The organism is Corynebacterium pilbarense (assembly GCF_026930265.1).
In the GTDB taxonomy this organism is placed as follows: domain Bacteria; phylum Actinomycetota; class Actinomycetes; order Mycobacteriales; family Mycobacteriaceae; genus Corynebacterium; species Corynebacterium pilbarense.
In genome coordinates this window covers 1-55,821 of sequence record NZ_JANRML010000009.1, presented here as the reverse complement: position 1 = coordinate 55,821, position 55,821 = coordinate 1, and the positions used below count along the sequence as shown (strand labels likewise).

54 protein-coding genes and 4 tRNA genes (1 of these 58 only partly in view) are annotated in these 55,821 nt (G+C 64.7%); 36 read left to right on the top strand and 22 right to left on the bottom strand.

All coding sequences use genetic code 11. The annotated features are described in order from the left end of the window. Both radA and NUW87_RS07930 read right to left on the bottom strand, forming a co-directional pair. Positions 1-1,256 carry the 5' portion of a DNA repair protein RadA gene (radA, locus tag NUW87_RS07935; RefSeq protein WP_239218002.1) on the bottom strand. Its footprint begins 97 nt before the window's first position, so only the first 1,256 of its 1,353 coding nucleotides appear in the window; the start codon lies at positions 1,254-1,256; the stop codon falls past the left edge of the window. 88 nt (positions 1,257-1,344) lie between these two features. After that, on the bottom strand, positions 1,345-1,875 hold the full coding sequence (locus NUW87_RS07930) for a hypothetical protein (RefSeq protein WP_269027962.1): 531 nt from the start codon (positions 1,873-1,875) through the stop codon (positions 1,345-1,347). Between the two features lie 181 nt (positions 1,876-2,056). On the opposite strand from NUW87_RS07930, the gene NUW87_RS07925 reads away from it, so the two are divergent. From NUW87_RS07925 to rlmB, 9 genes are all read left to right on the top strand, one after another. Then, positions 2,057-2,647 (top strand): CarD family transcriptional regulator, encoded by a 591-nt coding sequence (locus NUW87_RS07925; RefSeq protein ID WP_239218006.1) that lies wholly within the window; start codon positions 2,057-2,059, stop codon positions 2,645-2,647. After that, positions 2,625-3,326 (top strand): 2-C-methyl-D-erythritol 4-phosphate cytidylyltransferase, encoded by a 702-nt coding sequence (gene ispD, locus NUW87_RS07920; RefSeq protein ID WP_269027961.1) that lies wholly within the window; start codon positions 2,625-2,627, stop codon positions 3,324-3,326. The genes NUW87_RS07925 and ispD overlap by 23 nt, the downstream gene beginning before the upstream one ends. A gap of 152 nt (positions 3,327-3,478) precedes the next feature. Continuing rightward, complete coding sequence (locus tag NUW87_RS07915) at positions 3,479-4,951, top strand: HNH endonuclease signature motif containing protein (RefSeq protein WP_269027960.1); 1,473 nt, start codon at positions 3,479-3,481, stop codon at positions 4,949-4,951. Then, on the top strand, positions 4,948-5,433 hold the full coding sequence (gene ispF, locus NUW87_RS07910; protein WP_239218012.1) for a 2-C-methyl-D-erythritol 2,4-cyclodiphosphate synthase: 486 nt from the start codon (positions 4,948-4,950) through the stop codon (positions 5,431-5,433). The genes NUW87_RS07915 and ispF overlap by 4 nt, the downstream gene beginning before the upstream one ends. Before the next feature lie 62 nt (positions 5,434-5,495). Beyond that, positions 5,496-6,749, top strand: coding sequence for a hypothetical protein (locus NUW87_RS07905; RefSeq protein ID WP_269027959.1), 1,254 nt, complete (start codon positions 5,496-5,498; stop codon positions 6,747-6,749). A 9-nt stretch (positions 6,750-6,758) separates the two neighbouring features. Further along, complete coding sequence (locus tag NUW87_RS07900) at positions 6,759-7,319, top strand: hypothetical protein (RefSeq protein ID WP_269027958.1); 561 nt, start codon at positions 6,759-6,761, stop codon at positions 7,317-7,319. Further along, positions 7,320-7,877 carry a hypothetical protein gene (locus tag NUW87_RS07895; protein ID WP_269027957.1) on the top strand — a complete coding sequence of 186 codons (558 nt, stop codon included), beginning with the start codon at positions 7,320-7,322 and terminating at the stop codon, positions 7,875-7,877. Between the two features lie 11 nt (positions 7,878-7,888). Further along, on the top strand, positions 7,889-9,214 hold the full coding sequence (gene cysS / locus NUW87_RS07890; RefSeq protein WP_239218020.1) for a cysteine--tRNA ligase: 1,326 nt from the start codon (positions 7,889-7,891) through the stop codon (positions 9,212-9,214). A 3-nt stretch (positions 9,215-9,217) separates the two neighbouring features. Beyond that, positions 9,218-10,150 (top strand): 23S rRNA (guanosine(2251)-2'-O)-methyltransferase RlmB, encoded by a 933-nt coding sequence (gene rlmB, locus NUW87_RS07885; RefSeq protein ID WP_239218023.1) that lies wholly within the window; start codon positions 9,218-9,220, stop codon positions 10,148-10,150. Here rlmB and NUW87_RS07880 read toward each other — a convergent pair. From NUW87_RS07880 to thrE, 6 genes are read right to left on the bottom strand one after another with little or no spacing between them, the layout of a single operon-like run. Beyond that, positions 10,125-10,895 (bottom strand): CE1 family esterase, encoded by a 771-nt coding sequence (locus NUW87_RS07880; RefSeq protein WP_269027956.1) that lies wholly within the window; start codon positions 10,893-10,895, stop codon positions 10,125-10,127. The two genes, rlmB and NUW87_RS07880, sit on opposite strands and share 26 nt — an antisense overlap. After that, positions 10,877-11,572, bottom strand: a complete 696-nt coding sequence (locus NUW87_RS07875; RefSeq protein WP_239218027.1) for a trehalose-phosphatase — start codon at positions 11,570-11,572, stop codon at positions 10,877-10,879. Before NUW87_RS07875 ends, NUW87_RS07880 begins: the two co-directional genes overlap by 19 nt. After that, on the bottom strand, positions 11,569-11,952 hold the full coding sequence (locus NUW87_RS07870; protein WP_239218029.1) for an META domain-containing protein: 384 nt from the start codon (positions 11,950-11,952) through the stop codon (positions 11,569-11,571). The genes NUW87_RS07875 and NUW87_RS07870 overlap by 4 nt, the downstream gene beginning before the upstream one ends. Continuing rightward, on the bottom strand, positions 11,949-13,226 hold the full coding sequence (locus NUW87_RS07865; protein ID WP_239218031.1) for an alpha,alpha-trehalose-phosphate synthase (UDP-forming): 1,278 nt from the start codon (positions 13,224-13,226) through the stop codon (positions 11,949-11,951). The genes NUW87_RS07870 and NUW87_RS07865 overlap by 4 nt, the downstream gene beginning before the upstream one ends. Further along, the gene (locus tag NUW87_RS07860; RefSeq protein ID WP_239218033.1) at positions 13,227-13,589 is read right to left on the bottom strand and encodes a hypothetical protein; all 363 of its coding nucleotides are present in this window, start codon (positions 13,587-13,589) and stop codon (positions 13,227-13,229) included. A 53-nt stretch (positions 13,590-13,642) separates the two neighbouring features. After that, positions 13,643-15,097 carry a threonine/serine exporter ThrE gene (gene thrE / locus NUW87_RS07855; RefSeq protein ID WP_269027955.1) on the bottom strand — a complete coding sequence of 485 codons (1,455 nt, stop codon included), beginning with the start codon at positions 15,095-15,097 and terminating at the stop codon, positions 13,643-13,645. A 66-nt stretch (positions 15,098-15,163) separates the two neighbouring features. On the opposite strand from thrE, the gene NUW87_RS07850 reads away from it, so the two are divergent. The 3 genes from NUW87_RS07850 (at position 15,164) to NUW87_RS07840 (ending at position 17,497) form a co-directional block, all read left to right on the top strand. Beyond that, positions 15,164-15,239, top strand: a tRNA-Thr gene (locus NUW87_RS07850). Positions 15,240-15,408: 169 nt separating this feature from the next. Next, positions 15,409-16,116 (top strand): response regulator transcription factor, encoded by a 708-nt coding sequence (locus NUW87_RS07845; protein WP_035000297.1) that lies wholly within the window; start codon positions 15,409-15,411, stop codon positions 16,114-16,116. A gap of 4 nt (positions 16,117-16,120) precedes the next feature. After that, positions 16,121-17,497, top strand: a complete 1,377-nt coding sequence (locus NUW87_RS07840) for a sensor histidine kinase (protein WP_269027954.1) — start codon at positions 16,121-16,123, stop codon at positions 17,495-17,497. Here NUW87_RS07840 and NUW87_RS07835 read toward each other — a convergent pair. After that, positions 17,475-17,891: an HIT family protein gene (locus tag NUW87_RS07835; RefSeq protein WP_239218039.1), complete on the bottom strand. Its 417-nt coding sequence runs from the start codon at positions 17,889-17,891 to the stop codon at positions 17,475-17,477. The two genes, NUW87_RS07840 and NUW87_RS07835, sit on opposite strands and share 23 nt — an antisense overlap. A gap of 31 nt (positions 17,892-17,922) precedes the next feature. On the opposite strand from NUW87_RS07835, the gene purD reads away from it, so the two are divergent. Next, on the top strand, positions 17,923-19,170 hold the full coding sequence (purD, locus tag NUW87_RS07830) for a phosphoribosylamine--glycine ligase (protein WP_269027953.1): 1,248 nt from the start codon (positions 17,923-17,925) through the stop codon (positions 19,168-19,170). Further along, positions 19,170-20,603, top strand: a complete 1,434-nt coding sequence (gene purB, locus NUW87_RS07825; protein ID WP_239218099.1) for an adenylosuccinate lyase — start codon at positions 19,170-19,172, stop codon at positions 20,601-20,603. The genes purD and purB overlap by 1 nt, the downstream gene beginning before the upstream one ends. On the opposite strand, the gene NUW87_RS07820 is transcribed toward purB, so the two are convergent. Further along, positions 20,604-21,131, bottom strand: a complete 528-nt coding sequence (locus tag NUW87_RS07820; protein WP_269027952.1) for a hypothetical protein — start codon at positions 21,129-21,131, stop codon at positions 20,604-20,606. It lies immediately after the preceding gene. Positions 21,132-21,150: 19 nt separating this feature from the next. Here NUW87_RS07820 and NUW87_RS07815 point away from each other — a divergent pair, with 19 nt between their 5' ends. Together NUW87_RS07815 and NUW87_RS07810 are read left to right on the top strand one after the other, a co-directional pair. Next, positions 21,151-22,047 carry a phosphoribosylaminoimidazolesuccinocarboxamide synthase gene (locus NUW87_RS07815; RefSeq protein ID WP_239218045.1) on the top strand — a complete coding sequence of 299 codons (897 nt, stop codon included), beginning with the start codon at positions 21,151-21,153 and terminating at the stop codon, positions 22,045-22,047. Next, positions 22,044-24,125, top strand: coding sequence for a S9 family peptidase (locus NUW87_RS07810; RefSeq protein ID WP_269027951.1), 2,082 nt, complete (start codon positions 22,044-22,046; stop codon positions 24,123-24,125). The genes NUW87_RS07815 and NUW87_RS07810 overlap by 4 nt, the downstream gene beginning before the upstream one ends. Here the strand turns inward: NUW87_RS07810 and NUW87_RS07805 are convergent. Next, positions 24,122-25,597, bottom strand: coding sequence for an HNH endonuclease signature motif containing protein (locus NUW87_RS07805; protein WP_269027950.1), 1,476 nt, complete (start codon positions 25,595-25,597; stop codon positions 24,122-24,124). The two genes, NUW87_RS07810 and NUW87_RS07805, sit on opposite strands and share 4 nt — an antisense overlap. 142 nt (positions 25,598-25,739) lie before the next feature. Here NUW87_RS07805 and NUW87_RS07800 point away from each other — a divergent pair, with 142 nt between their 5' ends. Beyond that, positions 25,740-26,414: a DUF2334 domain-containing protein gene (locus NUW87_RS07800; protein ID WP_269027949.1), complete on the top strand. Its 675-nt coding sequence runs from the start codon at positions 25,740-25,742 to the stop codon at positions 26,412-26,414. On the opposite strand, the gene NUW87_RS07795 is transcribed toward NUW87_RS07800, so the two are convergent. From NUW87_RS07795 to NUW87_RS07780, 4 genes are all read right to left on the bottom strand, one after another. Next, complete coding sequence (locus NUW87_RS07795) at positions 26,411-27,229, bottom strand: metal ABC transporter permease (protein ID WP_269027948.1); 819 nt, start codon at positions 27,227-27,229, stop codon at positions 26,411-26,413. The two genes, NUW87_RS07800 and NUW87_RS07795, sit on opposite strands and share 4 nt — an antisense overlap. Next, positions 27,226-27,897 carry a metal ABC transporter ATP-binding protein gene (locus tag NUW87_RS07790; RefSeq protein WP_269027947.1) on the bottom strand — a complete coding sequence of 224 codons (672 nt, stop codon included), beginning with the start codon at positions 27,895-27,897 and terminating at the stop codon, positions 27,226-27,228. The genes NUW87_RS07795 and NUW87_RS07790 overlap by 4 nt, the downstream gene beginning before the upstream one ends. Before the next feature lie 11 nt (positions 27,898-27,908). Further along, on the bottom strand, positions 27,909-28,823 hold the full coding sequence (locus tag NUW87_RS07785) for a metal ABC transporter solute-binding protein, Zn/Mn family (protein WP_269027946.1): 915 nt from the start codon (positions 28,821-28,823) through the stop codon (positions 27,909-27,911). 99 nt (positions 28,824-28,922) lie between these two features. Continuing rightward, complete coding sequence (locus tag NUW87_RS07780; RefSeq protein WP_269027945.1) at positions 28,923-32,675, bottom strand: ExeM/NucH family extracellular endonuclease; 3,753 nt, start codon at positions 32,673-32,675, stop codon at positions 28,923-28,925. 218 nt (positions 32,676-32,893) lie between these two features. Between NUW87_RS07780 and purS the strand changes: the two genes are divergently transcribed. The 3 genes from purS to purL are packed head-to-tail and all read left to right on the top strand — an operon-like array spanning position 32,894 to position 36,079. After that, positions 32,894-33,124 carry a phosphoribosylformylglycinamidine synthase subunit PurS gene (gene purS / locus NUW87_RS07775; protein WP_074432067.1) on the top strand — a complete coding sequence of 77 codons (231 nt, stop codon included), beginning with the start codon at positions 32,894-32,896 and terminating at the stop codon, positions 33,122-33,124. Beyond that, a complete protein-coding gene (purQ, locus tag NUW87_RS07770) occupies positions 33,121-33,795 on the top strand; it encodes a phosphoribosylformylglycinamidine synthase subunit PurQ (RefSeq protein ID WP_063937249.1) in 675 nt (224 codons plus the stop codon). The genes purS and purQ overlap by 4 nt, the downstream gene beginning before the upstream one ends. A 7-nt stretch (positions 33,796-33,802) precedes the next feature. After that, a complete protein-coding gene (gene purL / locus NUW87_RS07765) occupies positions 33,803-36,079 on the top strand; it encodes a phosphoribosylformylglycinamidine synthase subunit PurL (RefSeq protein WP_269027944.1) in 2,277 nt (758 codons plus the stop codon). An 87-nt stretch (positions 36,080-36,166) separates the two neighbouring features. Here purL and NUW87_RS07760 read toward each other — a convergent pair whose 3' ends face one another. Further along, positions 36,167-37,174 (bottom strand): acyl-CoA thioesterase, encoded by a 1,008-nt coding sequence (locus NUW87_RS07760; protein ID WP_239218063.1) that lies wholly within the window; start codon positions 37,172-37,174, stop codon positions 36,167-36,169. Positions 37,175-37,198: 24 nt separating this feature from the next. Between NUW87_RS07760 and NUW87_RS07755 the strand changes: the two genes are divergently transcribed. From NUW87_RS07755 to purM, 3 genes are read left to right on the top strand one after another with little or no spacing between them, the layout of a single operon-like run. After that, entirely contained in the window at positions 37,199-37,579 is a 381-nt protein-coding gene (locus tag NUW87_RS07755; protein WP_269027943.1) for a sterol carrier family protein, read from the top strand. Positions 37,580-37,603: 24 nt separating this feature from the next. Continuing rightward, entirely contained in the window at positions 37,604-39,112 is a 1,509-nt protein-coding gene (purF, locus tag NUW87_RS07750; protein WP_269027942.1) for an amidophosphoribosyltransferase, read from the top strand. Further along, complete coding sequence (purM, locus tag NUW87_RS07745) at positions 39,113-40,180, top strand: phosphoribosylformylglycinamidine cyclo-ligase (protein WP_269027941.1); 1,068 nt, start codon at positions 39,113-39,115, stop codon at positions 40,178-40,180. It abuts the gene before it with no gap. A gap of 51 nt (positions 40,181-40,231) precedes the next feature. Here the strand turns inward: purM and NUW87_RS07740 are convergent, their stop codons facing one another. After that, the gene (locus tag NUW87_RS07740; protein WP_181889030.1) at positions 40,232-40,432 is read right to left on the bottom strand and encodes a DUF3073 domain-containing protein; all 201 of its coding nucleotides are present in this window, start codon (positions 40,430-40,432) and stop codon (positions 40,232-40,234) included. 131 nt (positions 40,433-40,563) lie between these two features. After that, positions 40,564-41,616: a CAF17-like 4Fe-4S cluster assembly/insertion protein YgfZ gene (ygfZ, locus tag NUW87_RS07735; protein WP_269027940.1), complete on the bottom strand. Its 1,053-nt coding sequence runs from the start codon at positions 41,614-41,616 to the stop codon at positions 40,564-40,566. A 22-nt stretch (positions 41,617-41,638) separates the two neighbouring features. Here ygfZ and NUW87_RS07730 point away from each other — a divergent pair, with 22 nt between their 5' ends. Beyond that, the gene (locus tag NUW87_RS07730; protein ID WP_269027939.1) at positions 41,639-42,535 is read left to right on the top strand and encodes an aminodeoxychorismate lyase; all 897 of its coding nucleotides are present in this window, start codon (positions 41,639-41,641) and stop codon (positions 42,533-42,535) included. Here NUW87_RS07730 and NUW87_RS07725 read toward each other — a convergent pair. Then, positions 42,532-43,200 carry a heme-binding beta-barrel domain-containing protein gene (locus NUW87_RS07725; RefSeq protein WP_269027938.1) on the bottom strand — a complete coding sequence of 223 codons (669 nt, stop codon included), beginning with the start codon at positions 43,198-43,200 and terminating at the stop codon, positions 42,532-42,534. The genes NUW87_RS07730 and NUW87_RS07725 overlap by 4 nt on opposite strands. Continuing rightward, positions 43,193-43,918: an LmeA family phospholipid-binding protein gene (locus tag NUW87_RS07720; RefSeq protein ID WP_269027937.1), complete on the bottom strand. Its 726-nt coding sequence runs from the start codon at positions 43,916-43,918 to the stop codon at positions 43,193-43,195. Before NUW87_RS07720 ends, NUW87_RS07725 begins: the two co-directional genes overlap by 8 nt. 34 nt (positions 43,919-43,952) lie before the next feature. Here NUW87_RS07720 and mshD point away from each other — a divergent pair, with 34 nt between their 5' ends. The 5 genes from mshD to pstB all read left to right on the top strand — a co-directional run bounded on the left by mshD (position 43,953) and on the right by pstB (position 49,160). Further along, positions 43,953-44,825: a mycothiol synthase gene (gene mshD, locus NUW87_RS07715; protein ID WP_269027936.1), complete on the top strand. Its 873-nt coding sequence runs from the start codon at positions 43,953-43,955 to the stop codon at positions 44,823-44,825. Between the two features lie 164 nt (positions 44,826-44,989). Then, a complete protein-coding gene (gene pstS, locus NUW87_RS07710; protein ID WP_269027935.1) occupies positions 44,990-46,141 on the top strand; it encodes a phosphate ABC transporter substrate-binding protein PstS in 1,152 nt (383 codons plus the stop codon). Between the two features lie 154 nt (positions 46,142-46,295). Next, entirely contained in the window at positions 46,296-47,366 is a 1,071-nt protein-coding gene (gene pstC / locus NUW87_RS07705; RefSeq protein ID WP_269027934.1) for a phosphate ABC transporter permease subunit PstC, read from the top strand. Between the two features lie 151 nt (positions 47,367-47,517). Next, positions 47,518-48,345: a phosphate ABC transporter permease PstA gene (pstA, locus tag NUW87_RS07700; RefSeq protein WP_269027994.1), complete on the top strand. Its 828-nt coding sequence runs from the start codon at positions 47,518-47,520 to the stop codon at positions 48,343-48,345. 38 nt (positions 48,346-48,383) lie between these two features. After that, positions 48,384-49,160, top strand: coding sequence for a phosphate ABC transporter ATP-binding protein PstB (gene pstB, locus NUW87_RS07695; protein WP_269027933.1), 777 nt, complete (start codon positions 48,384-48,386; stop codon positions 49,158-49,160). A gap of 66 nt (positions 49,161-49,226) precedes the next feature. Here the strand turns inward: pstB and NUW87_RS07690 are convergent, their stop codons facing one another. Both NUW87_RS07690 and dusB read right to left on the bottom strand, forming a co-directional pair. Then, complete coding sequence (locus NUW87_RS07690; protein ID WP_239218084.1) at positions 49,227-49,958, bottom strand: phosphate signaling complex PhoU family protein; 732 nt, start codon at positions 49,956-49,958, stop codon at positions 49,227-49,229. 27 nt (positions 49,959-49,985) lie between these two features. Continuing rightward, complete coding sequence (gene dusB, locus NUW87_RS07685; protein WP_269027932.1) at positions 49,986-51,146, bottom strand: tRNA dihydrouridine synthase DusB; 1,161 nt, start codon at positions 51,144-51,146, stop codon at positions 49,986-49,988. A gap of 189 nt (positions 51,147-51,335) precedes the next feature. On the opposite strand from dusB, the gene scpC reads away from it, so the two are divergent. From scpC to NUW87_RS07650, 7 genes are all read left to right on the top strand, one after another. Continuing rightward, positions 51,336-52,844: a succinyl-CoA:acetate CoA-transferase ScpC gene (scpC, locus tag NUW87_RS07680; protein ID WP_269027931.1), complete on the top strand. Its 1,509-nt coding sequence runs from the start codon at positions 51,336-51,338 to the stop codon at positions 52,842-52,844. Between the two features lie 52 nt (positions 52,845-52,896). After that, a tRNA-Lys gene (locus NUW87_RS07675) sits at positions 52,897-52,969 on the top strand. An 82-nt stretch (positions 52,970-53,051) separates the two neighbouring features. After that, entirely contained in the window at positions 53,052-53,858 is an 807-nt protein-coding gene (gene zupT, locus NUW87_RS07670; RefSeq protein WP_269027930.1) for a zinc transporter ZupT, read from the top strand. An 87-nt stretch (positions 53,859-53,945) separates the two neighbouring features. Further along, positions 53,946-54,018 (top strand) — tRNA-Glu (locus NUW87_RS07665). A 1-nt stretch (position 54,019) separates the two neighbouring features. Then, positions 54,020-54,096, top strand: a tRNA-Asp gene (locus NUW87_RS07660). A gap of 257 nt (positions 54,097-54,353) precedes the next feature. After that, a complete protein-coding gene (locus NUW87_RS07655) occupies positions 54,354-55,628 on the top strand; it encodes a vWA domain-containing protein (RefSeq protein WP_269027929.1) in 1,275 nt (424 codons plus the stop codon). Positions 55,629-55,639: 11 nt separating this feature from the next. After that, on the top strand, positions 55,640-55,821 hold a 182-nt coding region (locus NUW87_RS07650; RefSeq protein WP_439099503.1), incomplete at its 3' end, for a hypothetical protein.

The window sequence follows — 55,821 nt, the reverse complement described above, 5'->3', positions numbered from 1 at the left end:
GTGTAACCCATGCGCGCCGCTTCTTGGAGGCGCCGGCCGAGGTTGGGCACGCGCCTGATCTCGCCCGCCAGCCCCACCTCGCCCACGACCACCGTTTTCGCAGGCAGTGGCTTTTCGTGCAGGCTCGACCACGTGGCCAGCGCGACGGCGAGGTCCGTGGCCGTCTCCGTGATCTTCACCCCGCCGACGGTGGCCACGTACGCGTCCTTGTCGTTCGTGCGTTCCCCGCAGCGCGCTTGCAGCACCGCCAGCACCATGGGCACCCGGTTGAAATCGAGGCCGGTGACCACGCGCCGCGGGCTCTTGTTCACCGGGTCCACGGTCAGCGCCTGCACCTCAGCGAGGATAGGGCGCACGCCGTCCATCGCCACCGTCACTGCGGATCCGTCCGGCGTTTTCCCGCGGTGCGACAGGAACAACCCCGACGGGTCCGGCACCTCCCGGATGCCGCTGGAGGTCTGCTCGAAGCAGCCGACCTCGTCCGTGGCGCCGAAGCGGTTCTTAATGCCGCGGAGCATTCTTAGCGACGACTGCCTGTCCCCCTCAAAGTTCAACACCACGTCCACCAGGTGTTCCAGCACGCGCGGGCCGGCGACGTTGCCGTCCTTGGTCACGTGCCCCACTAGCAGCACCGGGATGTTCGTGGTCTTGGCCAGCGTGGTCAGCGCCGCAGTGACCGCGCGGGACTGCGCCACGCCGCCGGCGACGCCCTCGACGCCGGCGGCGTGCATGGTCTGCACCGAATCCACAATCAGCAACGACGGCTTCAGCTGCTCCACGTGCCCAAACACCACGTCCAGGTTGGACTCGGCGGCCAGATACAGCGTGTCCACCAGCGCCTCCGTGCGCTCGGCGCGGGCCCGGACCTGGCCCGCAGACTCCTCCGCCGTGACGTAGAGCGCCTTGCGTCCCTGCTTTGCCCAGCGCGACGCCACCTCCAGCAACAGCGTGGACTTACCCACACCGGGCTCGCCCGCCATCAGCACCACGGAGCCGGGCACCACACCGGAGCCGAGCACGCGGTCCAGCTCCCGGATGCCGGACTTCACAGTCTTCGTCGCCGCAGCCTCGACCTTCGTGATCGGGCTCGCGGGAGCTGACGGTGTCAGCGAGGACGTCTTCACCGGGCCCGAAGCAGCCGGCGCCTCCTCTTGGAGCGTGCCCCAAGACCCGCACTCGGGGCAGCGGCCGAGCCACTTGGGGGAGGAGTAGCCGCACTCGGTGCAGGTGTGGATCACACGGGGTTTCTTTGCCATGCGCCACACCGTATAACACGGCCCCGACACGGTGTTCGAACATGAAAAAACCGCTGGTTAAACCAGCGGTTTCGCAAGAAGGGGGAGCTTAGACCTCGCGGTCCACCTGGCCGGAAGCCAGGGTCGGGGCGGACACGGTTGCCACGACATCCAGGGAGCCGGTGTCGAAGTTGAAGGTCACCGGCACGTTGCCGCCGTAGGCGAAGTCGTCGTTCGCCAGTGTGGTCGCGGTGTACTCGATGCAGTTGTCGTTTTTGTCCTGCGGCATGCGCTCCAGACCATCCTTGGAATCCGCAACCAGCGCGCAGTTGTAGGCGATGGAGGAGTTGCCGGAGATGGTCACGTTCTGGCCGTCCACGTCGACGGACTTCAGGATGTGGTCCTTCATAGCGGTGTCCTGGTTGGTGGCGGTGAACTTCAGGGCGGCCTGGCCGTCCTCAGCGAGCACCACGGTCACGTCCTGCACGGCGACGGAACCGTCCTCGGTGGAGGCGCTAGCGCCGTCAACGGCCGCAACCTGGTTCGAGGTTTGGGTGATCTGGCCAGCGGAGCAGCCAACGAGGGCCAGGGTGGCGCAGCCAGCGACGGCGGCGGCAGCGACGCGCTTCAGGGACTTCACGGGGTGTCCTCCATCATCAAACTCATTCGAGGGTTTCCTCCGCAATACTCTAGCGTCTGCACAGTAAGTTTTCCCACTTGCTCCCCCTATTGGGCGAGCCGACCTTTGGTCGTCGATAAGCGAAGTGCGGGGTGGTAGGGTGTTGGGGTCTGAACTTCGCCTAACGACGCAAGGAGCCGCAATGGAATTCAAGGTCGGAGAAGTGGTTGTGTACCCGCACCACGGAGCGGCCCGAATCGCCGATATCGAGCAGCGCGAGATGCGCGGAGAGACCCTCGATTACCTGGTGCTGCAGATTCTCCACTCGGACCTTGAAGTGCGCGTTCCGGTGAAGAACTCCGAGCTTGTCGGTGTGCGCGACGTGGTCAACGAGGAAGGCCTGCAGAAGGTGTTCTCCGTGCTGCGCGAGACCGACGTGGAGGAGGCGGGCAACTGGTCCCGCCGCTACAAGGCCAATCAGGAGCGGCTCGCGTCCGGCGACATCAACAAGGTCGCGGAGGTTGTCCGCGACCTCTGGCGCCGCGACCAGGGTAAGGGCCTTTCCGCAGGTGAAAAGCGCATGCTGGGTAAGGCGCGCCAAATCCTCGTCGGCGAGCTCGCGTTGGCGGAGCCGGTGGATGAGAAGAAGGTCGAGGAGATGGATAAGCAGATCCAGGCCATCATCGACGAGCAGGTCAAGGCCGGAATTTCCGTGGACCCGGGCCAGGTCGACGATGATGACGAGGTGGATCTGGACGACCTCTCCTTCGATGACGAGGACGACGGCAAGTAAATTGCGCCGCGAAACCGTGGCGGTTGTCGCCGCCGCCGGGCAGGGGACCCGCCTGGGCGCCGAAGTGCCCAAGGCATATGTGGCGCTTGGTGGCCGGACGCTGCTCGAGCGCTCCGTGGCGACGATGTCCGAGGTCGTCGACCACGTTGTCGTAGTGGTCAGCCCGTCGATGGAAACGCGCGCCCGCGAGCTCCTGGCCGGCTACGAGGTCCAGTTCGTGCATGGAGGTGCGGAGCGCGCGGACTCCATCTTCGCGGCACTCAAAGCGATTTCGCTTGACGACGCCTGCGTGGTCGTCCACGACGCCGCCCGCGCGTTAACCCCCGCGGCGATGGTTTCGCGCGTAGTTGACGCGGTGCTTAGCGGCGCCCCTGCCGTGGTGCCTGTGGTGCCGGTGGCGGACACTGTGAAGCGGGTTTCGGGGGAGATCGTCGAAGAGACCCTGGACCGTTCTGCGCTTCGCGCTGCCCAGACGCCGCAAGGGTTTGACCTGCGGATGCTGCGCGAGGCGAACGAAAAGTACCTCGCCGAGAAACCAGCGTTTGTCGCCACCGACGACGCCTCCCTTATGGAGTGGTTCGGTGTGCCGGTCGTGTCCGTGGAGGGGGATCCCATGGCGTTCAAAATCACCACCCCGCTGGATTTGCGGTTGGCGGAAAGCGTGGTCGGCGCGTTCTAAGGCCCGTGTCGGGGTCGTTTGCTATAGGTAGCGTGGGGAGATCTCGCCTTAACAGGGGTTCGAAAACATATCCGAAAAAGTTTTGAAAAACCCTTGACGTGGAAAATGTGTCGGCATTATGTTCGACGTTAGTTCCGGGAGGAAGGTGAGACATGAACGGAACTTTTGCAACGGAGAGAGAAGGCTGTCCGATCGCCGCAGCAGGCCAGGCGATGCGGGAGGCGGAGTTCCAGATCTTCCACCGCTACGCCAGGCCGTTGGTAGAAGTGGAGGACTTCGAACTAGAGGCCTATTCGATTGCGATGGCCGTAGGGGAGAGCCAGAGTTGGGCTGAAAGTGGGATTCTTGGGTATTCGGTGCTCGCTGATTTACCGAAGCTGCGGGCGCTGCAGGAAGAGACTCGCCGGTTGGACGTGAGACGCCTGTCGGCCATCGAGTCCACCTTGAACCGGCTCAACCACCTGGCCACGCCAGACATTCTCGCCGGCATGGACGAGTACCTGGTCAAGGTTTTCACGCCGCGACGGGTGGGGGCGGAGTTGCCGTCGCCAAGCTCGCTGCGTCGCCGCCTGCGCGAGCGGATCCAGCGCATCGATTCGGACCTGGCGCCGAACCAGAAGAAGATCAAGGACAGGAAGAAGGAGAAGGACCTGCCGCTTGGCACCTGCCGCAGCCACTTCTACGGCCAGGACGACGGCGATGCGGGGCTGAATGTGGAGGGCGACCCCGTCACGGTCAGCCTAATGGAGCGTTTCACCGAACAGGTGGCGCGCGAGCACAAGCTCTCGAGGGACGACGCGATCAAGGCCATCCTCACCGGCGATATTCGTGCGACGCCGAAGGTCGTGCTCTACATGTTCACGTCGAAGACACCGGGCAGCTCGTACTACATCCCGAATTTCGGTTGGACCGACGCGGACGGCACCGCCGCAGTGGAACAGATGCTGGAGGACAACCCGCCCCACGTCGTGGACCTGGACGAAGCGGAGTGCGCCGAAACTGAGGCGTACGTGCCTACCACCGCCATCCGTGCGTTGGTGCAGGCTTGCGACGGGGTGTGCCTCTGGCCCGGCTGCAACGTGAAGGCCGAAAACTGCCAGCTGGACCACCGCATCCCGTTCGACGAAGGCGGCAAGACCACCGCCTCAAACCTGTTCAGCCTCTGTGCGCACCACCACAACCTAAAGACCGATCGCCGCGTCTACTACGTGCCCGATCCGGTTACCGGCGAAATAGTGTGGCTGCACTCGGACGGCACCTTCCAAGTCTCGGCCCCGGAAGGGTTCATCACCGACTATCTGCAGCCGACGAACCCGAGGTGGAAGACAACGCTGGCGAAACGGCGACAGAAACGCAAGGACCGTGCCGAGTTTTACAACCGCTGCCACTCTGCGGTGGAGAAGTACGAAAACGACTTCGACTACGACGCATGCATGGCCACGATCCGCGCGATGGAGGACAGGTTTGGCATGACATTCGAGTATCCGCCGAAAAAGAAGCCGGAGTGCACCCCGGATATTCTCGCCGCGCTGGAAAATCAATGGAAGGAGATTGAGCTCGAGGAGATGCAGGAGTACTACTCCGTCCGCGACTTTAGCGACGCTGAAGTAGCGTCGTACTTATGACAAATCTTCGAGTAGGTACGGCGTTCGACGCCCACCAGATCCAACCCGGGAAGGAATGCTGGATCGCCGGCATTCTCCACGAAGACCAGGACGGCTGCGAGGGGCATTCGGACGGCGACGTGGTCAGCCACGTCATCGTCGACGCCGTATTGTCCGCCTCCGGCCTCGGCGACCTCGGCTCCTTCGTCGGCGTCGGCCGTCCGGAGTATGACGGGGTACGTGGCGTCCAACTACTGCAAGAGCTGAAAGAGCTTCTCGACGCCCACGGTCACACCGTCGTCAACGTCTCCGCCCAACTGATCGGCCAAACCCCGAAGATGTCGCCGGTGCGCGAGGAGGCGGAGCGGGTGCTCTCGGAGGCGCTCGGCGCCCCGGTGTCTGTGTCGGCGACGACCACGGACCACATGGGATTCACCGGCAGCGGCGAGGGCCGTGCGGCCATAGCGACGGCCTTGGTGGAACGAAAGTTCCCTAATTCGTAACTAAAGTTCCTCACCTGCGGTTTTAGCTTCCTTCCAGAGAAATCTGGGGTTACCGTAACCCCATGCGAAAATTACGTACAGCGCTTGCTGCGGTGCTTGGAACCATCGCGGTGGCCCACGCCCCCATCGCGGCGGCGGTCCCGGCGATGCCGCAGGGGTACCCCATCGAAAACCTGGACACGGAGTGCAGCGCCGGCGTCACGCCGGAGTGGCGCTACGGCGAGACCGCCCGCCGCTACCTGGCAGACGGCACCCTCCAGTTCACTAACCGCACCGACCAGACTGTGCCCTACACGGCCACGGTGGAGACGGGCACGAACCGCAAGATCGAGGCCAATTCGAAGGCGGCCCTGCCCAGCGGCTGGGATACCACCGCGAAAGCCGACATCGGCTTGAAGGAGTCCAACGGCTGGATCGAGGGCGAGACCTTCGGCCCGATCGAGCTCGGCCCGGGCGAGTCGTTCCGCGTGGATTACGGCGTGCTGGAGAAGGACTTCATCTCCATGTTTGTCACCTGCGACAACGGCGTGCTGCGCAACGCCCCGGGCGCGAACGTCATCCGCGGTACTGGACCGGCGGAACGCTACGCGTTCGCGTACATCATCAAGGCGGATGGCTCCGTGTCCAACCTGGCAATGGAGATTCCGGCCCGTGCTGAGGGGGCGAATTCGAAGCCTGCCGGCGACACATACACCGCCACCTCTGGGCCGAGCTTGGAAAAGGTGGCGGGGGAACGGGACGCCGTCGTCAAGCCTGATGCGAGCTTCCGCCGCGACGAAGAATGGCCGCAGCTGAATGAGCCCGCACGCGAGGGCGACAAATCCTGGTACCCGCACGACATCGAGGCGGTCGCTCCGACCTTCCGGAAGCCGGGATACTCCCAGGACTTCCTCAACTGGTCCAAGGGCGACTACACCTTCCGTCCAGTGACCGATCACGTCGTCGGCGCGGAGAACGACCAGTACCTCAACTGGATGGGCGAAAACGGCCGGCTGCCGGAAGGGTGGCTCACCTCCGTCGGTGCGGTCAAGCGCGCCTACATGCCGGTGAACACCCCGCTCAAGCCCATCGACCTGAAGCCGGGCGACCGCGTTCGCGTCGAGTACGGCACCACGATGACGCGCATCAACTACAGCGAAATCTCCGCCGGCCGCGACGGGAAATACTCCCGCGTGGTTACGCACCCGCAGTCGGCGGCGCCGTCCGGATTCTGGGCTGAGGCCACCGTGACCAGCAAGGACGGAACCGAGCAGGTCATCGACGTCACCCCAGACGAGTACCGCAACCTCCCCGTACCCACCCAAACCTACCTCTAAGGAACAACCATGAAACGCACCATCGCAATGCTCACCACCGCCGCCGTCGTCGCTCTCGCTCCGGCCGCCAACGCCCTGCCGCAGCGCACCTATGACGAGACGAACCCGACCACCATCGGAGATTCCTGCGCTGTCCCGGGTGACCGCGGCCAGACGGTGGAGATCGTCCGCAGCTACTTCGACGGCTCCGCCGGCACCTGGACCGTGGCGAACTACAACGATGAGCCGCTGCCGGTGACCCGCTCCATCACCGAGACCAAGACCAAGACCTGGAACGTCAGCGCGGGCCTGAGCTTCGACGTGGCCAAGCTGATTCAGTTCACCTTCTCCACCAGCTACACGGACGAGCAGTCCTACGAGGTCGGTGAGAAGGTCGGCCCGTACGACATTGCCCCGGGGAAGACCGCCGTGCTGCAGGCCGGCTGGATCGTCTCCGACTTCAAGGGCCAGGAGACCGTCTGCGGCGCAAACGGCACCTGGGAAGCGGCCGGCAACACCTTCACCGCGACGATGCCGAAGGAACGCCACGTCCGCGTGAGCACCCGCGACAACATCGACTGGGGTGCGTAAATGAAAAAGGCGATCCTCGCAGTGGCGGCGGCGCTTGCTCTGGCGCCTGCTGCCAATGCGGCACCCTACGACTTCGAGCTTCCGCAACGCTGGAACGAGGATCTCGCACCTGGGAGCCGGTGCGCCACCCCGGGCATGACCGACACCTACGTCGATGCGACCCGCCGCTGGTTCAAGCAGACCGACGCCGCGAGCGTGGGCAACGACACCGAAGGCCCGGTGCCGGTGGAACAGACCGTGAAGGAAAAGCGGGTTGAGACCCTCGAGGTATCCGGCACCTTCACCCCGAAGGGCGACCTGGTGAAAAACCTGTCTCGCTCGTACGGCTGGAACTACGTGCACCAGGTCAGCTGGTCGCTGAACCAGGTGGTCGGCCCGTACACCCTCGACGCGGGGAAGCAGGGCAGGCTCGTGTGGGGCTTCACCATGCTCGACGGCGACGCACAGGACGTGAAGTGCAGCGAGGACCAGGTTTGGGAGCCGCTCGGCGAGCAGTACGAGTTCAGCGTTCCTGAGGCTCGCTACTCGGAGCTCAAGGTGGACGAGTCGTCGCTGTAGACTGCGGTGTTGTGAAGCAACGCATTTTCGACACCAAAACCCGCACGCTGCGCGACTTCGAGCCGATCCGGCCCGGACATGTCTCGATTTACCTGTGCGGTGCCACCCCGCAGGCCAAGCCCCACATCGGGCACCTGCGCTCGGGTGTCGCGTTCGACATCGTCCGGCGCTGGTTTATGGCCAACGACTACGACGTCGCGTTCGCGCGCAACGTCACGGACATCGACGACAAGATCCTGACCAAGGCGCGCGAGCACAATCGTCCCTGGTGGGAGTGGGTCTCCACGTACGAGCGCGAGTTCACCCGCGCGTACGACACCCTCGGCGTGCTGCCGCCTTCCGTGGAGCCGCGCGCGACCGGGCATGTGACCCAGATGGTCGACTACATGCAGCGGCTTATCGACGCAGGCTTCGCCTACCCCCGCGATGGCTCCGTCTACTTCGACGTCAATGCCTGGGTTAAGGCCGGCGGGGATTACGGCTCGATCTCCGGCAACAAGCTGGAAGATATGACAGGCGACGACCCGGACTTCGCGCTGTGGAAGGCCGCTAAGCCCGGCGAGCCGAGCTGGCCCACCCCGTGGGGGCCGGGCCGCCCCGGCTGGCACCTCGAGTGCTCGGCAATGTCCACCTGGTACCTCGGCTCCGAGTTCGACATCCACGGCGGCGGGCTGGACCTGCAGTTCCCGCACCACGAGAACGAACAGGCCCAGTCGCACGCCGCCGGCGATGGATTTGCCCATTTCTGGATGCACAACCACTGGGTGACCATGGCGGGCGAGAAGATGTCGAAGTCGCTCGGCAACGTGCTGTCCATCGACGCGATGCTCGAGCAGGTTCGCCCCGTGGAACTGCGCTACTACCTCGGCTCCGCGCACTACCGCAGCGTCCTGGAGTACTCGCCCGAGGCCCTGCAGGAGGCGGCGGCCGGCTACCGGCGCATCGAGGAATTTGTGAAGCGCGCCGGCATGCCCGAGCCCACCACCTGGACCGACGGATTCGCTGAAGCACTCAACGACGACTTCTCCGTGCCCAAGGCGCTCGCCGAGATTCACAACCTCGTCCGCGAGGGCAACAAGGCGAAGGACCCCGCCCCTATCGCTGCGCAGGTTCGTGCGATGGCGGCCGTGTTGGGCGTGGATCCGGGGGCGTGGCCGTCGTCGACAAGCAATAGCAACGCGCTGGATGTGCTGGTGCGCGCGGAGCTGGAACGCAGGGCGACCGCCCGCGCGGAGAAGGACTGGGCGACTGCCGACGAGGTGCGCGACAGGCTGGCCGCGGCCGGCATCGAGGTGACCGACACGGCCGATGGGCCGCAGTGGCAGGTGAAGGAGTAGATCATGGCGAAACCGTACGAGCGGCCTGACAAGCAAAAGAAGAACAAGAAGGGCCCCACGAAGGGCTCCGGCGGGCAGCGCCGCCGCGGCCTGCGCGGCAAGGGCGCGACCCCGAAGGCGGAAGACCGCGTCTACCACGCAGCCCACAAGCGCAAGCTTGACCGGCAGCGCCGCGCACAGGGGCGCCACGACCGGGAGGTCGCCGACATGGTGGTCGGCCGCAACCCGGTTGTGGAATGTCTCAAGGCGAAGGTGCCGGCCGAAGCGCTGTACGTGGTCGCTGGTACCGGCCACGACCAGCGGCTGAGCGAGGCGGTCGGCATGGCCAACTCCAAGGGCATCCCGGTGCACGAGGTGCCGCGCCAACAGCTCGACGCGATGACCGGCAACGGCATGCACCAGGGCCTCGGCCTGAAGATCCAGCCGTACAAGTACGCGGACTTTGACGATTTGCTCGAGTCCGTGGACGGGCCCGGTATGTTCGTGGTGCTGGACAACATCACCGACCCGCGCAACCTCGGCGCGGTGATCCGTTCGACCGCGGCCTTCGGCGGCAACGGCGTGATCATCCCGGAGCGCCGCTCGGCGCAGGTCACCGGCGTGGCGTGGAGGACATCGGCCGGCACCGCGGCGCGGCTGCCTGTGGCGCGCGTGACCAACGTGACCCGTACCGTCAAGCAGTTCAAAGACAACGGCTACACCGTGGTCGGCCTCGATGCGGGCGGCGAGCACACCCTGGACACCTTCGACCAGGCCACCGACAACGTGGTCATCGTCGTCGGCTCCGAAGGCAAGGGCATCTCGCGCCTGGTGCGCGAAAACTGCGACGTCATCATGTCCGTGCCCATGGAGGACTGGGTGGAATCCCTCAACGCCTCCGTCGCGGCGGGCGTGGTGCTAAGCGAGTTTGCTAGGCAAAGAAGAACTCGCGGATAAGCTCCCCGCCGGTAGGGGACTTCGGGTTGTGGCCCAGCCGCGGGTCGAGGTCCTTGTCCACCGGCACCATGTGCCCGGCCCCCTCGAGGGAGACGAGGCGGACCGGGTGCTCGCCGGTCCAATCGTCGACGCGGAGCTTCTCGCTTGTCGACGTTACGTGGTCGGTGCAGCCGTTTAAGTTCGCAAAAAACTCGGCGGAGTTGAGGGCAGACCGGGTTTCTCCCCGGTTGTTGCCGCCGATGCCGGCCACGCCGCCTTTGTATGGCACGAGCTTGTCTTTTGTGCCCTGGACGGCCAGAAGCCTCGTCGGTTGGTAGTTGTCGGTGGTGGTCAGCGTGTTGTCGGCAGTTGGCATTGACGCGCCGAAGGTGGCGGCGCCGGTGAGCAGCCCTGGGGCGTCGAAAAGCAGGCGCATGACCATCTGCCCGCCGTTAGAAAAACCGCAGCCGATCACCGTGTCGGCGCTGTAGTGCTCGACGAGTTTCGTGAGGAAGCCGACGTCGTCGATGCGCATGCGGCGCGCATCCTCGTTGAAGCCCGCGCGCAGGTCGTTGAAGTGGTGCTTGATGCCGTCCGGGTAGACCACGGTGGGGCCGAGGCCCTCGAAGGTGCGGTCGGTGAAGTTGCGCAGCACGTTGCCGGACTGCAGCGAGCCGTGCAGGACCAGAAGGAGGGCGTTGGTCGTGCCTTCGATCTCGATCCAGCGGCGCTCGTGGCCCTGGTGGACTAGCGCGTGGCGCTCCATGCTTCCCTTTCGTCGGCGAGTTGGGTGAGCAATTGTGCCATGGCATCAACGTTGGGCACCCGGCGGGTGGCCCGCGACGGTTTTGTGCCGACTTTGATGCCGAGGTCGTTGTCATCGAGGACCGCCATGGCGTGCTCGTCGGTGTCGTCGTCGCCGGCGAAAATCGTTTGGTTAAACGCCTGCTTGTAATCGTGTAGCCAGGTGCCCTTGGTGATCGACACCGCAGAAAACTCCACCACGTTGTGGCCCTGAGTCTTCGGGCGGCCATGGGTGTCGATGGCGTCCGCGGCGGCGAGGATGGTTGCCGCGACGTCGCGGTCGTGGACTTGTGCCACGTGAAGGACGCGCTGGTACGGCTTGACCTCCACGTAGGCGCCGTCGGTGGCGAGGGTGTTGAGCTGGTTCTCGATGCTGTCCAGGTAGGCGCGGTCTTCTTCTGCAAGTTTTGGACCCGGCTCCGCGCCATGGGAGCCGATCAGGGTGACTGGGAGGTTTTGCGGGAGGACTTTCTTGATGCCCTCGACGTGGCGGCCGGTGAGGATGGCCACCTCGGTGTCGGGCAACGCAGCCAATCGACGGATGGCTGCTTCTGATTCTGGGTGAATGCGGACCGCGTACGGGTCCGGGTTGAGTTCCGCGAGCGTGCCGTCGAAATCCAGGCAAACGAGGAGCTTCATCGCATCAGCCTCAGGGTTTCGCCGCTGTCGGCCACGAGGATCATCTCAAAATCGGCGGGGTGGGACACCTGGAAGGTTCGGTTATCGGTGAGGAGATGTTCCAGTTGATCGTGGGTGTGGCGGGCCCAGCCGGAGCAATCGCCCGGGTCGCCGAGTTCGATGTTTTCCAGCGTGATGGTGTCTTCGCCCCCGAACGAGCCGGACACGTCGGCGCAGCCGGTGGTGCCGGAGAACCTTTGGTCGTCGATACGCACGCGCGCGATCGACGCCTCAGTGGCGGGCTGGTCCTCGCTGGTGCGCAGTGAGACAACCTGCCACGTGGGAGCGGGCGCGCAGGCGGCCAGGGCGAGCAACGGCGCGATAGCTACGGCGCGCTTCACAGCTCCTCCAAGAAAGATTTCGCCCACGCGGCCACATCGTGCTCCATCACCCAATCATGCATGTGGCGCATGCACGCAGGGTCCGGGTTGGTCGCCTCGAGGATCGCCTCCTTGACGGACTCCAGGTCAAATGGGTTGCACAGGTACGCCTGGTCGAGCTCCACGGCGGCACCCGCGAACTCGGAGAGCACCAGCGCGCCGTCCGCGTCCGGGTGGGCCGCCACATACTCCTTGGCCACCAGATTCATGCCGTCCTTGAACGGGGTGACCAGCATGATGTCCGCGGCGGCATAAAAGGTGCCCAGGTGCTCCTTCGGCACGCTGCGGTGAACGTAGTGGACGATAGGCCGGCCCACCTCGCCGAAGCGACCGTTGATGCGGCCGATGGCCTCCTCGACCTGCTTGCGGGTGGTGCGGTAATGCTCGATGCGCTCGCGCGACGGGGTGGCGATCTGGATAAAGGCGATGTCGGAGAGCTTGCCCTCCTCCAGCAGCGACTCGATGGCCAACAGGCGCTGCAGGATGCCCTTCGTGTAATCCAGACGATCCACGCCGAGAAGGAGGTGCTTCGGGCTGCCGACGGCGCTTCGCAGCGCCTCGACCTGCTCGTTTGTGGCGGCAGCGATCTCCCCCGAATCGATGGAAATGGGGAAAGTGCCGGTGCGGATCTCCTCCGTGAGCAGGCGGAAGTTGTCCTCGTCCGTGTGGCGCTGAAAGCCGATCAGATCGCAGCCTTTCAGCCCCTCGAGGATCTCGTCGCGCCACGGCAACTGCTGGAACAACGCCGGGGCGGGGAAGGGGATGTGCAGGAAAAAACCGATGGTCACGTCGGGGCGGAGTGCTTTGAGCATCCCCGGGACGAGCTGCAGCTGGTAGTCCTGCACCCACACGGTGGCGTCTTTCGCCGCGGCTTTCGCGGTCGCCTCCGCGAACTTGCGGTTGACTGCGACGTAGCGTTCCCACCAAGCCTGGTTGTACTCCGGCTGGACAATCAGATCGTGGTAAAGCGGCCACAGCGCGGAGTTGGAAAAGCCCTCGTAGAAGCCTTCAAAATCATCCTGGTCGAGCGTTACTGGCAACAGCGAGATGCCACCGAACTCGAACGGCTCAAGCGTTTCCCCGATGGTGCCGGGCCAACCCACCCAGCAGCCCTCCCGGGCACGCAAAACCGGGGCAAGAGCGGCGACGAGGCCGCCCGGGGAGACCTCGTAGTGGTCTCCCACCTTGTCCACCGGCAGGCGGTTCGCCACAACGACGAACTCGTTGTCCCCCATTTAGGCCTTCTTGGCAGTCTTCTTCGTCGACTTTTTGGTGGCCTTCTTGCTTGCCTTCTTCGTGGTCTTTTTCTTGGTGGCCTTCTTTTTCGAAGCCTTCTTCTTCGTGGCTTTCTTCTTCGTCGCCTTCTTCTTGGTGGCCTTCTTCGGGGCTTCCTCCTCGGCCTTCTGCTCCAGATCCTCCACGTAGCGCTTGTACACGAAGCCCTTCGGGGCAACCCCCAACATGGACATCAGGGTTACGCCGTCCAGGAAATCCTCGGCGTACGTTGCCACAATCCGACGGGCACCCGAAGCCGTCTGCTCCTCAACAGCGTGCATCGCCTCGGCGGTAGGGCGCGAATCGGTGATCTTAGGTGGCACTACGTTCTCCTTCTTCCATCAGGCGTCAAGGGCTTTCATCCTACGCGATGAACTTATCTGCGTCGCCGCACCCTGAGCAGCTGCTCGAACGTGAAGCGGCCGGCGCGCTTAAACGCTTGGTACGGCACATACAGTTGCGGCCGGCGGATGCGGCGCGCAACCCACTCGCCGAACACCACACCGGCGGCCAGGGCCATGCAGGTGCCAATGGCGGTGAACAAGTTCATCATGCCAAGCAGCATCTGCTCGTTCATCAACGCGTACATGCCACGGTAAATCCACGAGCCGGGCAAGAACGGGGTCACGCCCGCTACGGCCGTGATCACCGGGTTGATCAAAAACCGGCGGGAAATCAGGCCGCCGACGAGGCCCACCACAATGGCGCAGGCCGCGGTCGCCGACAGCCTGCCCAGGCCGAATGGCGCGAGGAGGATGTAGTAGCAGGCGGAGCCGAGCGCGGCGGTGACAAAAGACAGGATGATCGCGGCGCGCTCCGCGAAACAGCACACGGCAAAAGCTGCTGCAGCCATGCCGCCGCCGACCACGGTGAGCAGCGCGTTCGAATACGCTGCGCTGCCGGGGAGAAGCTCAATCGGCGGCAGGGGCATTCCCACCATCTCTGATACCGCCACGCCGCTGGCCACGCCGGCCACGATGCCGCCGGTGTTCAGCATGGCGGAGAAGAAGCGGGCGGAAGCGTTGAGGGGGGAGCCGGTCACGCCGTCGAGAAGTGATTGCACAAGCGTCAGACCTGCGAGAAGGACGATGATGCCCGTCGCGATTAGCTGGCTGGGCACGATGGTGCGGCCGATCGACGCGGAGAAGTCGTACGTGATTGCCGCGGGCACCGTGGCGAGGAAGCCGCCGATGACGTTGTGGAAAAACGCAGGCAGGCCGCCGCGGGAAAGCAGCTTGTTGAAGCCCATGATGAGGAACGCGGTCAAGCCGCCGACGGCCATCATTAGTAGGTCGCCGCCGAGCAGCATCGCCACGAAGAAACCCATCACCGTCCAGCCGGCGAGGTTGCGGGTGTTGCGGTGGGGGATTGGCGAGGTGTCGATGTCGTTGAGGATCCGCTCCGCCATTTCCGGCGGGGTCGCGCCGGAACGAATCGAACGGATTAGACGGTCAACTTCCTGCAGCTTGTGGTAGTTCTCGCTGATCATTGTGACTACCCGGAACACATTCACCGGGGTGCGCTGATCCACGCCGATGATCGTGTTAAGCGTGATCGTGTTCACGGTGATCGACACGTGCACGTAGTGCAGGCCGTACGAGGAACACACCGTATGGATCTGCTTCGCCGCATCCGCAGACGTCGTCGCGTTCGCAATGAGGATCTCCCCGATGCGTGCGGCGATGTTCATCACCGCCGCGACCTCGGCGGGATCCGCCAGGTTAATGGGCGCGAGGACGGACGGCGGCGGGGACGTGCGGGCCTCGTCAATCGTTGCCACACGCTGCCGCGAGCCGGAGATCCTCTCCCACAATGAGCTACCTTCTGCCACACGTTCACACTATCGGTTGGCCAGTTATGTCGCAGGTGCGGGGCGTGTGTAAGATCTTGCTGCACTGCTGGAGTGGCGCAATTGGTAGCGCAACGGTCTTGTAAACCGTAGGTTGCGAGTTCAAGTCTCGTCTCCAGCTCCAATTCTTTTGTGGGGCTTGTCGTGCGGGGAGACATTTCGGGGGAAGTCCGCTAGGGGCGTTCAGTGGACGTACAGGAAACGCGCAGACTTGTGCGGTTTAATCGCTCTATCTTGTTAGCAATACGGAATTTGCAACGCAGAATTTTGCAACGAAACGGAAAGTGATTGACATGGCAGAGAACTCGCAGAACCTGAAGGTGCTCGTCGTCGACGACGAGCCGAACATCGTGGAGCTATTAACTGTTTCCCTGAAGTTCCAAGGGTTCGAGGTCGAGACCGCAAACTCCGGTCCCGCAGCCATCGAGCTCGCCCATTCCTGGAAGCCGGACGCCTACATCCTCGACGTGATGATGCCGGAGATGGACGGCTTCGAGCTGCTAAGCAAGCTGCGTGCCGAAGGCCTGGACGCGCCGGTGCTCTTCCTCACCGCGAAGGACGCAGTGGAAGACCGCATCCACGGCCTCACCATCGGCGCGGACGACTACGTGACCAAGCCCTTTTCTCTTGAAGAGGTGATCACCCGCCTGCGCGTGATCCTGCGCCGCGGCAACGTCAGCGAAGATTCCAACGAAGACAGCACCCTGCGTTACGCGGACCTCACGCTCAACGACGACACCCACGAGGTGACCAAGGCCGGCGAGATCGTGGAACTGTCGCCCACCGAGTTCAACCTGCTGCGCTACCTCATGCTCAATGCCGAGGTTGTGGTGTCCAAGGCGAAGATCCTGGACAACGTGTGGCACTACGACTTCGGCGGCGACGGCAACGTAGTCGAGTCCTACATCTCGTATCTGCGCCGCAAGGTCGACACCGGCGACGTGCAGCTGATCCACACCGTCCGCGGTGTCGGCTACGTGCTGCGCACCCCGCGTCAGTAGTGCAATGCCGTATTCGGTGTTAACGGCGCCGTCGAAAAAGCCGCTCAAGCGGCAGCTTGTCGCGGTGGTGATGGCCGCATCGACGATCGGCATCGCGCTGAGCTCGGTGCTGATCTACTTTGTCATGCGCTACTTTTTGGTCGACCGCGCAGACGACCAACTGCGCGAAGGCATGGCAACGTGGGCGCAGCAAACACCCGCCTGGCAGTTCAACATCCTGAGCCTGCCCAGCGAGTTCAACCAGGCCACCCTGTACCCCGGCCACGACCAGCTGGTGCCGCGCAGGGGATCGGTGAACCCGCCGGACTACTCGAAGGTGAAGCGCCTCGACCACCCCACCACCATTCCCTCCGTCGACGAAAAAGTCCAAGGTGTGAAGTGGCGGGCGATGGCGCATCAGCAGTCCGACGGCACCGTGCAGTACGTGGCCAAGTCGCTGGAAACCGAGGCGAAGATGCTGCGTGCGCTCGCCTGGGTGGAAGCCGGGGTCGGTGTGCTGGCGCTGTTCGGCATCGGCGTGGCCGCGAACTACATGGTGGCCCGTGCGCTCGCGCCGCTAAAGATCGTGGAGAACACGGCGTTGGCGATTGCGAACGGCGAGACAGACAGCCGTGTGCCCGCCTGGCCGCGTGAGACTGAAGTGGGCAGTTTGTCCTTCGCCATGAACACCATGGTGTCGAAGTTGCAGGACTCCCTGGATAACGCCCGCACCCAAGAGGAACAAATGCGCCGCTTTGTCGGGGACGCCTCGCACGAGCTGCGCACACCTCTGACCAGCGTGCGAGGGTACACCGAGCTGTACCGGAAGGGGATGGCGAACGACCCGGACATGGTCCTGGGCAAAATCGACGAAGAGTCCGCCCGCATGCAACTGCTGGTGGAGGACCTGCTGGCGCTCACCCGCGCCGAGGGCGCGCGCCTAGAGAAGAAACCGATGGACGTGCTGGAGTGGGTGCTGTCCGCGAAGAGCACCGTCGACGCCGCGTTCCCGGACCGGACCGTGGAAGTCGTCACAGACACCCCAGATGTCCCCCAGGTCAACGGCGATCCCGACCGCCTGCACCAGGTGCTGGTGAACCTGATCACCAACGCCTACAAGCACGCGGGCCCGGACGCGGAAGTCACCGTGACTATCCGCAAGAACCTCGACCGCGTTGTCATCGACGTCGCCGATAACGGCCGCGGCATGGAGGCCAAGGACGCGGAGCACATCTTCGAGCGCTTCTACCGCGCCGACACCTCCCGCAACCGCGCCACCGGCGGTTCGGGGCTGGGCCTGGCCATCACCAAGTCCCTCATTGAGGCGCACCACGGCACCGTGAAAGTGACCACCGCGCCGGGGGAGGGCTCGACGTTTACTATTTCGCTTCCTGCGCTCTAAGAGCTTCTCGGATGGTGTCCGCGGCGGCGTCCATCTTCTCCGCGTCGGTCTCATCGTGGCGCATCGCGGTAGACAGCGTGTAGCCCGACATGTCGTTGGCGGGGAACACGTGGATGTGGGCGTGTGGCACCTCGAAGCCGGCGATGAGGTAGCCGGCGCGCTCTGCGTTGAACTTTTCCACGATGACGCGGCCGATGTTTTGGGCGACCTCGTTCATGTGCGACCACAGCTCTGCTGGGATGTCGGTCCACTTGTCGATCTCTTCCACCGGCACGACCAGCGTGTGGCCGTAGGCGACGGGTTCGATTGTGAGGAAGGCTGCGACGGTGTCGTCCTGGTACACGATGCGGCCCGGGATCTCGCCGGCGATGATCTTGCTGAATACGGTGCTCATGATTATCGACGCTACCGGTAAATTGGGGCGCATGCGCATCCTTGTCATCGGTTCGGGCGGCCGTGAACACGCCCTACTCAACGCAATGCAAGGCCACGAACTTACCGTCGCACCGGGTAACGCGGGCATGTCCCGCTTAGCGACGGTACGGTCCGTCGACGTCGCCTCCCCGGACGAGATTGTGGCGCTGGCCCGCGACATCGACGCGGAGCTTGTGGTGATCGGCCCGGAGGTGCCCCTGGTTGCGGGCGCAGCCGACGCGCTGATCGAAGCCGGCGTGCCGGTGTTCGGCCCGACGAAGGCCGCGGCGCAGCTCGAGGGGTCCAAGGCTTTTGCCAAGGACGTCATGGCCGCGGCGGGGGTGCTCACCGCGTCGGCGACCCGCGTCGAGAAGGCGTCGGACGTTGGGGCCGCGCTGGACGAGTACGGCCCGCGCTACGTGGTCAAGGACGACGGCCTGGCAGGCGGCAAGGGCGTGGTGGTCACCGAGGACCGCGCCGAGGCGAAAGCGCACGCGGAGGCGGTGATCGGGGCTGGCAACCCGGTGTTGTTCGAATCCTTCCTGGAAGGCCCCGAGGTCTCGCTATTCTGCCTGGTGGACGGCGAGACGGTGGTACCGCTGCTGCCCGCACAGGACCACAAGCGCGCCTACGACAATGACGAGGGCCCCAACACCGGTGGCATGGGTGCGTACGCGCCGCTGCCGTGGTTGCCAGCGGATGGCGTGCAGACAATCGTGGACACCATCGCGCGCCCGGTGGCGGAAGAAATGGTGCGCCGCGGGACCCCGTACCAGGGGCTTTTGTACATCGGCGCCGCTTGGGGGCCGCAGGGCCCGGCAGTGGTGGAGTTCAACGCCCGCTTCGGAGACCCAGAGACCCAGGCGGTGCTGTCGCTACTGGAATCCCCGCTGGCGGACGTGCTGCTCGCCGTCGCAGAAGGCCGCCTGGACGAGGTGGAGCCGCTGCAGTGGCGCGACGGCTTCGCCGCCATGGTGGTGCTCGCGGCCGAGGGCTACCCGCAGGCCGCCAAGACCGGCGGGGTGATCTCCGGCGAGGCGCTGGACGATCCCTCGCGGGTGCTGCACGCCGGCACCAAGGAAGAAAACGGTGAGTACGTCGCGGCAGGCGGCCGCGTGCTTGGCGTGGTAGGCCAAGGCGCGACGCTCGAGGACGCCGTTGCGCAGGCGTACCAGATCATCGAAGGTATCGAACTTCCCGGGGCGTTCTACCGCAAGGACATCGCCCGCCCCGCGATTGAGGGTGCCATCTCCCTATGATGAATGACGTGAAGCCGAATAACGCGAATGTTTTGAGTAACCGTTACGCCTCCCCGGAGATGGCCACCCTGTGGGCCCCCGAGCACAAGATCATCCTGGAGCGCCAGCTCTGGATCGCGGTGCTAAAAGCGCAGCAAGAGCTCGGTGTTTCAGTCGAGCCGGGCGCGATCGAAGACTACGAGAAAGTCATCGACCAGGTGGACCTGGACTCGATCGCGGAGCGTGAAAAAATTACCCGCCACGACGTGAAGGCGCGCATCGAGGAGTTCAACGCGCTGGCCGGCCACGAAGAAATCCACAAGGGCATGACCTCGCGCGACCTGACCGAAAACGTGGAGCAGCTGCAGGTGCGCCGCGCGCTCGAGCTCACCCGCGACAAGGCGATCGCGCTGCTCAAAGCCGTGGGCAACCGCGCCGGCGAGTACAAGTCCCTGGTCATGGCCGGCCGCTCCCACAATGTGGCGGCGCAGGCGACGACCCTGGGCAAGCGTTTCGCGTCGGCAGCCGATGAGATCCTGGTTGCGGTCGAGCGCATTGAGGAGCTGCTGGAGCGGTATCCGTTGCGCGGCATCAAGGGCCCGATGGGCACCGCGCAAGACATGCTGGACCTCATGGGCGGCGACGAAGAGAAGCTTTCCCAGCTCGAGCAGGGCATCGCGGAAGGGCTCGGCTTTGACCGCGTGTTTGATTCGGTGGGGCAGGTCTACCCGCGCTCCCTCGACTTCGACGTCGTGTCCTCGCTGGTGCAGCTGGGCGCGGGACCGTCCTCGTTGGCCACCACGATCCGCCTCATGGCGGGCAACGAAACCGTCACCGAAGGCTTCAAGGAAGGCCAGGTCGGTTCCTCCGCCATGCCGCACAAGATGAACGCGCGTTCCTGCGAGCGCGTCGGCGGCTTCCAGGTCATCCTCCGCGGCTACCTCACGATGGTGGCGGATTTGTCCGGCCAGCAGTGGAACGAGGGCGACGTGTTCTGCTCCGTGGTGCGCCGCGTCGCGCTGCCGGACGCGTTCTTCGCCATCGATGGCCAGCTGGAGACCATGCTCACCGTGCTCGACGAGTTCGGGGCATTCCCGGCCATGATCAACCGCGAACTGGACCGCTACCTGCCTTTCCTGGCCACCACCCGCATCCTCATGGCATCCGTGCGCGCTGGTGTGGGCCGCGAGACGGCGCACGAGGTGATCAAGGAAAACGCGGTCGCCATGGCGCTGGACATGCGCGAGCGCGGCGCGGAGCAGAACCTGGTGGAGCGCTTGGCCACCGACGAGCGCCTGCCGTTGGACCAGGCGCAGTTGGAGGAGGCGCTTTCGGATCGCCACGCCTTCATCGGCGCGGCCGAGTCCCAGGTGGACCGGGTGCTCGCGAGGGTGCAAAAGCTTGTTGACGCGCATCCGCAGGCCGCCGCCTACACCCCGGGCGACATTCTGTAGTTATTGCCAGGTCAGGGTGGCGTCGCGGGATTTGAGCTCGACGCCCCGGCCGATGATTCCTGGGTCGGCGCTGCCCTCCCAGGAGGCCACGAAGCCGGTGTAGGTTTCGTTGGCCTCGAGTTCGCCGGTGTAGCCGGTGATGTCCCAGTCGCCGCAGTAGTTGGGGTCGGCCACGTTGGCGGCGAGGTCGCCGTCGATAGGCAAAAGCTCCGGCAACGCAACCGTGACATCCATGGGAAACTCGCCGATGGCAACCGGCGTGAAGCTGACGGGGAAGCACACGATGGAGCGGGCGTGCTCGGCGCTGCGGGGCGCGCGGGTGGTGGTCGGCTCGTCCACCGTGACCTCCCACTGCACCGGCACGTGGTAACGCACGTCCTCGGTGAGGATTTTTGCGGTCTGGCCGAAACGGAATGTGGCGCCGTCGCGCGAAGGATAGAAATCCGGCATCTCTCCGCTGAACTCCGAAGGTGCGGTGCACGCTGCGAGGATGAGCGGGAGGAGGACAACGGTAGCGCGGTTTTTCACGGCGCATATACTAGCGCGCATGCGTCCAGAGCTTTCAGATTACTCACACATCTCCGGCGGCAAGGTTCGCGAGATCTACGAGGTGGATGAGCAGACCCTGCTCATGGTCGCGACAGACCGCATCTCCGCCTTCGACTTCTCCCTCGAACCGGCGATCCCGGACAAGGGGCGGATCCTCACCGCTACCTCCATGTTCTTCTTCGACCTGCTTTCCGACGTGCCGAACCACCTGGCCGGCCCGATCGACGACGAACGTATCCCCGAAGACGTCCTCGGCCGCGCCATGGTGGTGAAGAAGCTGGACATGGTGCCGTTCGAGTGCGTGGCCCGCGGCTACCTCACTGGCTCCGGCAAGAAGGAATACGACGCCACCGGCCGTGTTTGCGGCGTGAAGCTGCCCGAGGGGCTGACTGAGGCGTCGAAGCTGGACGAGCCGATTTTCACCCCCGCCACCAAGGCTGAGCAGGGCGACCACGACATCAACGTCACCTTCGAGCACATGGCAGGAAAACTCGGCGCGGACCTCGCGCAGCGCCTGCGGGACGCCACGCTCGAGGTGTACCGCCGCGCCGCCGACTACGCGGAGACCAAGGGCATCATCCTCGCCGACACCAAGCTCGAGTTCGGCCTGGACGAAAACGGCGAGCTCGTGCTCGCCGACGAAGTGCTCACGCCGGATTCTTCCCGCTACTGGCCCGCCGACGGCTACGAAGAAGGACGCAGCCAGCCCAGCTTTGACAAGCAATACGTGCGCAACTGGCTCACCGGCCCGAAGTCCGGCTGGGACCAGGAGGAAGGCACCACGCCGCCGGAGCTGCCCGGCTCCGTCGTGGAGGCAACCCGCGACCGCTACATCGAGGCGTACGAGCGCCTTTCTGGCCGCCGCTTCTCCGAATGGCCGGGGGAGCACGCATGATCCCACCCGTAGCTGAGAAACGCCCGATTGTCCGCAAGTTTCACGGCCGCGAGTTCGTGGACAACTACGAGTGGCTGCGCGACAAGGACAACCCCGAGGTCATCGCGCACCTCGAGGCCGAAAACGCCTATACGGAGGAGAAAACGTCCGCCTGGTCCGGGCTGGTGGACGACGTCTACGGCGAGATCAAATCCCGTATCAAAGAGACCGACATGTCCGTGCCGCAGCGCCAGGGCGACTGGTGGTACTACGGCCGCACCATCGAGGGCAAGGACTACGGCATCTCGTGCCGCGTTCCGACCGCCGATGACCCGTGGACCCCGCCTGAGGTCACCGAGGACATGCCGGGGGAGCAGGTGCTTCTCGACGTCAACGAGCTCGCCGCCGGGCACGAGTTCTTCGCGCTCGGGGCATCGTCCGTGTCCACCTCGGGCCGCCTGCTCGCGTACTCCTTCGACACCGAGGGCGACGAGCGCTTCACCATGCGGTTCAAGAATTTGGAGACCGGTGAACTGCTCGACGACGAACTTGAGGGCCTCTTCTACGGAGCGACCTGGGCGGGCGAGGACTACCTGTTCTACGTCCGCTGCGACGACGCCTGGCGTCCCCACCAGATCTGGCGCCACAAGCTGGGCACACCCGCTTCCGAAGACGTGCTGGTGTACGAGGAAACGGACGAGAAGTTCGGTGTCGGCGTGGGCGCGGACCGCGCGGAACGCTTCCTCATGATCATCGCGTCGTCGTCGTTGACCTCCGAATACCGCGTGCTCGACTTGGCTGACCCCACCGGCGAGTTTGAGGTGCTGTGGGAGCGCGAAGCGGGCATCGAGTACCACCCGGACTTCTGCGTCGTTGACGGCGAAGAGCACTGGGTAGTCACCCACAACGCGCACGGGGCGAACTTCTGCGTTGCGACGACCCCGGTCGGTGCTGTGGCGCCCCTGCGGGAGCTGCCCGTGCTGGTGGAGCACTCCGAGACCGTGCGCATCGAAGCGATCGACACTTACCGCGACTTTTTGTTGATGGCCTACAGGAGCGGCGGGATCCCGCGGCTGGCCGTGGCAACGCTCGACGGTGGCTTCGGCGAGTTTATGGAGTTGGAGTTCTCCGAGGAACTCTACACCGTGGGTCTCGGCGGCAACCCGGAGTGGGACGCCCCGGTGGTGCGCATTGGCTACTCCTCGTACACCCAGCCCTCGCAGGTGTTGGACTACACGGTTGCGACCGGAGAGCTGACCCTGTTGAAGGAAAAAGAGGTCGAGGGCGGCTACAACCCGGACGAGTACGAGGCTTTCCGCGAGTGGGCAACCGCTCCGGACGGCGAGCAGGTGCCGATTTCGGTGGTGCGCCGCAAGGGTGTCGAAGGCCCAGCGCCTGCCCTGCTGTATGGCTACGGCTCCTACGAAGCGTCCACGGATCCGGGGTTCTCCGTGGCACGGCTGAGTCTGCTCGACCGCGGCATGGTGTGGGTGTGCGCCCACGTTCGAGGCGGCGGTGAGATGGGCCGCGCATGGTACGACAACGGCAAGATGCTGCACAAGGCAAACACGTTCACCGACTTCATCGCGTGCGCGGACCGCGTCGTGGAGCTGGGGTTGACCACCCACGAGCAGCTGGTCGCAGAGGGCGGCTCCGCCGGCGGCCTGCTCATGGGCGCGGTGGCGAACATGGCGCCGGAGAAGTTCGCCGGCGTTCTCGCGATCGTGCCGTTCGTGGATCCGCTGACCTCCATTCTGAAGCCGGAGTTGCCGCTGACGGTGGGCGAGTGGGAGGAGTGGGGCGACCCGTACCACGACCCCGAGGTGTACGACTACATGGCGAAGTACGCCCCGTACGAGAACATCACCGCGCAGGACTACCCGGATATTCTCGCGGTGACGAGCTTGAACGACACCCGCGTGCTCTACGTCGAGCCCGCGAAGTGGGTGGCCAAGCTGCGCGAGGTGGGCACCGCAGGCGAGATCCTGCTGAAGACGGAGATGTCCGCAGGGCACGGCGGCGTGTCCGGGCGCTACGCCAAGTGGAAGCAGACCGCGTTCGAGTACGCGTGGGCGCTGGTGAAGGCAGGGGCGGTTTAACCGTCCGGTTCGAATAGGGCCGGGTCCGGCGGGCGTTTTTGGTTGCCGCCGTGCCGTGACCTCGCCTTTTTGGCAAGCCTCTGACCAGGCGAATTGCGGTACTGGTAGGTGGTCGTGTGCCTGGGTGGGGCTCCGTTGGCGGGGTGGTAGTGCACGTCGCCGGTGTCGGGGTCGCGGCCGAAGTGGCCCTTGTTGCCGGCACCGTCTTTGTTGTCGTTGTTGCACATGTGGTGCTCGCGGCACAGTAGGACCAGGTTGTCGATGCTCGTCAGCCCGCCGCTGAGGTAGGAGTCCAGGTGGTGGGCCTCGAGTTCGACGCCCGGCTTGGTGCAGCCGTTCCAGGCGCACACACCCTGCATGGCCAGCAGCACGAGTTTCTGCTCCACGGAGGCTAGGCGGGTGCGGCCGAGGGATAGCGGAACGCCGGTGGCCGAGTCGAGTTGAAGGATGAAGCTGTCCCCGGCAAGCCCCAAACGCACGATGTCGAGCGGGGTGAGCGACACCGAGGTGTTGGTGGCGAACTCGGTGAAGGCATCCGCCTCCAGCAGGTCGTCGAGCGTCAGCGAGATCACCACCGTGCCCACCCCGCCGCGGGACTTCGTGGCGGCATCGCCGTAGCGGTCCAGCACGTTCATGAGTTGGTCGAGGCGGCGCTGGTGTTTGCGCCGGCTGTCCCGCTTCGCGGCGTCCACGCCCTCCATGTTGGAACCCATGTGGTCGCCGGCGGCGAGGCAGGACTCCAGCTTCGCCCGTGACGCGGCGTCGAGGTAGCCACTGAAGTGCGAGCCGCCGTCCGCGTCCGGTTCCCCGAGCCAGATGCCCCGCTTCTTCCAGGCCGCGAGGGGGTCTTTCTCGCCGTCGTAGTTGCGTCCGCGCTTGTTGGCGCGCTTGACCTGGTCGCGGACGAACTTCCGGAGCTCCTCGGCGGTGAGGGACTCGGCGGCCGCCAACGCCTCGGCGAGGATCTCCTGGTAGCCGGGGTTGGCGTGCTCGTTGAGGTCCTTCAGCGCGTCGGTGATGATTCGCTTCTTCTCCGCGTTGGCCTTCTCAGCAGCTCGTCGCGCCCGCTCCTGTGCCTCGCGCGCCTTCTTGCGTCGCGCTTGTGCCTCCTGCTCTTTGCGCTCGCGGTCCGTTTCGTCGTCGCTCGGCTCCGGCTCAGGCACCTCGGGTTCGCCGTAGAGCTTCCTGCCCTGCTCCAGGAGCGCAAACGCTTCTCGACGAGACAAGCCCAAGCTCCGTGTCAGATACTCCACGGCGTGGTTCGCGCCGACAAGAGCGCCCGCGCCGTCCCGGTCGCAGAGGAACGCGAACGCCGCGTCCGCGTTGGACAGCAACGGTAGGCAGGCGTGGAGGCGCTCCATGGCCACGTGGGTGGAGGCGAGGTGGAGAGTGTCGGGGTCGCGCATTACGTCGGCAAGCGAACGCAGCCCGGCGACGATTTGGTTGACCGCTTGGTCGAGCACTGCGCTCATCTTGAGCACCTCCTTTCATTCCACTTGACTACGCATCGTAGGACCCCCTCCGACACGACCCTACCGAGATAGAACAGCCGTTCGAATGGTGTCGAAAATCTTCACCCGGCGCAGAGTGTTTTCGTGTGCGATAATCTCCCCTATGCCTGGGCGCGTGCTTGTCTCCATTTCCTCCATCTTCGACGCGACGTTGGAGGACGTCACCAGCATGGTGCGCGACCTGGACCGCGAGGGGATGCCCGTTTCACTGCTGGTTGCGCCCCACATTGACAAAAAGTGGCACCTTGCCAAGGACGGTGGCACCCGCGCCTGGCTCGCCGAGCAGCTCGGCAACCGCGCGCTCATGCTCAACGGCTTCGACCAGCCGGTGCAGGGAAGGCGCAGCGAGTTTGCCAGTTTGGGCGAGCACGAGGCGAGGCTTCGTCTCAAAGGCGCCACGCGTCAGATGTCGGCGCTCGGTTTCGACTTGGATATGTTCGCGCCGCCGCGCTGGCGCATGTCGGACGGCACGTTGAAGGTGCTCGACGAGTTCGGTTTTACCGTCGCTGCCTCCACGAAGGGCATCTACCGCATCAAGCGGGGCAAATTCGCACAGGCGCGAAACTTGTCGGTGGGTGAGGGCTACGGTGCGGCGAAGTGGTGGCGCCGCAACGTGATCAAGGCCGCCGAGCGAGGCGCGGAGAAAGGCAACACGATCCGTTTGTCGGTGTCCGGTCGCGAGCTGGGGCAGAAGAAGGTGCGCCGCGACTTCCTTGCCGCAGCCGCCGCCGCGGTGGAAAAGGGCGCTACGCCTGCGGACTACAGGGAGTACCGCTAGCCGCGTACCCGGCCGATCACTCGGCACACCAGGTAGATCCCGAACGAGATAAAGGCCACGAACACACTCACCGGCATACCTGGGGCGAGCGAAAGCACCATCCCGCCTATGGCCGCGACTTCCGCGAACACGATGGACAGCACCACCGCAAGCTTCGGGTTTGCCGTCACCTGAGCGGCGGACGCCCCCGGGGTGATCAGCAGCGACATCACCAGCAACGCGCCGACGATCTGCACTGACTGGGCCGACGCGATGCCCACGAGTACCGCGAACACCAGCGCCATCGTGCGCACGGGAACGCCGCACGCGGCGGCCATCACGGGGTCCGCGGAGGAGAACAGTAGCGGCCGCCACAGAACCAGCACGGCGCCTGCAACCAGCACCGTTGTGCCTGCCAGCAGCATCACGTTCTGCGCCGACACGCCAACAATCTGGCCGGTCAGCAGCGCCAGCGCCCGGTTCGAGTTTCCTGGATACAGGTGGATGAACAGCACGGACAGGGCCATGCCGAAGCTCATGGCCACACCCACCGCGGAATCCTGCTGGCCCTTCAGCCCCAGCGCCGCCAGCACCAGGGCAGCGACCACCGCGCCCGCCACGGCGCCGAAACCGACGTTCAGCCCGAACAGCAGCGCCGCGGAGGCACCCATGAGCGCGAGCTCCGAGGTCGCGTGCACCGAAAACGACATCTGGCGCAGCACGATCAGCGGCGCCATCACCCCGGACAACAATCCCAGAAGCGCGCACGCCGCAAGCGTTGTCTGCACGAAGTCTTGGCTGAGCAGGTACGAAGTGTCTGCTAAAAACGCACTCACAGGACCACCATCCGTCCGTCAACCTCCACTACGTCCACGCGGGTGCCGTAGAGCTCGCTGAGCACCTCGGAGCGCATGACTTCTGCAACGCTGCCTACCACGTGGCCTTCCGGGCCGAGGTAGAGCACCCGGTCCACAACGCCCATCACCGGGTTGATCGAGTGCGTCACGCACACCACGGCCGCGGGGTGCTCGGCGAGGCGCTGCACGGTGTCGCGTGCGCGGGCGGGGTCGAGGGAGAGCAGGGGCTCGTCGCAAAGCAAAAGCTCTGGGGTCTGCGAGAATGCCTGCGCCTGGCGGATGAGCTGTTGCTGGCCGCCGGAGAGTACCCCCACGCGCCGCTCGGAAAAGGATTGCGCCCCCACAGAAGCCAATTGCTTATCGACGTCCTCCGGTCTCGCCCGCTTTCCCATCGCCAACGCAACAAGGTCGCGCCCGCGCACCGGCAAGTCCTTTGGGAACATGTGCTGCTGTGGGATGAAGCCGATCTGGCCGTGGACGTTCGCAGCTCCGGAACTGAGCTTGCGCGTGCCCATCAGCGTGCCCAGCAGGGTGGATTTGCCTACGCCGTTTGGGCCGAGCACCGCGATGAATTCCCCGGGCTCGACGGTGAGGGTGAGGTCGCGCCAGAGTGGTTCGACGGCGGCGCTGCGAAGCTCAGCGATCAAATTGGCAATTCCTAGTGGTGGTGGCCGGTCGGCTCGGCGTGGGCTGCGATGTCGGTGATCTGACTCACGATCTCCTCGAAGTAGTCCAGGAAGTTCTGGCCGGCCGGGGGCGTCTCCCGAATTTCAACAACGGGAACATTATGCGCCTTCGCCGCATCCGCCAACCGCTGGGTGGCGCTGTTGGTGCTCTGCGGGTTCACAAACAGCATGTCCAGCTCGCCGCGCTCGATCTGCTCCAGGAAGGCTGCCACCGCAGATGCGGACGGCTCCTGGTGGTTCAGGCTGGCCTTGACATACTCCTCGGGCGTGATGTCGTGCAGCTCCGTGCCCCACACCAGGCCGGCCGCGATCGTCTCAGTCATGCCGATGTGCACGTGCGGCACCGCGTTGAGCTTGGATTGGATGTCGCCGATGCGCTGCTTGACGTCTGACGCGTCCCCGCCGGTGCGATCCGCAATGTCCTCTGCGACCTGCAGCACCTTCTCCGGCGCGAACCAGGCGTGCTCGAGCTCGTCCAGGGAGTTGGGCATGTGCGCGTGGTCGTGAGCATGTTCGTGGTCGTGCTCGTGGGCCTCGTGCTCGTCGAGAAGCGGGATCGCGTAGATGATGCGGTCCTGCTCAGCGGCGGTGTAGAGCGCGGCGTCGTACGCGCCGCCGTTGGCTACGACGGTGTCCGCTCCCTTGATGCGCGAGAGGTCCTTCGCAGACGGCTCGTAGTGGTGCGGATCCACCGCATCACCGGTGATGATCGCGTCCACGTCCTCGCCCGTGACCGCGGAGGCCACGTCCGCCCAGACGTTGGTGGTGGCGATCATGTCGCTGCCGTTTGCATCATTGCTTTCCGACGAGCATCCGGCCAGCGCCGCACCAGCAAGAGCAGTTGCCGCAATCGCGGCCAGGGGAGAGGGGTGAAAACGATTTCGCATAGAGGATATCCAACCATTATTGGAAACTGTTTTCAATGCGGGAAGCCCCGATGCGGGAGATTCCCGGGTCGGGGCTGACGCGTGGTGTGAGTAGTGGTCCTACTTAGAGGAGCCACCCTCTGTGCTGCACACCGTTGCCAGCGTGGCGATCGCCGCGATTGCCACGGCGGCGCCAGCGATACCGGCGGCGGTCTCCACCGGAACCGGCAACTGCTCGCCGACTTTTTCGACCTGCTCCTTCACCGGAGTCAGCGCCGGAATGTCCATGGTGGCTGCCAGGCCGAGCGGGATCAGCGCCAGCAGCGGCAGGGCAGTGATGCCCACCGCGGGCAGGCAGCGGTCGCTCGCGCTGGAGCCCTCGCCGGCCGGGGCGTTGGTGCCATTGGCGCCATCCTGGCCGTCCTTGCCATCGCGGCCATCTGTGCCCTTCTCGCCGTCCTGGCCTGGCTTACCGTCCTGGCCGTCCTTGCCGTCGGTGCCGGTCACACGGCCCAGGTTCTGGGTCGTGCCGTCGGTGAAGGTGAGTACGAGCTCGCCGTCTTCGTTAACGACAGCCTCGGCGATGCCACGACCGTCGGTGCCGTTGGCGCCGTCCTTGCCTGCGGCGCCGGTGTCACCCTTGTCGCCCTTCGAGCCCTGCTCACCGTCCTTGCCGTCCTGGCCTGCAACGCCGGTCTCGCCCTTGTCGCCCTTGTCACCCTTCGGGCCCTGCTCACCGTCGACGCCGTCTTTACCATCAGTGCCGTCCTTGCCTGGCTCGCCGTCAGCGCCCTTGTCGCCGGTGACCTTGCCCAGGTCTACGGTTTCGTTATCCGAGTAGGTAACGATCAAATGGCCTTCATCGTTGATCTCGAAGGACTTCACACCGCGGCCGTCCTTGCCCGGCTCGCCCTGCTTGCCCGGCTCGCCTTGCTTGCCCGGCTCGCCTTGCTTGCCCGGCTCGCCTGGCTTACCGTCAGCGCCCTTGACGTTCCCGAGGTTCTCGGTATCACCGTCGTCGTAGGTGACAACGAGCTCACCAGAGTCGTTGACTTCTGCCTTGACGATGTAGCGCGGCTTGTCCTCAGGCTGCGGTTCTTCCTCTTCAGCCTTTGGCTTCACGTTCACGACGACCTTCACCGTGTCGACGGTCTCGTCCGGGTACGTGACGGTGATCTCGCCTTCTTGGCCATCGCCGACAGTGTCGGTGTTTGCAGGCTTGGTCCACTCGAATTTGGTGTCCGCCGGCAGCTGGTCTGCGTCCTCCACTGTGCTCTTCGCATCGGGCAGCTCATCGCCCTGAGTGACGGTGATGGCCTCGCTTGCTTCTGGGGCGAACTTGTCGGCATCTTTTTCGTCGAGCTTGGTGCCGAAGCCAACCTTGATCGGGTCATGGTCGGAGGAACGGAACGGGTTGCCGTAGCCGTAAATCGGGTTATCGCCGTCGCCGAAGAAGTCTTGGGAGTTGTAATTGCGGCGCGAGTACTCGAACGCAACCGACTCGTCGCCGTTGATGTTCCAGACAGAGGAATCCTTTACAAGCTCCATGGCCGCATCGTTCGCAAGAATGTGATCAAGAGAACCGAGCTGGCCGTCAAACTGGTAGGAAGCCTGGTCGTAGTCCTTGTCGGAGTGGACGATGCTGAAACCAGCGTCCTTAAACGCGGTGATTGCATCTTCCATTGTGTATGCGTTGAAGTCCCCGACGAGGAAGGTCGGAAGGGTGGCCCAGTTCTTCTGTTCGCCAAGGTGCTTCAGCAGTGCTTCAGCCTGCTCCTCTCGAACCTGGGCGTTGTTGCCCTGTCCATCTCCCTGGTCGTCATCGCCATTTACAACAGAGCCCTTCGACTTGAAGTGGTTCGCTACAGCAACAAAATTCTTGTCCTTTTCGTTGCCGACAGTGTCGAACTCTTGGGCCAGCGGTTGACGCGCAGTGCCTGTGAAAGCATCGTCATCGAAGATGATGGATTCTCCGACCGGCTTCACCTTTGCCGGCTGGTAGATGAACGCAACGCGGATGACATCCTCGTCAGTGCCCAGCTTCTGGGGAGACTTCACTAGGTCCCACTTGTTTTCCTTCGCAGCTTCGTTGAGAGCGTCAACAAGGTTCTGTAGGGCTTCATCGCGCCTGGACTCATCGCCGGTCAGTCCGTACGTGTTCTCGATTTCGGACAGACCGAGGACGTCGGTGTCCAGTTTGTTGATGGCCGTGACGATCTTTGCCTGCTGGTTCTGGAAGGCTTTGTGCGAGTAGGCGCCGCGAACTTTGCACCTGTTTGTGGCAACGGGTTCACCGTAAATGTCTTTGTACGGCTTGCAATTCTGTTCGTCGACACCAAGGCTGCTGAAGTAGTTCAGCACGTTGAAGAAGCCGATGGAGTAGTCGCCAGCGACGTTGTCGATGTCATCGTAAGCGTCTTTGCGGGAGTCTTCCCAAGTGATCGGTAGTTCTTCTGCCGCGCTCTTGCCGGTGATCGGCTGCAGCGGCTGGAAGCGCCACTGCTCGAAGGAGTAATCCACTACCACGTCGTTTTGGAACTCCACCTGGTCGCCGGTTCGGATGGACTTCACGCCACCGTCGGAAGTGACAAGGTAAGGCAGAGGGGTGGTCTTGTCTTTCCTGAAGTAATCGCGGGTTCGGCCGTCGTCGAGGTAGACAACCTCTGCCGCCTGCTGGGCATTCATCTCAGCAACCTTGGCCTTGTCCGGTGCGATCTCATCGGTCGGGTTGCGGAACGCCTTTTCGCCCGGAGCGAGCCCCAGGTCTCCATGAGTGTTCAGGGTGTAGTTGTTGGTCACCGTGTAGCGCTTCGGTCGCACGAGCATGCCCTCAAAGGGCTCGCGGGCCTCGTCGCCGGCTGGAAGGGTGTCGATTTCGATGGCCTTGGGAGATTCAAGCGCTTCGTCGAGCTGTGCAATAGTCGACGCGGTGATCTGCGTCTGGTTGAAGAACTCGCTGACTCTACCGGTGACCTGCAGAGAATCCCCGCGTTTCGGGTAGTTCTGGTTGCCGCCCATGTAGATGAAGATGCCGTCAGAGGCGTCGTCCGGGTTCTTCGCCTCTCCGCCGGTACCTGCGGTCTGGAGGAAGAAGCCGTTCTTGCCACCTTCGTCGTACACCGCCGTGACGACGCCTTCGGTGGTCACCGTCTTCCCTTCCAACGGTGACTTAGCGCCGGTGCCCTGGATCTCGGCGATCGGGGTGATCTCGCCCGGCTGCGGCTGCTCGGGCTGAGGCGCCGGATCCGCCGGATCCTCCGGGGCGGGGTCAATAGGAGCTTCACCGGCACTGCCCGAGTTCTGTGGCGTCGGCGCGGCGACGGTGAAATCATCCACGTTGTTGTCGGTATCAACGCCGACGGTCTTGCGCTGGACGGATGTACCGTTTGCGGTGCCGGAGGCTGCTGTGCCCTCCGGCTTTGCGGCACTGCCCCAGCCGACGCGGTCTACCTCGCCATTAGCGTCCGAGAGAACGGCAATGGCCTTTGAAGCGCTGAAGTTGAAGCCTGCCTCCTGGTCGGGAGCGGGGAGTGCTTCGCCCGCGCCATTGTCGCCTGGATTTCCCTGGATGAGGAAGTATCCGCCGGCGGGGATGACGCCCTTGAGCGAAACGATTGCGCCCGAGCTGCCCTTGGCGGACTGCTGGTCAAGCTTCCAACCGGTGATGTCAATGTCCTTGTCAGTCGGGTTGTACAGCTCGACGAAGTCGTGGGTGAATTCGGCACCCGAGTTACCGCCACCGCCGTAGACCTCGTTGATGACGACATTGGAACCGTCGGTGGCTGCAGATGCAGTCGGTGCGACGACTGAAACGGTGCCTGCGGCGAGCGCGATTGCGAACGCGGCACCGAGGCTCTTGCAGGAAGCGGACATGGTTACCTCTCGGAAACTCAAGGGAAGATGGTTGATAGCAAAAACAAACTAACCGCGGCACTCAGATTGCGCTTGGCGAGATGACAGGTTTTCCCAAGAATTCACCGTTCGTTCACTTTTCGCCGGTCAGCTAGGGTTTCGGGCCGTGTCGGGGCGTCCGATATACTGACGCGCGTACCGCAAAGGTCGATCAACCTCCCGAAACGTGAAGGATTCTCATGGCACGAGTCGTCGTTAATGTCATGCCCAAGGCCGAAATTCTTGATCCGCAGGGTCAGGCGGTGCTCCGCGCACTGGGCCGGATTGGAGTCGAGGGGGTGACCGACGTCCGCCAGGGCAAGCGCTTTGAAATTGAGGTGGATGATTCGGTCTCCGACGCCGAGCTGCAGCGCATGGCTGAAACGCTGCTGACCAACACCGTTATCGAGGACTTCGAGGTTGTGCGATGAGCGCAACTATCGGAGTCATTACTTTCCCAGGCACGCTTGACGACGTTGACGCGCTGCGCGCCGTCCGCCTCGCCGGTGCCGAACCGCGCCAGCTGTGGCACGCGGACAATGACCTCACCGGCGTGGATGCGGTTGTCGTCCCGGGCGGCTTCTCCTACGGCGATTACTTGCGTTCGGGCGCGATCGCCGCGCAGGCGCCGATGATGGGAGCCGTCGTGGAGGCTGCGAAGAAGGGAATGCCTGTCCTCGGCATTTGCAACGGCTTCCAGATCCTCACCGAGACTGGCCTGCTGCCGGGCGCGCTGACCCGCAACCAGGGCCTGAACTTCCACTGCGTGGACACCTACCTCGAGGTGGAAAACACCGAAACCGCCTGGACCAGCCAGCTGGGCGAGCGTATCTACGTCCCCGCCAAGCACGGCGAGGGCCGTTTCCAGGCCGCTCCGGAGACCATTGAGGCGCTGGAGAAGGAGGGCCGTGTGGTGTTCCGCTACTCGGATAACTTCAACGGCTCCATCAACGGCATCGCCGGCGTGACCAACGAGACCGGCCGCGTGGTGGGTCTCATGCCGCACCCGGAGCACGCCATTGAGACGCTGACCGGCCCGTCCACGGACGGTCTCGGCCTGTTCACTTCCGCCATCGACGCGATTTCGAAGATCGGAGCGTAGACCCGAAATGACTGTGCACAACGACACCGTCGACAACGCCTTCGACACCCCGGAGCTCGAGCAGCCGTACGCCGAGCTGGGGCTGAAGGACGACGAGTACGCCAAGATCAAGGCGATTCTGGGCCGCAGGCCTACCGACGCGGAGCTGACGCTGTACTCCGTCATGTGGTCCGAGCACTGCTCCTACAAGTCCTCTAAGACGCACCTGCGCTACTTCGGCCAGACCATGACCGAGGAGATGGCCTCGAAGATCCTCGCCGGCATCGGCGAGAACGCCGGCGTGGTGGACATCGGCGGCGGCGACGCGGTGACCTTCCGCGTGGAAAGCCACAACCACCCCTCCTTCGTGGAGCCCTACCAGGGTGCGGCCACCGGTGTCGGCGGCATCGTCCGCGACATCATGGCCATGGGCGCCCGCCCGATCGCCGTGATGGACCAGCTGCGCTTCGGCGCCATCGACGCCGACGACACCAAGCGCGTCCTGCCGGGTGTGGTCCACGGCATCGGTGGCTACGGCAACTGCCTGGGCCTGCCCAACATCGGCGGCGAGACCGTCTTTGACCCGGCGTACGCCGGCAACCCGCTGGTCAACGCGCTGTGCGTGGGCACGCTGAAGGTGGATGACCTCCACCTGGCGTTCGCCTCCGGCACCGGCAACAAGGTCATCCTGTTCGGCTCCCGCACCGGCCTCGACGGCATCGGCGGCGTGTCCGTGCTGGGCTCCGCCACCTTCGAGGAGGGCGAGGAGCGCAAGCTGCCGGCCGTGCAGGTGGGCGACCCGTTCGCGGAGAAGGTCCTTATCGAGTGCTGTCTCGAGCTCTACGCCGCCGGCGTGGTCGAGGGCATCCAGGACCTGGGCGGCGGCGGCCTGTCCTGCGCCACCTCCGAGCTCGCGGCGTCCGGCGACGGCGGCATGACAGTCAACCTGGACAATGTCCCACTGCGCGCGGAGAACATGTCCGCCGCGGAGATTCTCGCCTCCGAGTCGCAGGAGCGCATGTGTGCGGTTGTGGCGCCGGGGGACGTCGATAAGTTCATGGAGATCTGCGCCAAGTGGGACGTGCTTGCGTCCGTCATCGGCGAGGTCACCTCGGACGAGGATCGCCTCCAGGTGTTCCACAACGGCGAGCTCGTGGTGGACGCCCCGCCGTCAACCATCGACGAGGGCCCGGTCTACGAGCGCCCCTACGCGCGCCCGGATTGGCAGGACGGTGTGCAGGGCGGGGGTGACGTCGAGAAGCAAAGCGGCATCAAGGACGCATGGCTGAAGATGGTCGCATCGCCCGCGCTGTGCTCGCGCGACTTCATCACGGAGCAGTACGACCGCTACGTGCGCGGCAACACTGTGCAGGCCAAGTACGCCAACTCCGGCGTGCTGCGCATCAACGAGGAGACCAACCGCGGCGTTGCCGTCTCCGCTGATGCGTCCGGCCGCTACACCTACCTCGACCCGAACATGGGCGCGCGCCTCGCGCTGGCGGAGGCGTACCGCAATGTCGCCGTCACCGGCGCCACACCGGTTGCGGTGACCAACTGCCTCAACTTCGGCTCCCCGGAGAACCCGGACGTGATGTGGCAGTTCCGCGAGGCGGTGCACGGGCTTGCCGACGGCTCCGCTGAACTGGCCATCCCAGTCTCCGGTGGCAACGTGTCCTTCTACAACCAGACCGGCGAGACGCCGATCCTGCCCACCCCCGTAGTCGGTGTGCTGGGCGTGATGGAGGACGTGGAGAAGGCCATCCCGCACGCGCTGCCGTCCGCGGACGAGCAGTACACCCTGTTTCTGCTGGGCGAGACCAAGGACGAGTTCGGCGGCTCCGTGTGGCAGGACATCTCCGGTGCGGGCCTGGCTGGCCTGCCGCCGCAGGTGGACCTGGCCAACGAGGCGCGCCTGGCGGAGTTCTTCGCCGGCAACGCCGCCGGCATCGCGGCCGCGCACGACCTGTCCGAGGGCGGCCTGTCCCAGGCGGTGTTCGAGCTGCTGCTCGGCTCTGACAAGGGCGCGGAGCTGAACCTGGAGGGCGTGCACGCGGACGCGTTCACCGCGCTGTTCTCCGAGTCCGCCTCCCGCGTCCTGGTCGCCGTGACCAGCGACCGTGCAGAGGCAGCCGTGGAGCGCGCGACCTCCGCGGGCATACCGGTCACTGTGCTGGGAGAGACCACCAACGACGGCGTGCTGCACGTCGCTGGCGAAGAGGTCCAGATGCTGGAGCTCGCCGGTGCGTGGGCGGCGACCATGCCGTCGCACTTCGCGGCCGCAACGGCGCCGAACGCGGCGGTTTAACGGTTCAGCGCGACCACCAATAAAGCATTTGGGGAATGTGGCAATTATTTGCCACATTCCCCAAACGCTTATACGGGTGCGGAAAACTTAGGACGTGCGCTGCACCGGCGGCAGCGGCTTGACCAGCGGCACCGGCTCGTACTGCCCGCGCAGATCCTTGAGCGTCTGCGTGTGCTCCCACAGCCGCTTGTCCTCCTCGGTCACCGGCGTGAACTGGCGCGCCGGCAGGGGGCTGCCGTCGATGTCGATGCCGATGTAGGTGAACGTGGCGTGGATGGCGTCCTTCAGGTTCTCGCGCCCGCCGCGCGGGTCGCCGGCGCGCAGGTGCACCGAGGTGTGGATGGAGCGCGAGTCGGTGCGGGTGATGCGCGCATCCACCTCGATCAGGTCGCCGATGTGCACGGGCTGGTAGAAGCGGATGCCGCCGGCGTAGACCGCCACGGTGCGCTCGCCGGACCACTCCATGGTGCAGGCCAGGCCGGCCTCGTCGATCCATTCCATGGCGGTGCCACCGTGGACATTGCCGCCCCAGTTCACGTCGGTGGGTTTGGCCATGAAGCGGTGCACGATGCGCGGGGCGGTGGAGTCGTCGGTGTAGGTTTGCGCCTCCATCTCCGACTCGATGGCCTGGCGCAGCCCGATGCGGGACTTCGCGGCATCGGCGACGCGGCGCTCCTCGTCGTCGGTGGGCACGAAGGTGGGCACCGCCATGGACTTGCCGGTGTCGGGGTCCTTGGCCACGAAGACCACGAGGCAGTCGCAGGCGCGGGTGAACACGCCCTCGCGGGGGTCGGCGGAGAGCACCTCGTTGACAATGTGCATGGACGACCGCCCGGTCATAGCGATGCGGGAGCGCACCTCCACGATGTGGCCCGAGGGGATCGGGCGGGTGAAGTGGATGTGCCCCACGTATGCGGTGACGCAGTACGTGGCGGACCACTGTGCGGCGCAGGCGTAGGCGGCTTTATCGATCCACTCCAGCACGCGGCCGCCGGAGACACCTTGGGCGCCGTGGTGCAGCACGTCGGTGGGGGAGGCCATGAATCGCAGGGTCACGGACGGGGAGCGCTCGGCGGCGACGCGGGTATTCGGCATGGGGCCACCTTAATATGGAGTGTCATGGTGCAGAAACAAGACCCGGCGCTGACACGTGAGGCGATCCAGCAGGTGGCTGGGTGGTTGGAAGGTGGGGAAGCGGAGCCGTCGAGAAGCGAGCTTGCGAATGCTTGCCGGCGCACCGCGCGCACCCTCGCCGAGGAGCTCCCGGGCCACTCAGTGGAGCTGCGTGTGCCGCCGTTTGTGGCGGTGCAGTGCGTCGAGGGGCCGCGGCACACGCGCGGCACCCCGCCGAACGTGGTGGAGATGCGACCGGAGACGTGGTTGCGGCTGGCCACTGGGCTGGGCTCGTTCGACGAGGAGCTCGAGCGGGGGACTATCGACGCCTCCGGTTCCCGCGCCGCAGAAATCGCCGCCGGCCTTCCCGTGATTGCGCTGCGCTAGGCGGACTCGGATACAGTGAGGGGCGTGTTTACGGAGAGCCCTAAACCAAGTCAGGACTTCGATATCGACAGCGACACCCCGCGCGACGAATGCGGCGTGTTCGGCGTCTGGGCGCCGGGCGAGGACGTGGCCAAGCTGAGCTACTTCGGCTTGTTCGCGTTGCAGCACCGCGGCCAGGAAGGCGCCGGTATCGCGGTAGGAGACTCGGACAAGCTGGTGGTGTTCAAGGACACCGGTCTGGTCAGCCAGGTCTTCGACGAACCCGCGCTGGAAGCACTGCAGGGCGACGTGGCCATCGGTCACACCCGCTACTCCACGGCCGGGGGCAACTCGTGGGAGAACGTCCAGCCGATGTTCCGCACCTCGCCCAACGGCACGGACATCGCGCTGGCGCACAACGGCAACCTGGTCAACTACCTGGAGCTGCAGAACGAGGCGATTGAGAAGAAGCTCATTTCTCCTACCGGGGTAAATGGCCAGGGCTCGTCCTCGGACACCGCGGTGGTTTCGGCGTTGTTGGCCGATCTGGTCACTGAGGGCAAGACGCTTCTCGACGCCGCACGTGAACTCCTGCCCCGCGTCAAGGGCGCATTCTGTTTCATGGTCACCGACGGCCACACGCTCTACGCCGCGCGCGACCCGCACGGCGTCCGACCGCTGTCGCTGGGCCGCCTCGACGGCGGCTGGGTGGTTGCCTCCGAGACTTGCGCGCTGGACATCGTCGGCGCCTCCTTCGTCCGCGACATCGAGCCGGGCGAGATGGTCGCCATCGACGAGACCGGCGTGCACTCCGAGCGCTTCGCCGAAACTCCGAAGGCGCACTGCGTGTTCGAGTACGTCTACGTGGCGCGCCCCGATTCCGTCATCGACGGCCAGACCGTCAACGCGTCCCGCATCGAGATCGGCCGCCGCCTGTCCAAGGTCAGCCCAGTGGAGGCGGACCTGGTCATGCCCGTGCCGGAATCCGGCACCCCTGCGGCGATCGGCTACGCGGAAGCATCCGGCATCCCGTTCAAACAGGGCATGATGAAAAACGCGTACGTGGGCCGCACGTTCATCCAGCCCTCCGACACCCTGCGCCAGCTGGGCCTGCGCTTGAAGCTCAACCCGGTGCGCGAAGTCATCGAGGGCAAAAAGCTCGTGGTGGTGGACGATTCCATCGTGCGCGGCAACACGCAGCGCAAACTCATCCGCATGCTGCGGGAGGCGGGCGCGGCGGAGGTGCACGTGCGCATCGCTTCGCCGCCGGTGAAGTGGCCGTGCTTCTACGGCATCGACTTCGCCAGCCCCGGCGAGCTGATTGCCAACCACGGCCGCACGGATTCGGAGGAGGCGATCGCCGAGTCCATCCGCACGATGGTCGGGGCGGATTCACTAGCATTCGTGCCTATCGACGACATGATCGCCGCCTCGAACCAGCCCAAGGAAAACCTCTGCGCGGCCTGCTTCACTGGCCACTACCCACTGGGTCTGCCGGAGGGCAACCCCAACGCCGACCTTGTCCGACGCATCCAGAAAGGTGCAGAAGCCTAAATGAGTACTGAACAGCAACCCGTGTCCTACGAAGCCGCCGGCGTGTCCATCGAGGCCGGCGACAAGGCCGTGGAGCTTTTCGCCCCGCACGCCAAGCGCGCCACCCGCCCGGAGGTCCGCGGCGGCCTGGGCGGGTTTGCCGGCCTGTTCGCGCTGGGCAAGTACAAAGAGCCGCTGCTGGCGGCAGGCTCTGACGGCGTGGGCACGAAGCTCGCTGTGGCGCAGGCGATGGACAAGCACGACACCATCGGCATCGACCTGGTGGCCATGTGCGTGGACGACCTGGTCGTCTGCGGCGCCGAGCCGCTGTTTCTGCAGGACTACATCGCCATCGGCAAGGTCGTGCCCGAGAAGGTCGCCGAGATCGTCTCCGGCATCGCCGAGGGCTGCGTCCAGGCCGGCTGCGCACTGCTCGGCGGCGAGACCGCTGAGCACCCGGGCGTGATGGACCCGGACGAGTACGACGTCTCCGCCACCGCCGTCGGCGTCGTCGAGGCTTCCGAGCTGCTCGGCCCGGATAAGGTCCGCGAGGGCGATGCCATCATCGCGATGGCGTCCTCCGGCCTGCACTCCAACGGCTACTCCCTGGCCCGCCACGTGCTGCTGGAGCGCGCCGGGCTGCCGTTGGACGCGGAGATGGAGGAGCTGAACCGCACTCTCGGCGAGGAGCTTTTGGAGCCGACCCGCATCTACGCCCTGGACTGCCTGGCGCTGGCCGCCGAGTGCGACGTACGCACCTTCTGCCACGTCACCGGTGGCGGCCTGGCCGGCAACATGGAGCGCATCATCCCCGAGGGCCTGGTGGCGGACATGCGCCGCACCACCTGGACGCCGGGCCCGATCTTCCGCACCATCAAGTCCGTCGGCCAGGTGCCGGACGAGGAGATGGAAAAGACGTTCAACATGGGCGTCGGCATGGTCGCCGTGGTCAGCCCGGAGGATCGGGACCGCGCCCTGGCGATCCTGGCCGCGCGCCACATCGACGCGTGGGACCTAGGCGAGGTCCGTGCCGCGGGCGAGGGCGACACTGCCCGGGCCGTGCTGACCGGTTCGCACCCGCAGTACTAGGCAAAAGGAAAAGCACCCCGCGAGGGGTGCTTTTTGTTGAGGCTGTGGACGTTAGCGGTCGTCGTCCTCGTCGTCCCAGTCCGCGTACTCCGCGTACTGGTCGTCCACCTCAGCCTCGTCGTCGTCCCAGCTGCGTCGCGGGGCCTGGCCTGCAAGCTCACGTTGCAGGGAATCCAGGTCCATTTCAGGAGTGTTGTACTTCAGCTGGCGAGCAACCTTGGTCTGCTTGGCTTTTGCGCGTCCGCGGCCCATGGCGTGACCCCCTTGAGGTGGTTCTTGGGCGGCCTTCTTAAGAGGCGGCCTCATACTTATTTACGATATTTTCCTGTAGGACACTATAGCTTGCGCTCAGGAAAAATGCGCTTCGGGGGTCTGAACAGCATTTATAGCTGGCTTTCAGGTCCGCGCCTGAGCCTATCGACGGCACGGCGCCCCGCATGCTCACCCTCATCCTCCGGCAACGACGACTGGTCCACCGACGCCGCCGTGCCGTCGATGTCCAGCGGGGCCTGCAACGCAGAACGCTTCACCAGCGCGAGCGCGACCGGTCCCTCGTCGGCATCGTGCACCACGGTGCCGAGCCTGCCCACCTTGCGACCGCCTGCGGTAATCTCTGCGCCGCTTTCGGGCTCGTTCGGCGAGGAGCCGTCCAGCTGCAGCTTGACCAGCAGGCGCGGGGAACGGCCCAGGTTCTCCACGCGGGCGACGGTTTCCTGTCCGCGGTAGCACCCCTTTTCTAGGTGTACGGCGCGGATGGCCTCGCCGCGGTTGATCAGGCTCGGGGCCTCGTGCGGGATGGACTTTTCGTCCAGATCCGCGCGCGTTTCCGGCTCGCCCGCGGCAACGCGGTAGGCGGTAAACGCCATCAGGCCCGCGAGCGGGAACTGGTCGGCGACCTGGCCAATCTGCGGCTTCGGCACCGCGATGTCGGTGCGGCCGATCCCGCCCCAGCCGTCGAGGCGACGGGTGAACACTTGGCCCAGGTCCGGCTCCGCCACCGGCCCCAGGATGGTGAGCACGCCCAGGTCCGGCTCCTCAATGGTCACCTCGGACCAGAACACCATCTTGCGCAGGAAGTCCACGAAGGAATCTCGCTGGTAGGAGGGTAGATCGAAGTAGTAGACACTGCCTGCCACTGCCACGTCCGCGTGGTGCAGGATCCGCCCCTGCGCGTCCAGGTCCAGGGCGGAAGCGGCGAAGCCGTCGGCCACATCGTCCAACTTCTGCGACAGCAGGTTGTTCAGGAACGCCGGCGCGTCCGGCCCGGAGACGGCGACGACGGCGCGGTGGGAGCGGTCCACCAGCGTCGGCTCGGTAATACGCTGCTCCACGAGGGGGTTGCCGTAGTGCCAGGGGACACCTTTGGCGTCGAGAAGCGAAGGTCCGGGCAGCTCCTGTGCGCCGGGACGTGTCAAAAGCTCCGTTGCGTAACCCATGGACGCCTATCATAGGGGCACTATGGTTTTTCCCCAGCTAACGCCAGCGCCCGTGATCTACCTGGTGGAGCCGTTCGGCGGCTCGGTGCGGCGCCAGAACCCGAACATGCCGCACGTGTTCTGGGACGACGCGGCCGTCACACGCGGCGACGGCATCTTCGAGTCCATCCTGGTGCGCGGGGGCAAACCGCAGAACCTGGACAAGCACCTGCAACGCTTCGCGCGCTCCGCGGAACTTTTGGGCCTGCCTGAGCCGGGCCGGGAACACTGGATTCGCGCGACTGAGGAAGCCGTGGCCGACTACTGCCGCGAGCGCGGGGACGCTCCGGACATCGAGGCCAAGTGCACCTGGACCATGACCCGCGGCCGCGAAACCACTGGAGTGCCCACCGCGTGGATCACCGTGCGGCCGCTGCCGAAAAAGGTGCTGCGCCAGCGCGAACGCGGCGTGAGTGTGCTGACCACCCCGCGCGGCTACGCCATCGACCTCAACGTGCCGTGGATGCGAGACGGCGCGAAAACGCTCAACTACGCGCTGACCATGGCTGCGCTGCGTTGGGCGGGCGAGCAGGGTGCGGACGACATCATCTACGTCGACCCTGAGACTGGGCGCGTGCTTGAGGGGGCGACATCGAGCGTGCTCATGGTGAAAAAGGGCGGGCGCCTGCGCACACCAGCCCCCGGGGCGGGCGTGATGGCCGGCACCACTCAGGCCGCCGTCTTCGAGCACGCGGAAAAGCTGGGCTGGAAGTGCAAGACCAAAGACATTTACCTCAACGAGCTATTCAAAGCAGAGTCGGTCTGGCTGGTCAGCTCCACCCGCATCGCCGCGCGCGTGAAGCGCCTCGACGGCGAAAAGCTGCCCGCCCCCGACAACGCGTCGGAGATCAGGCAGCTCATTGAAGACGCGATAGGCTAGCCTGCCATCCGCTTCAGCTCGGCGGACATGTAGGGCACCGACTCGCCGTCGACGACGCGCTCGTCCACCCAGCCCAAGTTGTTGTTGGGCATCAGGCCGTAGAGGCGCTTGCCTGGGCCGTGGGCCGCTGGGCCGGTCTCCGTGGCGATGGTGGAGGCGCTCGTGAGCTGCCATGCGCGCTCGTTGACCAGCCCGCCGTACATGATCTCCACCAGGCCGCGGGAATTCGTCAACGTCACCTCAATCTCGTCCTTGAGCGAGATGCGCCAAAAACCCACCTCGCGCTGGTCCGCGCCGGTGGCGTTGCCCTCGGAGTCCAGGCGCCAGATGCGGGACTCGAAACGCAGGTAATTCTCGCCATCGTGGGAAACGATGAGCTGCTGGCCAAAGGCGTACTCCTCGCCCTCCGGGTCGGAGGGGTCGTTGGCCTGGCCGGAGCCGGACCACACGCCGACGAGCGGCAGCAGGGCCAACAGGCCGTCGTGGAGCGAGGGACCGTAACGCAGGTTCGCGGTGTCCGCCTCGAGCGGCATGTCCTCAAAACCCAGCTCCGGGATGTTGCGGTGGGCGGTGTTTTTGGACTGCTCCGCCGCGAGGTTCACAGCGTCGTTGCCGTTGAGCTTGTTGTCTTGAGCGTGTTCCGGGGTGTTGTTCTGTTCAGTCATGCTTTCCCAGCGTAGACGCTCCCGCCAGCGGCTCCAGATCCGCAGGTTCCACCACGGTGTTTACGCGGTCGCGGGAGAGTTCAAACGAACCACCGCGCAGCTGCACCAAGTCCGCGGGCCCGCCCAGGGGCAACTCGCGGGTGTCCAGGTCGAAGGTGAACCCGTCCAGCACGGTTTGTTCTTCGCCAGCTGCGACGTCGATGAGTTGGCTGGGGCGCATGTGGAACGTGCCGTTGACAATCCGCAGTGTCACCACCACCGTCGCGGGCTCTCGCGCGCCGGGCACAGTGCCGGTCAGGCGCGCCTCGCTGGCCACGCCGCCGGCGGGGGAGATGTCGTAGGGGTTGGCCATGTCCAGATCGGTGATGCCCAGTAGCTCGCCGAAGCCGACGCCGTCCAAGCGGATGCGGCGGCGCACCAGGCGGGCATCCGCGCCGACGACCTCGCCGCGCAGCGCATCCGCGGGGTTGTCCAGCTTCAGGTTGAACATCTCCACACTCACGGTGCCCACCCCGGGGCCGGGAATGTCCGCGTCGGTGCGTTTCACGGTGACGCGGGGGACGCGGCCGGTGATGCCGGACCACACAAACGGCACGGCGCTGACCTCCGCCTCCACGCCCTCGCGTGCGAGGTCGTGCTCCACATGCGAGGCCAGTGCGGTATCCGCGAGCCCGAGGGCTGCGACGAGCGCTACCGCAACCACGGCTGCTTTCTTCACCGCGCCCTCCTTCCTGCACGTAGCCTTGGGAGCCATGACTGCAGATATCCTAAGCGCCCACCTGCCCGGCGACCGCGTGCGACCCTTGCTTGAAGCCGCCGAAGATGCCGATGGCATCGCCGCCTTTTCTGAAAGTTTTGTGCAGGGGCTTGACGACGAGCGCGTGCGCCATACGCACTTCCTGGTCGAAAACGGCGGCGACGTGGTGGCCTGCGCGGGGCTGGCGGAGGACGGCTCCGCGGAGCTGGTCGTGCACCCTGACTTCCGCCGCAAGGGGATCGGCGAGGCGCTGGCGCGCAAAGTCCGTGCGGAAAACCCCGGTGCTGGCCTGTGGGCGCACGGCAACCTTGCGGGGGCGAAGGCGCTCGCGGCGAAACTGGGGCTCAGCGTGTCTCGAGAGCTGCTGGTGATGGGGATTTCCGCCGACGACATCTCTAGTGGCGGGCCTGAGTTGCCGGATGGGTTCGAAGCGCTGGACTACGTAGGTGCGGTGGAGCGTTGGGGACGGGACGCCGTCGAGAAGCAGTGGCTCGAAGTGAACAACGACGCGTTTTCCTGGCACCCCGAGCAAGGTGGCTGGGACCTGGAGCGGTTACACCGCGCGATGGAAGCCGACTGGTTCGATCCTGCAGGTGTGCAATTGCTGTATGAGGGCGAACAGTTGGCTGGGTTCCACTGGACCAAACGTCACCCCGATGGGGCGGGTGAGGTGTATGTGGTTGGGCTCGCCTCACGTCATCGGGGGGAGGGGATGGGGGGACCACTGATGCAAATGGGGTTAAACCACCTTGTCGGAGGGGGATCACCGCAGGTCATCCTCTATGTTGAGGCGGATAATGTTCCTGCCGTGAAGCGGTATTTGCAGCTCGGCTTCAAGGTTGATGAAAGTCACGTTGTGTACAAGTAGCCTGGACTTAACCTGCGAAAACAGTGTGATGGACGGGAGTTCACCAGTTATTCACTTAACTGGCTACCGGCCATTAACCAGGGTTCCGTAGGTTTTCACTTGTGAGTATTCGGACAGTTGCTCCGACACTCGAAACTGACCCGTTAGCACCGGAAAGGTATCCCGTGATCCGTAACTTCAAGCGCACCGCCGCAATCGCTGGCGTCGTTGCCCTCTCTTCCGCTTCCCTCGTCGCTTGCGGCGACTCCGAGGACAACGCAGCTACCGAAGCTGTTGAGTCCGCAACCGAGGCCGTTTCCTCCGACGACAAGGACGGCAAGGACGGCGACGCGGCTTCCGGCGACTACGAACTCTCCGGCCAGGAAGGCACCCTCGTTGCTGAGGGCGCTTCCTCCCAGCAGAACGCGATGGACTACTTCGCGTCCGTCTACGCATCCGAGGTTCCGGGTGCTCAGCTGGCTTACACCCCGTCCGGCTCCGGCTCCGGCCAGAAGAACTTCATCGCCAACCAGGCTGTCTTCGCGGGTTCTGACTCCCCGCTGAAGGACGACCAGGTTGAGGCTGCTGCAGAGCGCTGCGGCGGCAACGAGGCTTGGCACCTGCCGTTCGTTATCGGCCCGGTCGCCGTCGCCTACAACCTCGAGGGCGTGGACGAGCTGAACCTGACCGTCGACAACATTGTCGAGATCTTCCAGGGCGTCATCACCACCTGGAACGACCCGAAGATCGCCGAGAACAACGAGGGCGTCGAGCTTCCGGACGCTCCGATCAACGTCTTCTACCGCTCCGACGAGTCCGGCACTTCCGACAACTTCCAGAAGTTCCTGGCTGCCGCTTCCGACGGCAAGTGGGAGTCCACCGGCAAGGCATTCCCGAACTCTGTGGGCACCGGCGCCAACGGCTCCTCCGGTGTGGCACAGGAGGTCAACGCAACCGAGGGTGCAATCACCTACGTCGAGGCTGGCTTCGCTGACAAGAAGGCCAACATCGACTTCGGTGGCGGCCCGGTCGAGCTGACCGACGAGGCTGTTGAGAAGACCCTGGACAACCTCGAGTTCAAGACCGAGGGCCACAACATGGTCGTCGACGCTGACAAGCTGTTCAAGACCGACGTCGCTGGCGCATACCCGCTGGTCCTGACCACCTACGAGATCGTCTGCTCCGCAGGCTACGACGAGTCCACCTCCAAGATGGTCAAGGACTTCCTCAACGTCGCACTGGACAGCCAGGATGAGGAGCTCGCTTCCGAGGGCTTCATCCCGGTCAAGGGTGCACACGCTGAGCGTCTGCGTGAGGCTATCAACGCCATCAAGTAAACGCTGGCAAACCGGCCTTCGCGGTCTTAACGCCGCGGTAGGCAGATAGACCCCCTCAGATTGCGATCTCGGGGGGTCTCTCTATGCGGAGACGCGGAGCGCGAGCCCCATTTTCCGCCGTCCACAATGATTCATCTTCGAAGGATTCGAGCATATGGCTGCTAACGATCACCTCGACCGCGGCGCAGGGCCCGCGAACACCACTGATCCTGTAATCCAGAACTCCACGGGCGCCACTCTGACCAAGGAGCACGAGGAGAAGGCTCCCCTGACGGGCGAATCCGGCAAAGGTGCCGGCGTGAAGCGTCCCGGCGACCGCGTCTTCGAGTTCCTCTCCACCATCTCCGCAACCCTGATCACTGTGCTGGTCGCGGCGATCGGCATCTTCCTGCTCATCCAGGCTCTCCCGCCCCTGATGCGTAACGACCGTGGCGTGCTGGGCTTCCTCACCTACGGCGGCCAGTGGCAGACGTCGAACCTGGAGGCGATGAAGTTCGGTATCCCGAACATGTTCTTCTCCACGGTGACCATTTCCCTGATCGCGCTGATCATCGCGATGCCGATTGCACTCGGCGTGGCGCTGTTTTTGTCCAACTACTGCCCGCCGAAGCTGGTTCGCCCGCTGGGCACCCTGGTGGACATGCTCGCCGCTGTGCCGTCGATCGTCTACGGCCTGTGGGGCGCGCAGGTGCTCGGCCCGCTGCTGGGCCACTTTTACAAGTGGGTCAACAGCTGGGGCGGAGACTTCTTCCTGTTCGCCACCTACCAGAACTCCCCGCCGTTCTCCACGGCCCGCAACATGATGACCGGTGGCATCGTCCTGGCCATCATGATTCTGCCGATCATCGCCGCAACCGCCCGCGAGATCTTCGTGCAGACCCCTCCCGGCCAGATCGAGTCCGCACTGGCGCTCGGTGCCACCCGCTGGGAAGTTATCCGCATGACCGTGATCCCGTTCGGCATGTCCGGCTTCATCGCCGGTTCCATGCTGGGCCTGGGCCGCGCACTGGGTGAAACCATGGCGCTGTACATGGCCGTGGCACCGGCGAACGACTTCCGCGGCTCCCTGTTCGACGGCGGCACCACCTTCGCCACCGCGATCGCCAACGCCGCCGCAGAGTTCAACAACCCGGTCTCCGCAGGCGCCTACATCGCAGCCGGCCTGGTGCTGTTCCTGCTGACCTTCATCGTCAACTCGATCGCGCGCGCGATCGTTAACAAGTAAGGAGCGGAAAGCAGAAATGTCTACTGCAGTACCGAACAACGGCTCCTCCCAGGTAGCTACCCAAAAACCCGCTCCGGCACGCAGCTCTCGCGGCAACGGCGAGAGCCCATTCACGGACATCGCTTCAAGCCGCAAGACCACCAACTCCATCATGGGCGGCCTGATGTGGCTGTGCATGATCCTCGCGCTGATCCCGCTGCTCTGGCTGCTCATCACCGTGGTCTCCCGCGGCCTGGGCGCCGTGCTCGACCCGGCCTGGTGGACCCAGGACATGGTCGGGGTCCGCTCCTCCAAGCCGGGCGGCGGCGCACTCCACGCCATCGCCGGTACCCTCATGCAGACGCTGGTTGCGTCGCTGTTTTCCATCCCGATCGGTATCTTCACCGCGATCTACCTGGTGGAGTACTCCAACGGCAACAGGCTGGGCAAACTGACCACCTTCATGGTGGACATCCTCTCCGGTGTGCCGTCTATCGTTGCGGCGCTGTTCGTCTACGCCCTGTGGATCACCATCCTGGGCCAGCAGCGCTCCGGCTTCGCGGTGTCGCTTTCGCTGATCCTGCTCATGATCCCGGTTGTGGTCCGCAACACCGAGGAGATGCTGCGCGTGGTTCCGATGGACCTGCGAGAGGCCTCCTACGCACTGGGTGTTCCCAAGTGGAAGACCATCATGCGCATCGTGCTGCCGACTGCGCTGTCCGGCATCGTCACTGGTGTCATGCTCGCCATCGCTCGTGTGATGGGCGAATCCGCTCCGGTGCTGATCCTCGTCGGCTCCACCCCGACCACCAACTGGTTCAACATGTTTGACAAGCCGCAATCCTCGCTGCCGCTGTTCATGCTGGACATGTGGAAGTCCGGTGCAACCGGCCCGGCAAACGACCGACTCTGGGGCGCGGCGCTGACGCTCGTGATCCTCGTTGTCACCCTGAACCTGCTCGCACGTTTCGTGGCGAAGCGCTACTCGGTCAAGAAGTAACCCACCCGCGTTCCCACACCCACCCAGGAGAAACCCAGATGTCTACCAAGCTCGAACTCAACGACGTCAACATCTACTACGGCGACTTCCACGCCGTGCAGAACGTCAACATGCAGATCCCGTCCAAGGCCGTGACCGCCTTCATCGGCCCGTCCGGCTGCGGCAAGTCCACCGTGCTGCGCACTCTGAACCGCATGCACGAGGTCATCCCCGGCGCCTCCGTGACGGGCGAGATCCTCCTCGACGGCAACGACATTTACGGCAAGAACGTCGACCCGGTCGCCGTGCGCAACACCATCGGCATGGTGTTCCAGAAGGCTAACCCGTTCCCGACCATGTCCATCGAGGACAACGTCGTGGCAGGGCTGCGCCTGTCCGGCGAGAAGGACAAGAAGAAGCTCAGGGAGGTCGCCGAGCAGTCCCTGCGCGGTGCGAACCTGTGGGAAGAGGTCAAGGACCGCCTGGACAAGCCGGGCGGCGGCCTCTCCGGCGGCCAGCAGCAGCGTCTGTGCATCGCGCGTGCGATCGCGGTGCGCCCTGAGGTCCTGCTTATGGACGAGCCCTGCTCCGCCCTGGACCCGATCTCCACCCTGGCCGTGGAGGACCTCATCCACGAGCTGAAGAACGAGTACACCATCGTGATCGTGACCCACAACATGCAGCAGGCTGCGCGTGTGTCCGACAAGACCGCCTTCTTCTCCCTCGAGGCCACCGGCAAGCCGGGCCACCTGGTGGAGTTCAACGACACCACCACCATCTTCGAGAACCCGGAGCAGAAGGAGACCGAGGACTACATCTCCGGTCGCTTCGGCTAAAGCACTCCGCTTTACGACGCCCCTTACGGTGCACCACGTACCGTAAGGGGCGTCGCCCTTTTGCACCTACTTCTGGATGCGGAACTTGCGCTCGATGGTGGCGAATTTCTCCGCCGGGTCGTAGTCCACCTCGTCTCGCTGCTGCACGTACGCCTCAGGATTGAGCCCGGTGATGAGGAAGACCATGCGGCGGCCCACGCTGACGCAGCGGTCGGCGTAGCGTTCGTAGTAGCGCGCCAGCATAGACACGTCGACGGCTTCCCGGTTGGTGAACTGCCATTCCCGGTCGGTCACCAGGGTGCTGAGGAAGGCCTTCATGTCGTCCACGCCTTCGTCGATAGTGTGCAGCTCCACGGCGGCGTCGGCGTCAGGCTCGACCAGTAGTTTCCGCGTCGCGGCACCCATCTCGTAGACGAGGCGGGCGAGCTCCTGGATGTAGCCTTGCAGCTGCTCGGGGTAGACGGGGGAGGGGTGGTGCAGGCGGGCCAACAGCGCAATGTTCTTCGCAAGGGACCCCATGCGTTCGAAGCTTTCCACGATGTAGATCGCGGAGATCACTTGGCGCAGGTCGTAAGCGACGGGGCTGTGCAGCGCGAGAAGGCTCATGCTGCGTTCTTCGCAGCGCTGGCTGATCTCTTTGAGCGTGTCGGTGGCTGTGAGGGCGGCCTCGGCGTCCTCTAAAGACTGCTCCAAGAGCGCGGCTGTGGCATATCCCATAACTTCGCGCACGGAGTCGCACATCTCGAGGACGTCTTCGTTGAAGGCCTGGAGATGTTCCCTGTACACGGTGCGTAGCATGGCTACATGCTACGGGAACCGGGGATGTTACCCGCCGTTATTTTCAATTTCGGCGCCTTCCGGCACGGTGTCGTCCTCCGGGTCGTCCAGCCACCCCTCGGGTAGGGCTATCTTGCCGGCGGAGCCTTGGCGCCCACGGGCGTCGTCGGCGTGCTGGGCCTTTTCTTCAGAGTCCGCGATGGGGGCGAGGCGCTCTTTCAGCTCTGTTAGGGAGCTGACCTGGGCCAGCGACTTGCGGAATTCGCCGCCCACGGGGAAGCCGCGCAGGTACCAGCCGGTGTGTTTGCGGATGTCGCGGCAGGCGTGTTCCTCGCCGTCGTGGGCGGCCAGCAGCTCCGCGTGACGGTAGATGATGCTTGCAACCTGCCCCAGGGTGGGCTCCGGCGGGATCTCCTCGCCGCGCAGCTGCGCGCCGAGCTGGGCGAACAGCCACGGCCGTCCCAGGCATCCGCGGCCGACCTCCACGCCGTGGCAGCCGGTTTGCTCCATCATCTTCGCCGCGTCGTCGGCGGCGAAGATATCGCCGTTGCCGATAACGGGCACGCCGGTGCCGTCCATGTGCTCGACCAGGCGGCCGACCTCGTCCCAGTGCGCCACGCCCGAATAGCGCTCGGCGCCGGTGCGGGCGTGCAGTGCCACGGCGGCCGCGCCGGCTTCGGCGGCGATCCTTCCCGCATCAAGGTGCGTGTGGTGCTCGTCGTCGATGCCGATGCGGAATTTCACCGTGATCGGGATGCCGGAGCCTTCGGCAGCGCGCACCGCTGCGTCGACGATGTTGCCGTAGAGGCGTCGCTTGTATGGGATGGCGCAGCCGCCGCCTTTGCGGGTGACCTTGGGAACGGGGCAGCCGAAGTTCATGTCCACGTGGTCGGCGATGTTTTCGTCCACGATCATGCGCACCGCTTCGTAGGTGAACTTCGGGTCCACGGTGTACAGCTGCATCGACCGCGGGGTCTCCACGTCGGCAAAGGTGGTCATGTGCAGGGTTTTCTTGTTGCGGGCAACCATGGCGCGCGCCGTGATCATCTCGCAGACATACAAACCGGAGGAGGTGCCGGTGAGCTCTTCTTCAATCTCGCGGCACAGCACGCGAAACGGCATGTTTGTCACCCCGGCCATCGGCGCGAGGATGACGGGGGAGCTCAGATCAATGCCGCCGATTGTCAGGGCGGGGGCAACTGCAGTCATAGTGCGGCCCATTCTTCCTGTGCAGCATGGGTCCCGTCCAATCGTCGGGTTTACGCCCGTTCGGGGGTACGGTCCCGTCGCTAAGCACTTGCTTTACGACGCACTCCGCCCGGTTTCTGGCAGTGGGGCGTACGTCACAATATTGTGGGGAATGTTATCTACCCGCACGAAACGATTTGAGGGAGCATCATGAGCGACCGCATTGCAAGCGCCAAGCTGCGTGACAAGGTCATGTCCGCCGAAGAGGCCGTCCAGTTTGTCAACCACGGCGACAAGGTCGGCACCTCCGGCTTCACCGGCGCCGGCTACCCCAAGGCCCTGCCGGCCGCGATTTCGGAGAAGGCGAAGGCCGCCCACGACAAGGGCCAGGACTTCTCCATCGACATGTACACCGGCGCCTCCACGGCCCCGGAGTGCGACGGTGTGCTGGCAGAGGCCGGTGCGCTGCGCTACCGCATGCCGTACCAGTCCGACCCGACCATGCGTAAAAAGATCAACGCTGGCGAGATGAAGTTCCAGGACATCCACCTGTCGCACTCCGGCATGATGGTTGAGCAGGGCTTCTTCGGCGAGGTGGACTTGGCCATCGTCGAGGCAGTGCGCATCACCGAAGAGGGCAACATCGTCCCGTCTTCCTCGGTGGGCAACTCCGTGGAGTTCCTCAACGCCGCGAAGAAGATCATCATCGAGGTCAACGAGTGGCAGTCCGAGGAGCTCGAGGGCATGCACGACATCTGGACCGTGCCGCCGCTGCCGAACCGTATCCCGATCCCGATCACCAAGTGCGGCGACCGCATCGGCACCACCTACATCGAGATCGACCCGGAGAAGGTCGTCGCCGTCGTTAAGACCAACGACCCGGACCGCAACGCCCCGTTCAAGGCGCCGGACGAGATCTCCGAGCAGATCGCCGGCAACTTCCTGGACTTCTTGGAAAACGAGGTCAAAGCCGGCCGGCTGGCCTACGACGGCTACGTCATGCAGTCCGGCGTGGGCAACGTCCCCAACGCCGTGATGGCGGGCCTAATGGACTCCAAGTTTGAGAACATCCAGGCCTACACCGAGGTGATCCAGGACGGCATGGTTGACCTCATCGACGCTGGCAAGATGACCGTGGCGTCCGCGACCTCGTTCTCCCTATCGCCGGAGTACGCGGAGAAGATGAACAACGAGGCGTCGCGCTACCGCGAGTCCATCATTCTGCGCCCGCAGTCCATCTCCAACCACCCGGAGGTCATCCGCCGCACCGGCCTGATCGCGTCCAACGGCATGATCGAGGCGGACATCTACGGCAACGCCAACTCCACCCACATCAACGGCTCCCGACTGATGAACGCCCTGGGCGGCTCCGGCGACTTCACCCGAAACGCCTACATCTCCTCCTTCATCTCCCCGTCGGTGGCGAAGGACGGCGCTATTTCCGCCATCGTCCCGTTCGCGTCCCACATCGACCACAACGAGCACGACGCCATGGTCTTCATCACCGAGTACGGCGTTGCCGACCTGCGTGGCCTGGCTCCGCGCGACCGCGTGGCCAAGATGATCTCCATCGCCCACCCGTCGTACCGCCCGCTGCTGGAGGAGTACGTCGAGCTCGCTTCCAAGTGCAAGTACCAGGCAACCCCGCACGACCTGCGCCACGCCTTCGACTTCCACCTGCGCATGGAAGAGACTGGCACGATGCTGAAGCAGGACTAAGCCAGCCCCGATTTCCGGGCTAATGGGCCCACGGGCTACCATTAGCCCCCGCGGGCCTTTAGCTCAGCTGGTAGAGCTACGGACTTTTAATCCGCAGGTCGCGGGTTCGAGCCCCGCAGGGCCCACCGCATGCCTCGGCCGTATTCGGCCGGGGCATTTTGCGTATCCGCGCCCCCGGCTACTGGGCTGAACTGCTAGGTTTACGCCATGGATCTTGCAGCAGCTACCCCGGGTGCCGTCACCGTCGCGCTCGGGATCTCTCTGTTGGCGGGCCTGTCCACCGGCTTCGGCGGCCTTATCGTGGCGCTGAAGCGCTCCCCGGGGCCAGGCTTTCTAGCTGGCGCGTTGGGGTTTTCCGCCGGCGTGATGGTCTACATCTCATTTATGGAGCTTCTGCCCGAGGGGATCGACGGGCTTGCAGAAGCGGGCAACGTATCCGCGGAGCTGTGGGGCGCAGTGGCGTTTTTCGCCGGCATTGCGCTCATCGCGCTGATTGACAGGTTCGTGCCGGAGGAGATCAACCCGCACGAAGAGCCGGACGCTTCCGGGGTGAGCCGCGCCCGGCTGCGCAACGTCGGCGTACTCAGCGCCACGGCAATCGCGGTGCACAACTTCCCGGAGGGGTTTGCCACGTTCGCGGTGGCGTTGGCGGACCCAGCGCTTGCGTTGCCGATCGCGATCGCGATTGCCATCCACAACATCCCCGAGGGCATCGCCGTGGCCGTGCCGCTGCGGCAGGCCACCGGATCGAAGTGGAAAGCTGCCGGTTGGGCCACCCTGTCGGGTCTGGCGGAGCCGCTCGGTGCTGTCATTGGTTTTCTGCTGTTGCGGCCGTTTCTGGGCCCGCAGACGTTGGGCTACACCTTCGCCGCGATCGCCGGAATCATGGTCTTTGTCAGCCTGGACAAACTGCTGCCCACCGCTATTGCCACAGGCAAGCACCACACCGCCATCTACGGCATGATCATCGGCATGGCTGTCATGGCAGCCAGCCTGCTCATGCTGCCTGGCTAGGGGAGTGTACGGAAAAGCCCAATGTACTGCTCATTTGGATGCTGCGGGCGCGCTGTCGTATGATTCAACGGCTGTCTTTGATGACAGGCCCCCATCGTCTAGAGGCCTAGGACTCCGCCCTTTCACGGCGGCAACACGGGTTCGAATCCCGTTGGGGGTACGGCCCTGTGGCGCAGTTGGTTAGCGCGCCGCCCTGTCACGGCGGAGGTCGCGGGTTCAAGTCCCGTCAGGGTCGCCAAATGCAAGCCAGTTCTCGGAAATCCGGGGACTGGCTTTTTGCTATCTCCGGAACATCTGTTGCCAAAGTGTTGGTCCACTTTTATTGTGGTCTGTGACAATGGACACATAAGGAAGAGGGCCCGAGCAATGTCGCATGTCAAATGGGGAAGTCGGTCCGTGGCCGTGTGCGTACTTGTCGTCGCTTGCATGCTGGCGTGGGTAGCGCCTGCATTCGCGACGGAGACGACGAATCGGCCCGCGGAATCGAGCACTGCAGTGAGCACTGAGACGAAGACGTTGTCGAGCTCGACCACGAGGGCGTCGGCAAGCGCGGGCTCCGCAGACGCGAAGGCGGTCCTGATCCTGGATGCGTCCTACTCCATGGTTGAGGAGGACGCCGAGGGCCCGCGTATAGACGCGGCGAAGAAGGCGACCCACGAGCTGGTTGAATTCCTGCCGCCGACCGCGAAGATGGGGCTCATTGCCTACGGTGCACAGGAATCCAATGCGCCCGACAATCGCGAAAAGGGCTGCAAAGACATCCAGAGCCTCGTACCTATTGGCGAGGTGGACAAGAAAGAGTTCGGCGCGGCTATCGACGGGCTGACGCCGAAGGGCTACACGCCGATGGGCAACGCGCTGCGCAAGGCTGCAGAGCAGCTGGGTAGCGACGGCGAGCGCTCGATCATTCTGGTCTCCGACGGTATCGACACTTGCGCGCCGCCCGAGGTGTGCGACGTGGCCAAAGAGCTGGCGGGCGACGGCGTGGACCTGGCGATCCACACCGTCGGGTTCAAAGCTGACGAGGAGGCCCGCGCGGAGCTGGAGTGCATCGCGGAAGCTGGCGGCGGGCAGTTCCTGGAGGCGGCCGATGCGAGCAGCTTGGCGCAGTCGCTGAAGTTTTTGTCCCAGCGCGGGGTGGAGAAGTACCAGACGGGTGGCACGCCTTTTGAGTTCTCGGACACCCCAGAGGGCGCGAAGTGGCTGGGCGAAGGCCAGTACCAGACCACGGTGACCCCGGACCGGGGTACTGCGAAGGACCGGTACTTCCGCATTTCCGTGCCGCCGCGCCACCACGCGCGTGTGGTGTTTTCTCCCGTGTGGCAGACCGAAGGCACATGGGGAGACGGGCACCTGAAAATTGATCCGGTGGAGCTGACCAACGAGGGTGATGCGGAGTGTGGCTGGTTCCCGGTTACGCACACTGCATTCGTCTCTGCTGGGCCGGACTACGGGATCGAATCTGCGACTGCTTCAGCAGAGCGCAACGATGAGTCGGACATGGAGTGCGATATGAGCGACATCCTGGTCCAGACGCAAATCTCTGACGTTGAGGGCAACGAAACCGGGGACATCGGGCTCGAGGTCAGTGTGTTCTATGAGCCGATTCCCGGCGATGAGGAGAAAACTGAGTGGTCAGACGGCAAAATTATCAAAGCTGGAGACTACCTTGGCGAGATGCCGATGAAGAACCCGGAGTTGTCAGTGGGTGAATGCGCCACCTCGACTTGGAGGTTGTTGTGGCGGGTCGTTGGACTCCGAAAGATGTGAAGGCTGCGTCTGTGGCGCGGCTTGTTGCAGGCGATGATGTCGGCGAGATTGCGCGTGATGCCGGTGTGGCAGAGGCCACGGTTTATGAATGGGTCAAGCAAGCTGGTGCGCTCCCACCGATGAAGGCGTTGGCACGCGCACGCGACCAACTCATCGACGACGCGGTGGCGCTGGTGGCTTCAGGTATGTCGGT

Coding starts and splice junctions, on each gene's coding strand:
- NUW87_RS07740 (WP_181889030.1), bottom strand. CDS start 40,432: ATGGGCCGCGGACGCGCAAAAGCCAAGCAGACCAAGGTTGCTCGCCAG.
- NUW87_RS07760 (WP_239218063.1), bottom strand. CDS start 37,174: ATGCCGAATACCCGCGTCGCCGCCGAGCGCTCCCCGTCCGTGACCCTG.
- ygfZ (WP_269027940.1), bottom strand. CDS start 41,616: ATGGGTTACGCAACGGAGCTTTTGACACGTCCCGGCGCACAGGAGCTG.
- NUW87_RS07730 (WP_269027939.1), top strand. CDS start 41,639: ATGGTTTTTCCCCAGCTAACGCCAGCGCCCGTGATCTACCTGGTGGAG.
- NUW87_RS07780 (WP_269027945.1), bottom strand. CDS start 32,675: ATGTCCGCTTCCTGCAAGAGCCTCGGTGCCGCGTTCGCAATCGCGCTC.
- NUW87_RS07690 (WP_239218084.1), bottom strand. CDS start 49,958: ATGCTACGCACCGTGTACAGGGAACATCTCCAGGCCTTCAACGAAGAC.
- scpC (WP_269027931.1), top strand. CDS start 51,336: ATGAGCGACCGCATTGCAAGCGCCAAGCTGCGTGACAAGGTCATGTCC.
- NUW87_RS07785 (WP_269027946.1), bottom strand. CDS start 28,823: ATGCGAAATCGTTTTCACCCCTCTCCCCTGGCCGCGATTGCGGCAACT.
- mshD (WP_269027936.1), top strand. CDS start 43,953: ATGACTGCAGATATCCTAAGCGCCCACCTGCCCGGCGACCGCGTGCGA.
- NUW87_RS07915 (WP_269027960.1), top strand. CDS start 3,479: ATGAACGGAACTTTTGCAACGGAGAGAGAAGGCTGTCCGATCGCCGCA.
- purL (WP_269027944.1), top strand. CDS start 33,803: ATGACTGTGCACAACGACACCGTCGACAACGCCTTCGACACCCCGGAG.
- NUW87_RS07805 (WP_269027950.1), bottom strand. CDS start 25,597: ATGAGCGCAGTGCTCGACCAAGCGGTCAACCAAATCGTCGCCGGGCTG.
- zupT (WP_269027930.1), top strand. CDS start 53,052: ATGGATCTTGCAGCAGCTACCCCGGGTGCCGTCACCGTCGCGCTCGGG.
- NUW87_RS07880 (WP_269027956.1), bottom strand. CDS start 10,895: ATGGAGCGCCACGCGCTAGTCCACCAGGGCCACGAGCGCCGCTGGATC.
- NUW87_RS07835 (WP_239218039.1), bottom strand. CDS start 17,891: ATGAGCACCGTATTCAGCAAGATCATCGCCGGCGAGATCCCGGGCCGC.
- ispD (WP_269027961.1), top strand. CDS start 2,625: ATGACGAGGACGACGGCAAGTAAATTGCGCCGCGAAACCGTGGCGGTT.
- purS (WP_074432067.1), top strand. CDS start 32,894: ATGGCACGAGTCGTCGTTAATGTCATGCCCAAGGCCGAAATTCTTGAT.
- rlmB (WP_239218023.1), top strand. CDS start 9,218: ATGGCGAAACCGTACGAGCGGCCTGACAAGCAAAAGAAGAACAAGAAG.
- NUW87_RS07810 (WP_269027951.1), top strand. CDS start 22,044: ATGATCCCACCCGTAGCTGAGAAACGCCCGATTGTCCGCAAGTTTCAC.
- NUW87_RS07840 (WP_269027954.1), top strand. CDS start 16,121: ATGCCGTATTCGGTGTTAACGGCGCCGTCGAAAAAGCCGCTCAAGCGG.
- NUW87_RS07905 (WP_269027959.1), top strand. CDS start 5,496: ATGCGAAAATTACGTACAGCGCTTGCTGCGGTGCTTGGAACCATCGCG.
- NUW87_RS07865 (WP_239218031.1), bottom strand. CDS start 13,226: ATGGGGGACAACGAGTTCGTCGTTGTGGCGAACCGCCTGCCGGTGGAC.
- NUW87_RS07875 (WP_239218027.1), bottom strand. CDS start 11,572: ATGAAGCTCCTCGTTTGCCTGGATTTCGACGGCACGCTCGCGGAACTC.
- NUW87_RS07800 (WP_269027949.1), top strand. CDS start 25,740: ATGCCTGGGCGCGTGCTTGTCTCCATTTCCTCCATCTTCGACGCGACG.
- purQ (WP_063937249.1), top strand. CDS start 33,121: ATGAGCGCAACTATCGGAGTCATTACTTTCCCAGGCACGCTTGACGAC.
- pstA (WP_269027994.1), top strand. CDS start 47,518: ATGGGCGGCCTGATGTGGCTGTGCATGATCCTCGCGCTGATCCCGCTG.
- pstB (WP_269027933.1), top strand. CDS start 48,384: ATGTCTACCAAGCTCGAACTCAACGACGTCAACATCTACTACGGCGAC.
- NUW87_RS07755 (WP_269027943.1), top strand. CDS start 37,199: ATGGTGCAGAAACAAGACCCGGCGCTGACACGTGAGGCGATCCAGCAG.
- NUW87_RS07900 (WP_269027958.1), top strand. CDS start 6,759: ATGAAACGCACCATCGCAATGCTCACCACCGCCGCCGTCGTCGCTCTC.
- NUW87_RS07725 (WP_269027938.1), bottom strand. CDS start 43,200: ATGACTGAACAGAACAACACCCCGGAACACGCTCAAGACAACAAGCTC.
- dusB (WP_269027932.1), bottom strand. CDS start 51,146: ATGACTGCAGTTGCCCCCGCCCTGACAATCGGCGGCATTGATCTGAGC.
- purM (WP_269027941.1), top strand. CDS start 39,113: ATGAGTACTGAACAGCAACCCGTGTCCTACGAAGCCGCCGGCGTGTCC.
- NUW87_RS07845 (WP_035000297.1), top strand. CDS start 15,409: ATGGCAGAGAACTCGCAGAACCTGAAGGTGCTCGTCGTCGACGACGAG.
- NUW87_RS07925 (WP_239218006.1), top strand. CDS start 2,057: ATGGAATTCAAGGTCGGAGAAGTGGTTGTGTACCCGCACCACGGAGCG.
- pstC (WP_269027934.1), top strand. CDS start 46,296: ATGGCTGCTAACGATCACCTCGACCGCGGCGCAGGGCCCGCGAACACC.
- ispF (WP_239218012.1), top strand. CDS start 4,948: ATGACAAATCTTCGAGTAGGTACGGCGTTCGACGCCCACCAGATCCAA.
- NUW87_RS07815 (WP_239218045.1), top strand. CDS start 21,151: ATGCGTCCAGAGCTTTCAGATTACTCACACATCTCCGGCGGCAAGGTT.
- NUW87_RS07895 (WP_269027957.1), top strand. CDS start 7,320: ATGAAAAAGGCGATCCTCGCAGTGGCGGCGGCGCTTGCTCTGGCGCCT.
- purB (WP_239218099.1), top strand. CDS start 19,170: ATGAATGACGTGAAGCCGAATAACGCGAATGTTTTGAGTAACCGTTAC.
- purD (WP_269027953.1), top strand. CDS start 17,923: ATGCGCATCCTTGTCATCGGTTCGGGCGGCCGTGAACACGCCCTACTC.